This is a genomic window from Pedobacter cryoconitis (assembly GCF_003259615.1).
Classification (GTDB): Bacteria; Bacteroidota; Bacteroidia; order Sphingobacteriales; family Sphingobacteriaceae; genus Pedobacter; species Pedobacter cryoconitis.
On sequence record NZ_QLLR01000001.1, the window covers coordinates 119264 to 176934 of the forward strand.

Annotated in this window: 50 protein-coding genes (1 of these 50 cut by a window edge); 25 read left to right on the forward strand and 25 right to left on the reverse strand. The window is 39.1% G+C overall.

Translation table 11 applies throughout. The annotated features are described in order from the left end of the window. From LY11_RS00505 to LY11_RS00515, 3 genes are all read right to left on the reverse strand, one after another. Window positions 1-817, reverse strand: the 5' portion of a protein-coding gene (locus tag LY11_RS00505; RefSeq protein WP_111631784.1) for an efflux RND transporter periplasmic adaptor subunit. The gene continues 317 nt to the left of window position 1, outside the view; the window shows 817 of its 1134 coding nt (coding positions 1-817); it begins with the start codon at window positions 815-817; its stop codon lies off the left edge, out of view. Window positions 818-1032: 215 nt separating this feature from the next. Next, a complete protein-coding gene (locus tag LY11_RS00510) occupies window positions 1033-1632 on the reverse strand; it encodes a TetR/AcrR family transcriptional regulator (protein ID WP_111631785.1) in 600 nt (199 codons plus the stop codon). Window positions 1633-1859: 227 nt separating this feature from the next. Then, window positions 1860-2330, reverse strand: a complete 471-nt coding sequence (locus LY11_RS00515; RefSeq protein WP_146610774.1) for a DUF6702 family protein — start codon at window positions 2328-2330, stop codon at window positions 1860-1862. 130 nt (window positions 2331-2460) lie between these two features. Between LY11_RS00515 and LY11_RS00520 the strand changes: the two genes are divergently transcribed. After that, window positions 2461-4827, forward strand: coding sequence for a M1 family metallopeptidase (locus tag LY11_RS00520; protein ID WP_111631787.1), 2367 nt, complete (start codon window positions 2461-2463; stop codon window positions 4825-4827). 120 nt (window positions 4828-4947) lie between these two features. On the opposite strand, the gene LY11_RS00525 is transcribed toward LY11_RS00520, so the two are convergent. From LY11_RS00525 to LY11_RS00550, 6 genes are all read right to left on the reverse strand, one after another. Then, window positions 4948-6222, reverse strand: coding sequence for a DUF4302 domain-containing protein (locus tag LY11_RS00525; RefSeq protein ID WP_111631788.1), 1275 nt, complete (start codon window positions 6220-6222; stop codon window positions 4948-4950). A 30-nt stretch (window positions 6223-6252) separates the two neighbouring features. Beyond that, the gene (locus LY11_RS00530; RefSeq protein WP_111631789.1) at window positions 6253-7119 is read right to left on the reverse strand and encodes a zinc-binding metallopeptidase; all 867 of its coding nucleotides are present in this window, start codon (window positions 7117-7119) and stop codon (window positions 6253-6255) included. A gap of 18 nt (window positions 7120-7137) precedes the next feature. Then, entirely contained in the window at window positions 7138-8610 is a 1473-nt protein-coding gene (locus LY11_RS00535) for a RagB/SusD family nutrient uptake outer membrane protein (RefSeq protein ID WP_111631790.1), read from the reverse strand. 15 nt (window positions 8611-8625) lie between these two features. Beyond that, window positions 8626-12180 carry a SusC/RagA family TonB-linked outer membrane protein gene (locus LY11_RS00540; RefSeq protein ID WP_245952535.1) on the reverse strand — a complete coding sequence of 1185 codons (3555 nt, stop codon included), beginning with the start codon at window positions 12178-12180 and terminating at the stop codon, window positions 8626-8628. 288 nt (window positions 12181-12468) lie between these two features. Next, a complete protein-coding gene (locus LY11_RS00545) occupies window positions 12469-13665 on the reverse strand; it encodes a FecR family protein (RefSeq protein WP_111631791.1) in 1197 nt (398 codons plus the stop codon). A 64-nt stretch (window positions 13666-13729) separates the two neighbouring features. Further along, the gene (locus LY11_RS00550; RefSeq protein ID WP_111631792.1) at window positions 13730-14314 is read right to left on the reverse strand and encodes an RNA polymerase sigma factor; all 585 of its coding nucleotides are present in this window, start codon (window positions 14312-14314) and stop codon (window positions 13730-13732) included. Between the two features lie 393 nt (window positions 14315-14707). On the opposite strand from LY11_RS00550, the gene LY11_RS00555 reads away from it, so the two are divergent. The 13 genes from LY11_RS00555 to LY11_RS00620 all read left to right on the forward strand — a co-directional run bounded on the left by LY11_RS00555 (window position 14708) and on the right by LY11_RS00620 (window position 26614). Next, window positions 14708-15442 (forward strand): hypothetical protein, encoded by a 735-nt coding sequence (locus LY11_RS00555; RefSeq protein ID WP_146610775.1) that lies wholly within the window; start codon window positions 14708-14710, stop codon window positions 15440-15442. A 7-nt stretch (window positions 15443-15449) separates the two neighbouring features. Then, the gene (locus LY11_RS00560) at window positions 15450-16082 is read left to right on the forward strand and encodes a YiiX/YebB-like N1pC/P60 family cysteine hydrolase (RefSeq protein ID WP_111632223.1); all 633 of its coding nucleotides are present in this window, start codon (window positions 15450-15452) and stop codon (window positions 16080-16082) included. 208 nt (window positions 16083-16290) lie between these two features. Continuing rightward, window positions 16291-17067 (forward strand): ROK family protein, encoded by a 777-nt coding sequence (locus LY11_RS00565; protein ID WP_111631794.1) that lies wholly within the window; start codon window positions 16291-16293, stop codon window positions 17065-17067. Next, window positions 17057-18469, forward strand: a complete 1413-nt coding sequence (gene gndA / locus LY11_RS00570; RefSeq protein WP_111631795.1) for an NADP-dependent phosphogluconate dehydrogenase — start codon at window positions 17057-17059, stop codon at window positions 18467-18469. Before LY11_RS00565 ends, gndA begins: the two co-directional genes overlap by 11 nt. A gap of 79 nt (window positions 18470-18548) precedes the next feature. Next, the gene (zwf, locus tag LY11_RS00575; protein ID WP_111631796.1) at window positions 18549-20063 is read left to right on the forward strand and encodes a glucose-6-phosphate dehydrogenase; all 1515 of its coding nucleotides are present in this window, start codon (window positions 18549-18551) and stop codon (window positions 20061-20063) included. Window position 20064: 1 nt separating this feature from the next. Next, a complete protein-coding gene (pgl, locus tag LY11_RS00580) occupies window positions 20065-20790 on the forward strand; it encodes a 6-phosphogluconolactonase (RefSeq protein WP_111631797.1) in 726 nt (241 codons plus the stop codon). A gap of 353 nt (window positions 20791-21143) precedes the next feature. Beyond that, on the forward strand, window positions 21144-22277 hold the full coding sequence (locus tag LY11_RS00590) for an NAD(P)/FAD-dependent oxidoreductase (RefSeq protein ID WP_111631799.1): 1134 nt from the start codon (window positions 21144-21146) through the stop codon (window positions 22275-22277). Beyond that, entirely contained in the window at window positions 22277-22990 is a 714-nt protein-coding gene (locus LY11_RS00595) for a methyltransferase domain-containing protein (RefSeq protein ID WP_111631800.1), read from the forward strand. The genes LY11_RS00590 and LY11_RS00595 overlap by 1 nt, the downstream gene beginning before the upstream one ends. After that, window positions 22987-24039, forward strand: coding sequence for a type III polyketide synthase (locus LY11_RS00600; RefSeq protein ID WP_111631801.1), 1053 nt, complete (start codon window positions 22987-22989; stop codon window positions 24037-24039). Before LY11_RS00595 ends, LY11_RS00600 begins: the two co-directional genes overlap by 4 nt. Before the next feature lie 48 nt (window positions 24040-24087). Next, window positions 24088-24534, forward strand: a complete 447-nt coding sequence (locus tag LY11_RS00605) for a 3-hydroxyacyl-ACP dehydratase FabZ family protein (RefSeq protein WP_111631802.1) — start codon at window positions 24088-24090, stop codon at window positions 24532-24534. After that, entirely contained in the window at window positions 24527-25804 is a 1278-nt protein-coding gene (locus LY11_RS00610; RefSeq protein ID WP_111631803.1) for a beta-ketoacyl-[acyl-carrier-protein] synthase family protein, read from the forward strand. The genes LY11_RS00605 and LY11_RS00610 overlap by 8 nt, the downstream gene beginning before the upstream one ends. Then, window positions 25797-26051 carry an acyl carrier protein gene (locus LY11_RS00615; RefSeq protein WP_111631804.1) on the forward strand — a complete coding sequence of 85 codons (255 nt, stop codon included), beginning with the start codon at window positions 25797-25799 and terminating at the stop codon, window positions 26049-26051. The genes LY11_RS00610 and LY11_RS00615 overlap by 8 nt, the downstream gene beginning before the upstream one ends. Continuing rightward, window positions 26048-26614, forward strand: a complete 567-nt coding sequence (locus LY11_RS00620; protein WP_111631805.1) for a 4'-phosphopantetheinyl transferase family protein — start codon at window positions 26048-26050, stop codon at window positions 26612-26614. The genes LY11_RS00615 and LY11_RS00620 overlap by 4 nt, the downstream gene beginning before the upstream one ends. Here LY11_RS00620 and LY11_RS00625 read toward each other — a convergent pair. From LY11_RS00625 to LY11_RS00635, 3 genes are all read right to left on the reverse strand, one after another. Then, window positions 26580-27464 (reverse strand): Ppx/GppA phosphatase family protein, encoded by an 885-nt coding sequence (locus LY11_RS00625; protein ID WP_111631806.1) that lies wholly within the window; start codon window positions 27462-27464, stop codon window positions 26580-26582. The two genes, LY11_RS00620 and LY11_RS00625, sit on opposite strands and share 35 nt — an antisense overlap. Window positions 27465-27470: 6 nt before the next feature. Continuing rightward, on the reverse strand, window positions 27471-29528 hold the full coding sequence (gene ppk1 / locus LY11_RS00630; protein WP_111631807.1) for a polyphosphate kinase 1: 2058 nt from the start codon (window positions 29526-29528) through the stop codon (window positions 27471-27473). A 134-nt stretch (window positions 29529-29662) separates the two neighbouring features. Then, window positions 29663-30454 carry a hypothetical protein gene (locus tag LY11_RS00635; protein WP_111631808.1) on the reverse strand — a complete coding sequence of 264 codons (792 nt, stop codon included), beginning with the start codon at window positions 30452-30454 and terminating at the stop codon, window positions 29663-29665. A 74-nt stretch (window positions 30455-30528) separates the two neighbouring features. On the opposite strand from LY11_RS00635, the gene LY11_RS00640 reads away from it, so the two are divergent. The 4 genes from LY11_RS00640 (at window position 30529) to LY11_RS00655 (ending at window position 33176) form a co-directional block, all read left to right on the forward strand. Next, window positions 30529-31020, forward strand: coding sequence for a YajQ family cyclic di-GMP-binding protein (locus LY11_RS00640; RefSeq protein WP_068401353.1), 492 nt, complete (start codon window positions 30529-30531; stop codon window positions 31018-31020). After that, window positions 31020-31466, forward strand: coding sequence for a GNAT family N-acetyltransferase (locus LY11_RS00645; RefSeq protein WP_111631809.1), 447 nt, complete (start codon window positions 31020-31022; stop codon window positions 31464-31466). The genes LY11_RS00640 and LY11_RS00645 overlap by 1 nt, the downstream gene beginning before the upstream one ends. A 76-nt stretch (window positions 31467-31542) precedes the next feature. Next, window positions 31543-32052 (forward strand): hypothetical protein, encoded by a 510-nt coding sequence (locus LY11_RS00650; RefSeq protein ID WP_146610776.1) that lies wholly within the window; start codon window positions 31543-31545, stop codon window positions 32050-32052. Between the two features lie 89 nt (window positions 32053-32141). Next, a complete protein-coding gene (locus LY11_RS00655) occupies window positions 32142-33176 on the forward strand; it encodes an LLM class flavin-dependent oxidoreductase (protein WP_111631811.1) in 1035 nt (344 codons plus the stop codon). Between the two features lie 18 nt (window positions 33177-33194). Here the strand turns inward: LY11_RS00655 and LY11_RS00660 are convergent, their stop codons facing one another. Then, a complete protein-coding gene (locus LY11_RS00660) occupies window positions 33195-34508 on the reverse strand; it encodes a nicotinamide mononucleotide adenylyltransferase (protein ID WP_111631812.1) in 1314 nt (437 codons plus the stop codon). Between the two features lie 129 nt (window positions 34509-34637). Here LY11_RS00660 and LY11_RS00665 point away from each other — a divergent pair, with 129 nt between their 5' ends. Next, window positions 34638-36356 carry an ABC transporter ATP-binding protein gene (locus tag LY11_RS00665; protein WP_111631813.1) on the forward strand — a complete coding sequence of 573 codons (1719 nt, stop codon included), beginning with the start codon at window positions 34638-34640 and terminating at the stop codon, window positions 36354-36356. On the opposite strand, the gene LY11_RS00670 is transcribed toward LY11_RS00665, so the two are convergent. Then, the gene (locus tag LY11_RS00670) at window positions 36339-37229 is read right to left on the reverse strand and encodes a mechanosensitive ion channel family protein (RefSeq protein WP_111631814.1); all 891 of its coding nucleotides are present in this window, start codon (window positions 37227-37229) and stop codon (window positions 36339-36341) included. The genes LY11_RS00665 and LY11_RS00670 overlap by 18 nt on opposite strands. A 193-nt stretch (window positions 37230-37422) precedes the next feature. On the opposite strand from LY11_RS00670, the gene rnr reads away from it, so the two are divergent. From rnr to LY11_RS00685, 3 genes are read left to right on the forward strand one after another with little or no spacing between them, the layout of a single operon-like run. Next, window positions 37423-39555, forward strand: a complete 2133-nt coding sequence (gene rnr / locus LY11_RS00675; protein WP_111631815.1) for a ribonuclease R — start codon at window positions 37423-37425, stop codon at window positions 39553-39555. Window positions 39556-39562: 7 nt separating this feature from the next. Then, entirely contained in the window at window positions 39563-40729 is a 1167-nt protein-coding gene (locus LY11_RS00680) for a carboxypeptidase-like regulatory domain-containing protein (protein WP_111631816.1), read from the forward strand. Further along, the gene (locus tag LY11_RS00685) at window positions 40729-41697 is read left to right on the forward strand and encodes a polyprenyl synthetase family protein (RefSeq protein WP_111631817.1); all 969 of its coding nucleotides are present in this window, start codon (window positions 40729-40731) and stop codon (window positions 41695-41697) included. Before LY11_RS00680 ends, LY11_RS00685 begins: the two co-directional genes overlap by 1 nt. A 13-nt stretch (window positions 41698-41710) precedes the next feature. On the opposite strand, the gene LY11_RS00690 is transcribed toward LY11_RS00685, so the two are convergent. Further along, the gene (locus LY11_RS00690; RefSeq protein WP_111631818.1) at window positions 41711-42676 is read right to left on the reverse strand and encodes an ATP-binding response regulator; all 966 of its coding nucleotides are present in this window, start codon (window positions 42674-42676) and stop codon (window positions 41711-41713) included. A 191-nt stretch (window positions 42677-42867) separates the two neighbouring features. Here LY11_RS00690 and LY11_RS00695 point away from each other — a divergent pair, with 191 nt between their 5' ends. Beyond that, complete coding sequence (locus LY11_RS00695) at window positions 42868-43224, forward strand: helix-turn-helix domain-containing protein (RefSeq protein WP_111631819.1); 357 nt, start codon at window positions 42868-42870, stop codon at window positions 43222-43224. 66 nt (window positions 43225-43290) lie between these two features. On the opposite strand, the gene rpmA is transcribed toward LY11_RS00695, so the two are convergent. The 4 genes from rpmA to LY11_RS00715 all read right to left on the reverse strand — a co-directional run bounded on the left by rpmA (window position 43291) and on the right by LY11_RS00715 (window position 46077). After that, window positions 43291-43680, reverse strand: coding sequence for a 50S ribosomal protein L27 (gene rpmA, locus LY11_RS00700; protein WP_111631820.1), 390 nt, complete (start codon window positions 43678-43680; stop codon window positions 43291-43293). Between the two features lie 59 nt (window positions 43681-43739). Then, entirely contained in the window at window positions 43740-44051 is a 312-nt protein-coding gene (gene rplU / locus LY11_RS00705; protein ID WP_111631821.1) for a 50S ribosomal protein L21, read from the reverse strand. Between the two features lie 82 nt (window positions 44052-44133). After that, window positions 44134-44649 (reverse strand): hypothetical protein, encoded by a 516-nt coding sequence (locus LY11_RS00710; protein ID WP_245952537.1) that lies wholly within the window; start codon window positions 44647-44649, stop codon window positions 44134-44136. Between the two features lie 42 nt (window positions 44650-44691). After that, window positions 44692-46077: a dicarboxylate/amino acid:cation symporter gene (locus LY11_RS00715; protein ID WP_111631823.1), complete on the reverse strand. Its 1386-nt coding sequence runs from the start codon at window positions 46075-46077 to the stop codon at window positions 44692-44694. Window positions 46078-46248: 171 nt separating this feature from the next. Between LY11_RS00715 and LY11_RS00720 the strand changes: the two genes are divergently transcribed. Next, window positions 46249-46746, forward strand: a complete 498-nt coding sequence (locus LY11_RS00720) for an RNA polymerase sigma factor (protein ID WP_068401403.1) — start codon at window positions 46249-46251, stop codon at window positions 46744-46746. Next, on the forward strand, window positions 46733-47332 hold the full coding sequence (locus tag LY11_RS00725; RefSeq protein WP_111631824.1) for a hypothetical protein: 600 nt from the start codon (window positions 46733-46735) through the stop codon (window positions 47330-47332). Before LY11_RS00720 ends, LY11_RS00725 begins: the two co-directional genes overlap by 14 nt. A gap of 22 nt (window positions 47333-47354) precedes the next feature. Here the strand turns inward: LY11_RS00725 and LY11_RS00730 are convergent, their stop codons facing one another. The 6 genes from LY11_RS00730 to LY11_RS00755 all read right to left on the reverse strand — a co-directional run bounded on the left by LY11_RS00730 (window position 47355) and on the right by LY11_RS00755 (window position 57409). Next, window positions 47355-47978 carry a hypothetical protein gene (locus LY11_RS00730; RefSeq protein WP_111632224.1) on the reverse strand — a complete coding sequence of 208 codons (624 nt, stop codon included), beginning with the start codon at window positions 47976-47978 and terminating at the stop codon, window positions 47355-47357. 119 nt (window positions 47979-48097) lie between these two features. Further along, window positions 48098-49984, reverse strand: a complete 1887-nt coding sequence (locus LY11_RS00735; RefSeq protein ID WP_111631825.1) for a beta-N-acetylhexosaminidase — start codon at window positions 49982-49984, stop codon at window positions 48098-48100. Between the two features lie 36 nt (window positions 49985-50020). Then, on the reverse strand, window positions 50021-51439 hold the full coding sequence (locus LY11_RS00740; protein ID WP_111631826.1) for a glycoside hydrolase family 125 protein: 1419 nt from the start codon (window positions 51437-51439) through the stop codon (window positions 50021-50023). 47 nt (window positions 51440-51486) lie between these two features. After that, a complete protein-coding gene (locus LY11_RS00745; RefSeq protein ID WP_111631827.1) occupies window positions 51487-52749 on the reverse strand; it encodes a sugar MFS transporter in 1263 nt (420 codons plus the stop codon). A gap of 26 nt (window positions 52750-52775) precedes the next feature. Then, window positions 52776-54695: a glucosamine-6-phosphate deaminase gene (gene nagB / locus LY11_RS00750; protein ID WP_111631828.1), complete on the reverse strand. Its 1920-nt coding sequence runs from the start codon at window positions 54693-54695 to the stop codon at window positions 52776-52778. Window positions 54696-54718: 23 nt separating this feature from the next. Further along, window positions 54719-57409 carry a glycoside hydrolase family 2 protein gene (locus LY11_RS00755; RefSeq protein WP_111631829.1) on the reverse strand — a complete coding sequence of 897 codons (2691 nt, stop codon included), beginning with the start codon at window positions 57407-57409 and terminating at the stop codon, window positions 54719-54721. Window positions 57410-57671 lie beyond the last annotated feature (262 nt).

A 57671-nucleotide genomic window follows, 5' to 3' on the forward strand; every position in this document is an offset into this window, starting at 1 on the left:
TTGGAAAAGTAGCTCTCAAGGCAATCGAACCTGTTTGTTTATCAAACTGGCCGTCCACCATGTCTATTTTACCTTCTTGTGCGTAAACAGTACGGTCTGCTAAAACTAAAGCAACACCAGGTAATTTTTTAAGCCTGTCTGCGATTGTTTTACCAGGGTAAGTTGCATTGAAATTGATAAAGTCGTCTTCTCCTAGAGAGAAGTAAACGTGAACTTCGTGCGCATCTGAAAGCTGAGTAAGCGGAACTGCATCAGTAGTACCTACTAAACTTCCTTGTTTTCTTGGCAATCTGCCTACATAACCTGTTACTGGTGCTTTAATCAAAGTATAACCCAGGTTGATATTTGCTGTAGCTACACCTGCTCTTGCCTGCTCTACGCTGGCCTGGGCAGATTGAAGGGTAGCTTTAGCACTTTTAAGCTGGAAATCAGATACAACTTTGTTTGCGACCAAAGGGGTAAGTTTATCTACTTCAAGCTGTGCATTGGTTACTGCTGCCTGTGCTGCATGTAATAAAGCTTTAGCGTTGTTTACTGCTTCCTTGAATGGAAGTTCATTAATTTTAAAAAGTGGTTGTCCTTTTTGGACAAGAGCGCCTTCGTTCACATAGATCTTATCTAATGAACCCGATACCTGTGGGCGTATTTCCAAATCAACGGCCCCCTGAATGGAAGCTGGATATTCGGTAAAAGTGGTTTCTGAACTATTGTGTAAAGCAATAACCGGAAGGGATTGTATTACAGGAGCAGCTACCTGAACTTTATCGCTGGAACAGCCAATAAATAATGCGGCGAGAAGTAAAATTGAAATTTTCATAACGTTAATCTGTTGTTTAACTTGTTGTGTGAGATATAGGTAAAATGTATTATTTATTAATATTAGGGTAATGCTTTTTTAACGTAAATAGGTTATTTAACACTGTTAAGTTATGAGGCAAAAAAAACGAAATAGTCCGGACAGATTTCCTCCTTAGCGGTGAGCTAATTACATATAGATAATCTAACAGTGTTAAGTATTCCATAAAAAAAAATTTAATCGTTGATTGTTTGTATAATTCCGTGAATTGCATCTTTTAGAATATGCTGATTCATTTCATCGTTAGTGCCTCTTCTAACCAGGTTAATAGAAATTAATCCGTGGATGACAGACCAGAAAGTATAATACTTTCTACAAACCCTATCTTCACAGATACTTTCAGCATTCATTATTTCAACAATGGTATCTGTAATGAGTTTACGGGAAGCTTCTGCCTCTGGTAACGCCTTTTGCTGCTCACAACACATCATGTCTACCCCAAACATAACCTGATATAAATGGGTGTGTTCAAATGCGAAATCCCAGTAAGCAATCCACATGGCTGCCAGTTGTTCTTTCGGATCATTGTGTTTTGCTTTTGCGTTCTTCAGATCGATCAGCAGGAATAAATTTCCTTTTCGCGTTAGTTCCAGCAGAATGCCTTCTTTATTGGCAAAATATTCATAAATAATCGGCGCAGTGTATTCAATTTTATCTGCGATTTTGCGCATACTTAAGGCCTGCCAACCGTCTTCTTTGACGATTTCTAAGGCAGCATCAAGTATGTTAGCTCTTGTTTCTTCCTTGACCCTTTGAATTCTTTCTTTACTACCCATGGTAATCTTGCTACTGTGTAAATAATCTAACAGTGTTAGACAAATGTATAACTAGTTTTAAAAATCTATATCAGCGTATTGTCACAACTCTGAAAAGGGCCGGAATTGAGGATTAAACGAAGTTTTAAAATCATGATGACTTCTACTTAAGTAAATACTCAGACCCGTTCTACTTCCTATAGTGGCTGTTAAAGACGCTTAGTAAAGGGGGTATAACTTTAAGGATTCTATAATGATGAGGCAACCTTTTTATCAGGAAAAGTCAGTTTAAAACTGTGTCTGTTGCCTTTAGAGGTTAAATGAAAGATATTCGTCTGATCATCGAAAAGATCATATAACACGGTACTGGTGGTTTCCAGTTTAACAATATTCTTAACTTTTGCCGATTCCAGATAAACCACCACTGCTTCATTATCTTTCTCAAAGCCGATATAGTTTAGGGGTAATACCTTTCCATTTGCTGCCAATTGCAAATGAGAAATAATGTATTTACTCACCAGCAAGTCCATTTCTTTATGCTTAGCTTCCAGAGACAAATCTGCTTTAATTTTATATTTTTTACTCAGAATATCCTCAAAATCATCAGTAAATATCCGGCAGCTCACCTCCATGGTACTCTCTTTCAGGTTATAATTTAATTCTGTAGAGCTTAGGTGTAAAGGATGTTTAAGAGCATTCCCGGCTTCGGCAGGTGCCAATGGTTTAAACAAACCGGTAAATACGTAACAAATTAATAGAGAATGGTGAAGGAAAGATAACATGGTGCTAATATAATTTTTGCTTTACAAAAAAACGGTTTAAATTTAGACTTCCTACTATAAAAGCCAAATGACTAAACTATTAACCGCTACCCTGCTGCTGTGCTCCGGCCTGCAGGTCTGTTATGCACAAAACATTCAATATAATCCGGGTAGTAATCATGGAAATAAATTTGAACAACTGGGCACTATGCTTTCTACGCCGAATGAGCAGCGGACCGCAAGTGGCGCACCTGGTGTAAAATACTGGCAGCAGCGCGCAGATTACGATATTAAATGTACACTGGATGAAAAGAAACTCGAACTTACAGGTTCGGAAAAAGTAACTTATTTCAACAACTCTCCAGATGTACTGACTTATATTTGGCTACAGCTGGATGAAAATGAACACAGTAATATCAGGAATGCGGGTTACCAGACCAGTACAACAATTCCTGCAGCTGCCACAACCCATGAAATAGATAAAGCTGCAATGGACCAGCCCGACAATGGAAACGGGGTTGCCATTCAGAAAATCACTGATGTTTCAGGAAAAGCTTTGAAATATACCATCAACAAAACTATGATGCGGGTAGAAATACCTGCCCCTTTAAAATCAGGTCAGCAGTTTATCTTTAACGTGACCTGGAAATATAAAATTACAGACCGGATTGCTGTGGGTGGCCGTGGTGGTTATGAATTCTTCCCTGAAGATGGCAATTACCTGTTCACCATGGCGCAATGGTATCCAAGATTATGTGTTTACAGTGATTTCCAGGGCTGGCAGAACCACCAGTTTACCGGCAGAGGTGAATTTGCTTTGACCTTCGGTAATTTCAAAGTGCAAATGACTGTTCCTGCAGATCATGTGATTGGCGGAACAGGTGAATGTATCAATTATAGCGCGGTGCTTTCTCCGGCAGAACTGGCCAGGTATACTAAAGCGAAAACAGCTGCTGAACCTGTAGAAATCGTTACGCTTGATGAAGCTAAAAAAGCAGAGGTTTCCAAAAGTAATGCAACTAAAACCTGGGTTTTTCAGGCAAACAACGTCCGGGACTTCGCGTGGACCTCTTCCCGGAAATTTATCTGGGATGCCATGGCACAAAAAGTCGATGATAAATCGGTGATGTGTATGAGCTTTTATGGTAAAGAGGCGTATAATTTATACAGACCTTATTCTACCAAAGCTATTGCGCATACAGTTAAAACGTATTCACATTTTACCTTCCCTTACCCATACCCTGTTGCACAAAGTATTGAGGCTTCCAATGGAATGGAATATCCAATGATCTGTTTCAATTATGGCCGTACAGAAAAAGACGGTACTTATAGTGAGAGCACGAAAAATGGAATGATTGGTGTGATTATCCATGAAGTTGGTCATAATTTCTTCCCGATGATTGTCAATAGTGATGAGCGGCAGTGGACCTGGATGGACGAAGGTTTAAATTCATTCCTGGAATATTTGACAGAAGAGCTTTGGGACAATAAGTTCCCGGTAAAAAAAGGCCCTGCTTACACGATAATTGACTACATGAAATTACCTAAGGATCAGCTGGAACCTATCATGACCAATTCTGAAAACATAGAGCGTTTTGGCCCTAATGCTTATTCTAAACCTTCTACGGCTTTAAATATCCTGAGAGAGACGATCATGGGCAGAGAGCTGTTTGATTATGCTTTTAAAGAATATGCCAGAAGATGGGCTTTTAAACATCCTACACCAGCCGATTTATTCAGAACAATGGAAGATGCGAGTGGTGAAGATCTGGACTGGTTCTGGAGAGGCTGGTTTTATACGACAGACCCTTGCGACATTTCGCTGGATGCTGTAAAGTTCGCAAAAGCGGATGTAAATTCTAAAGTTCCGGTTTCAAGGGTAAACATGGTTAAGCTTGATCCTCCACTGGTGAATGCTTTTGAAGATATTTCTAAAGTGAGAAACAGGGAAGATAAGAATATCAGTTTTTATACTGACCGGGATAAGTCAACGCAGGATTTCTACTGGAGATATGACCGTGGAATTGAGAAATACAGTAACAAAGAGCATAGACAGGAAATACCTGAACTGGTGGAAAATTTGTCTTCCGAAGATCAGGCAAAATATGCCGGCAAATTCTTTTACGAGTTATCTTTCAGCAATAAGGGTGGTTTGATTATGCCGATTATCGTTGAATTTACTTTTGCTGATGGCAGTAAAAAAATAGACAGAATCCCTGCGCAGATTTGGAGACATAATGAATTAAAGGCTTCTAAATTCTATGTACAGGATCAGGAAGTAACGGCTATAAAATTAGATCCTATGCGGGAAACAGCCGACATTGATGAAAGTAATAATACCTGGGGAGGAAAAGCAGAGACTTCAAAATTCCAGTTATTCAAACAAAAGTCTATTGCTACCCGCGGACAATCTATTGGCGGTAACCCGATGCAAAATGCTAAAGGAGTTCAATAAAAAATATAATTGACAACAAAAAGGCTGAATCATTAATTAAAATGATCAGCCTTTTTTATTAAAACCCGGTTTCCCGGGAGTATTAGCAACTATTACAGGTAGGTATAGGGCCAAAGATCATTATTTAAATGACAACCATGCTGTTGCATCTTTTACATTCACCAAATCATACTTTTGCAAGCCTGTATTGATTAAATAAAAGCCTTCTGGCTGTTGCAGTACAATTGCTGTATTTTGCTGCGCTGTCCTCATTTTAACATTCGTAACACTGTTATAAAGTGCTGTCGCATTAAACAGTATTTTACCATCCTGAATTTTTACGGCAGGGTAAGCAAGAATATGTCCCACATAACCAACCGCACTGTAAAATCTGAAAGACTGAGTCAGTGTTCCATTCAAATTCAGTTTTGGAAAGAAGTATAATCCTTCAAAACCCGGAATACTTCCATTTAAATTAAAGGCATCCTGTACGCCTGAAATCGTAAATCCGTCACTTGCATCCCAATATAAACCTAGATTAGAAGGGTTGTTCAGGAAAAAATCTACTACAGTCTTATCATATACCAGGGGCGCTATCGCTTGCGTGAACTGAACTTTAGTTCCTAAAGCAGTTGCATTTACTATTCCAGCTCCTGAATCCATGTTAATATCTTTCAATTCATTCAAGGTAGTATTACCTAATACTAAGGGTTTAAAAAATCCAATTCTGGTTCCATCGGTATAAAATCCGCTGGTTACAGTTTTACGCGCCCCGTTTTCATAACTTGAAAATGAAATCGTACTGGTTGGAAGATCAAATCTCACTTCATAAGTTATTCCGGCTATTGTAATTCTCTTAAAGTAAGTTTTAAGGTTAGACAACACTGTTTTCATCCGGGTAATTCCGGCAAACACAGCTTTATTTTCTTCTTCAGAAGCTGACCTGACCAGCACAAGCGGGGTTTGATTAAACAAGCCTTCCAATTTAATGGTATCAGCAGTTGCGGAAACAAATCTGAACTCAAAGTCTGCTCCTTTACCCGCGCCTGGCGCACCGTTAAACTTGGAGGGATCAGGGTCCTGCAATTTATGCAGTGTAGAATATGTATCAAACAATAAGCTCGGCTGCTGCAAAGCCTTTAAGCGGTAAGAGCTCTCTAATGCCGCAGGGTCATAGTCTGCAGACATAGTTACCCTGTTTTTATCATTAAAATTAAACAGGAATGTATAAACGCCATTTGAGCCGGTATTCAGAAATCCTTTCCAGCCAAATTTGGCCGAGGCCAATTGTGTCTGATAGGCTGTCATTGAAGCCTCTATCCGCTCATCAACGGTGCCATTCACAGGCTTGGAATCGTCTTTTCGGCAAGCGGAAAAAACCGCTGCCAATAAAAATATGTAGATTAAATTCTTCATCGTTCTAGGAAATTAAAGGATTAGAAAACGTTATTTTTTTAGCGGTGCCATGGTATTGATTTCGGCTTGCACTTTATTTTGCAAGGCAACGAAATCAATTCCAAATGCACTTTTCAAATAGGAAATCACAATAGATTTTTTCTTTAGCAATTTTGCCTGAGCATCAGGTTCCAGCGTAGCAATTAACGCTTGAAAGTTATCTTCTCCATCAACCAGCATGATAGATAACATCTCTACAAAATCCTCATCTTTACTCGCCATCGCATAAGAAGAAATAAAGCCCATAGAATTCGCGTCTTCTTCAGCAATATTAAACCAGGTCGCCGAATAACTGCCAGCAGTAATACGCTGATAGTCTGAGGTCACTGCAATATTCTGATTCAGTATATGACCAAATTCATGGTGCATAGTATGCAATATTCTTTCAACCGAGCTTCTGTTCCCTTTTTGAAAATCGTTTAAAACCATTAGTGTGACCTTGCGGCCTGATTCTGCAACACCCAATGTGATAGATCCATTGCTGTTGTATTGTGCACTACCTACCATATAGATTTGTTTCTGCACATATTTCTTGAAGAAATCGCCTCCCTTTATATCAACGTAAGGATTAATCCATCCAGACTTAATGGTTTCCAGTACCGGGATCACTTTCGATTCCAGAATGGGCACAACATCTTTATTGATTTCACCCAGTTCAGACCGGTCCCATTTATACTTAATTTCCATATTATAAGGAGTCGTATAATTGGTACTGATCCAATCATCAAGTGGTCCTTTTGCCCAGGTATCACCACCTAGTCCAACTAGTGGCGTACTTAAATCTTCCTTCTTTTTGCAGCCGGTAAAATATCCTGTGATCAGTATAGCAACCACCATTACTATTAAATTCTTCTTCATGTTCTTAGGTTTAAAAAATTAACGTGGATTTGGTGCCAGTCCTGATGCAATAGCTTCTTGCGGAAGCTGACATACTCTTCTTGGATCATCTGCCCCTAAAGTAATAATGGTCCTGCCATCAACAGAGGAATGTACAACTGGAATTTTCAAACGAAGAATATCAAGCCACCTCATGCCTTCATGTAAATACTCCAATTTCTTAAAGCTTAATACAGCAGCCACCATAGCATTCTGAAGACTAAGTGCCGGAGAGAAAGCTTTCGCTTTTGTTTCTGAAAACTTATGAACGCTCAATCTGTAGCCAATAATTCTGGTTGACAAATAAGTATCCAGGTCAGCGATTGCATCCTGGTTTTTATTCAGCATAATATTAGCTTCAGCGCGGTTAAACAAGACTTCTTCTGCGGTAAGCAGAGGAATTGTATTGTAAGGTTCACCAATGGTAGCACTCAATGTCTGTTTCACAAAATTCTCTGTAAACTTAGGCAGGTTATAATGGGTGTCATCACTAAAAATCTTATTACCCATGGCTAATGCTACGCCGGACGCATTTCCCGCGGCTCCGATGACTTGTAAGATGTTAGACCCGGCCAGGCCGTAATTATAACCAGCGTAACTTCTTCCCCATGAGGTAGCTGCTTCTTGTAATAAAAGATTGGCTGGCTCAGTCGACTGGGTATAGGTAGCCTGAAGTTCGTAATAACCCAGACCGTTATAAACAGTATTCCATGGTCTTAAGTTATCCTTGATCGCGCTACCAGGAAATACAGCATTGGCATGTTCAATTACTTTTGCATAATCCTTTTTAAATAAGAAAAAACGGGTAGCAAAAGCATGTGCGGCTTCCGTAGTAAAGTGAAATTTAGGAATACGGTAGCTATTGTTCTGAATTAAGGGTAATCCTGTTTCCAGATCTTTTTGAATCTGATCATAAACACTGGCAACTGTTCCACGCTCATATTTACCTTCCACAACTTTTTGCGCCTGGGTAACATAAGGAATTCCAGAATCTGATGCTGCTGTAGCGGGATCATATGTTTTTGCAAAAAAAGTAACCAGCATAAAATGTGCATAGGCACGGGCAACAAGGGCCTCTCCCTTACTGGCTGAATAAGATGCTGCTGACTGATCGCCTGCAGTATTAATGGCATCCAGCGCATAATTGGCCGCAGATATTGCTTTATAACAGGCCATCCAGTAAGAAGGAGGATTGTCTGTAGTATTGGCATCTATCTGATCCATGTATTTCCAGGGATACTCATTGACTCTTTCCAGGGTAGATGTTCCTTTATCCAAAGCATTATCACTCATTGCTTCTGCAAATGGGATATAGTTAAGGTGCGGATAGGCATTGGCAAGCAATTCGGATACTTTAACCGGAGAGTTTAACTCAGTCCGGTCATCTGGCTGATGATCCAGCATTTTTTTACAACTGCTCAATGACAGTGTCGTAAAAAACAGGGTGTATATAGAGATTTGACGTAATTTCATCTTGGTTCTTTTTAATTAAAATCCAACTTTTAAGGAAACAGTATATTGTTTTGGAATCGGTAAGGCTACTCCTCCAGAAGCAAAAAATTCAGGGTCCTGTCCTCTTAACTTTTTATCAGAATAGATTAACCAGAAGTTATTGGCTACTAAACTCAGAGAGGCATTATTTGCACCTATGATTTTAGCGATTCTATCTTTAAAGCTATAACTCAGAGAGACTTGTTTTAAGCGGATAAATCCACCATCAGCTACTCTTGCACTTGAATAATTATAAGCGTTATAAGGATATTTACCAGAAATTGCTGAAGCCTGGCTTACGTCTGGAATAGAGGGTATATTGGTGAAAGCCTCATCCCCTGGTAATACCCAGCGATCTTTAAATTCTGTTGGCAAAGCATCCAGATCTGAGTAAGAAGTGGCAAAGAAAGGATTCAGCCTGATTTTATTACCTGCAGAAAAGGTGAACAATGTATTTAATGTAAATCCTTTATAAGAGATTGTATTCATAAAACCACCCATTAATTTAGGATCAGTAGGTCCTTCATATTTAAGGTACTTGGTTACATCACTTTGAAGATAAACGTCATTGCTTAATTTTCCGTCCTGATCAAGAAAAGTCGGTATTCCTGTATCGTGGTTAAGCCCTTGAAAATCTATAGAATACAATCCTCTGTAAGGGTATCCCTGCTGAGGGCCGCCATCAGCAGTAACCAGGCTGAAGATATTCTGAGGGCTTTTTAAATTGGTAACTTTATTGGTATTAATTGCAAAATTGAAGTTACTTCTCCATTTCCAGTCTTTGTGATCTATAATTTTACCACTTACACTAACTTCAATCCCCTTAGTCTGCATATTTGCATAATTTGCAGTTGTCAGGTACTGACCACCTATACCAGAAGTCCTGATTGGACTGATCAGATCAAAACCGTTTCTTTTATAAACATCAACAGTTAAGTTTAACCTGTCTTTAAACAACCCAAGGTCTACTCCAATATTTGTTTCATATTGTTTTTCCCACGTTAATTCATCGTTCTGGATATAATTTATATTCATCACAGATTCTTTATCGTTGATATATGGACGAATAGCACTTCCATTTTTCAGGACTAAAGCTGAATTGGTTGCACTTCCCAAACTTGCGGTTAAACCGTAGGTAGCTCTAAGTGTTAAACGACTGATCAGGTTTTGTTTTTGCATAAAATCTTCTGTATCCACGTTCCATGCTCCCGAAACGTTCCATGTAGGCAACCAGCGTGCATTAGCAGATTTACCAAGCTGATTAGAACCGTCGTACCTGGCTGTCGCGTTTAAAGAGTATTTTCCTTTATAAGAGTAAGCAGCCCTTCCCATAAAAGCAGCAAAACGATCATAGATATGCCCCATAGAATAGTAATTGGAGTTACCTAAAACGGCTTGTTTAAGAATATCAGGATCAATAAATGGTTCTCCTCCTTTACTGTACTGATAACCATAACCGATATTACTACGGGATTGACGGTTAGCAATCCTGGTTTCCTGAGCTACATAAACGTTAATTAAATGGTTTTCATTAAATGTATTGTTGTATTCCAGGGAGTTTCTGACCATATAAGCTTTTAAATAGTCATCCTGGGTATCATAGAAACCACCATAAGGCAACACCACAACCGGCTGCAATTCCGGATGTTCCGGATCACGGTAAAGAAAACGGTTATTTTCCTGAACGTAAGAATCTCCGGCTGCCCTGTAAGCATTGGCCATATTAGAATCTTCTCTTACTTTATGCTCGTTTCCACTTTTTACATAGCGCATCGATGCCATGAAGTCATATTTCAAATGCGGATTAATTTTATAATTCAAACCACCTTGTAGTTTAAAGTCTAATAAATTCACATCCAGCGTATTGTTTTCCAGCTCTGATAAAATATTGAATGGTGCGAAGTTCCTTGGAAAATATTCTCTATTTCCATTTTGATCAAAGGCAGTCATCGTTCTGCTGGTATTCAGGGAATAACTGAAAGGGTTAATATCAAAATCTCTGGAATACTTCCCTTCTACCGGGTTACTTACCCTGCCAACAGTACCCGGTGCTTTCTGCTCCCGAATAGATGATGTGGTAATAAAGTTGACAGTCAGTTTATCAGACAGGTTAAAGTTCGCATTCATATTTGTTGTAATACGGTCTACTTTATTTCCCATTGCCCAACCGTTATCATTCAGGTAACTGGTAGAGAAGTACAACTGTGATTTCTCGGTTCCTGTAGAGATACTTAAGGAATGTTCCTGTTGAAGGGAGTTCTTAAATAAAAGGTCAAACCAATCTGTATTCGCCGTTGCATAACGCTGAAGAAATGCGTTTTTAGCTTCAGGAGTATTCACTAGCCCGAATTTCCCTGAACTTGCGTCATAATTGTTAATCTCCTGGTACATTTTGGTAAAAACGCCACCATCTGCATTTCTTGAAGTTTTACCCAGATTAAGCCATCCTTTACGTTCCAGCTCTGAATAAACTGACATCTGGTCTGCAGAGTTCATAATGTTGTAATTGCTGTAGCTCGGCTTTAAACTGGTAGAGAAATTTCCTGTATAAGAAACTTTGGTTTTTCCTATATGCCCTTTTTTAGTAGTAATTACAACCACACCATTCATCGCTCTTGCGCCATACTGAGCGGTTGCAGCTGCGTCTTTCAGGATGGTAAAGCTTTCTATATCATCCGCATTCAGCCCTGCAACAGAAGATCCAACCAGGGTATTGACATCACCTGAGGACAACTGCTCATTAGAAATATTAACGACATCTTCCAGCACTACCCCGTCAACAACCCATAAAGGTTTATTGTCTCCGGTAATAGAGGTTGCACCCCTTACCCTGATTTTTGGTGCGGCTCCGAATGTACCTGATACGTTTTGTACGGATACACCAGCTACACGGCCTTCCAGCATCCGGCTCACATCTGTAATACCGTCTTGTTTAATGTCTGTTCCTTTGAGTGTTACTGAAGAGCCTGTAAATAGTTTTTTGTTAATGGTCTGGTATCCTGTCGTGATACCAACTTCTTTCAATGAATTCACATCTTCTTTTAAACTCACATTGATCAGGGTTTTCCCGCCAACAGCAATTTCTTCTGTTTTATAGCCTACATAAGAAAATCTTAACGTAGCATTTTCATCTACTTTAAGATGATATTCTCCGTTTGCATCAGTTGTGGTAGAAGTTGTTTTCCCGTTTTCTTTGACAATTGCTCCGGGAACAGGCTGGCCGTCCTTGTCGGTTACGCGTCCTCTAACTTCAATTATAGCCAGGTAAGCTGCAATCTTATCTATGATAGACTTCTCCTTTTCTTTGACTACAACAGTTTTATCAACGATTTCATAAGAAAAGGGTTGATTTTTGAAACACAGTTTTAAAGCCTCGTCTAAGGTTCCGTTTATAATAGTGATGTCTACTTTACTTGCTTTTTCCAGCAAACGTTCATTATAAAAAAACTGATAACCGCTCTGCTTACCTAAATCGGTGAAGACTTGGGTTAATGCGGTGTTTTTTTTATTAAGATTGATGTTCTGGGCAATTCCAGCTGCACTTACGTGCATTAGAACTGAGAATAGAAGAACGAAGGTTACCTTCATGGTTCGCCAAATTTGATTGTAGCCCTGCCAATTTTTGGACAGCAGGGGGCAATGAATAATATTATTCATATTTTTGTTTGGATTGGGTTGATGATTAAACTGTTTGCAGAAATTGTTAAAGGGTTGGCCCAGTCTTTTCAGAAGCTCCGATCGCCATCGGGGTTTCTGTTTTTCACAGGGGACCCTGTTGTTTAATATAACCCGTCGTCTCTGTAGATTTTTTTCATGTAAGTTTGGTTTGTGGTTGATTGATTAGTTGATTATCATTTTTCTGCCCTCGATATTAAACTTAATATCGCTGAGCTGTAATAGCTTGATGAACTTGCCAAGGCTGGCATTTTTAGGGATCTTCCCTGTAAACCGGTCGGTTGGTACACCATCCCGGTAAATAATTTCCAGGTCATACCATTTTGCGGCTTCACTCAATACATCATGAAGATTAGTGCTTTTAAAGTAGAACCAACCTTCTTTCCAGGCGATAGCTTCTTCCACATCAGCAGGCACCATCGTAATGCTGTTTGCAAGCTGTATGGCTTTTTCTCCTGGTTTTAACAAAACTGCATGTGCAGCTCTTTCTTTTGCGTCGGCATAGTGCAGTGGAGACACTTTTACTGATCCCTCTAATAAAGTGGTTTGAGTACTGGCATGATCTGCATAACTGCAAATATTAAAGTGGGTACCCAGTACTTCAACTTCCTGGGAACTGGTCTTAACTTTAAAAGGATGGTTTTTATCTTTCGCCACTTCAAAATAGGCTTCTCCGGTGAGTTCTACTTTACGGTCTGTTTGAAAAGCAAATGAAGCGGGATATTTTAAAGAGGATAATGCGTTGAGTTTTATTTTCGATCCATCTGGCAAAATCACCTGGTAGTTTTCCCCGGCGGCAGTGGAAATTGTGTTGTATCCGGAATTAGATGCCGCTGCTTTACCTGGTTTTGAAACTACGGTATAAATAAGTTCTCCGTCATTTGTTTTGGTAATGCTGACCCCGGCTTCTTCTGCCAATTTACCTTTAAGACCATCAGATAAAATAATCCGTTGTCCGTTGGCGAGTGTCAGGGTAGCCATATTTTTACCTGCTGTGATCTGATTAGCTATTTCAAGAGTTTTGGAAAGGCTGTTTTGCGCCGCTGAATGTCTGTTAAATAAATAACCGATACCAATAAGGAGTACCGCAGCTGCCGCAGCAAACTGATACCAGCGTTTGTTTGACCTGACCTGTCTTTTTTCAGAGATTTCAGGTTCATGTTCAGTCAGTTTTGCACGTTGCAGCGTTCCTTCCCAGATTTCTTCCTTCAAATGACTGAAATCCTGTTCAGACTCAGAAAGTTCTTGTTTCAGAATTTCTGCGCTATACCAGTTCTCTAATAGTTTGATTTCTAAATCTGTAGCCGTGCCTGAATTATATTTACTAAGAAGATTTAGTGCTTCCTGATCATTCATCATCATCTGGTTAGTGCTTATTTATAACAATAACCGCTCAGGATGAATCAGGGGGTAGATGAATTGGTAATTATCTGAAAATAATTAAAATGGCCAGGCTAAATCCTATTTGTTCAATTCTTGGCCTGATAATTTTCAGTGCATTTTGTACTTGCTTTTTCACCGTCTGATCTGACAGATTCAGCTTTTCAGCAATCTCCTTGTGGGAAAGGTTTTCTTTACGGCTCATTTCAAAAATCTCCCGCATTTTTGGGGGCAGACTTTGAATTTCATGCTCAATAATTTTACTGAGCCTTTTTTCATCAAGTTTATCGATAGTATCAGGATCTGTTTCTGAGACAAAAGCAGCAATAGATTTTGCATAGTCATGGCGGACTTTACTTTTTTCAATACTATTCAATACTTTATTTCTTGCTGCAGTGTACAAAAGGCCGCCCAGATTATGATTGGATTTAATGGCTGCAGCGTTTATCCACAACTTACTGAATATTTCCTGAATAACATCTTTCGCATCGTCCTGGTCCCTGAGCATCTTATAAACTTGTGCATACAGGACACTCCAATACCGGTTATAAATTTCAGTAAATGCTAAACGATCACCGGATTTTAATAATTCAATCAGTTCACTATCTGAATACTCACCATACATGCCCATAAACTATGAATTTACAATAATCCAACAATAAACACAACAAATTTCACCTGAAGCATTCAATTGCAGATCTTTTCTTTTAAAAAACAGCAAACGTTATAAGTAAACCTAATTAAAATCTATTAATTAAGAATATTCAGAGAAAAAATAATCCACAACTATAAAAATATCATAAAATAACGACAAACCAACACCTGACAAGCGTATTTAGAAAAGTAATCTAAAAGAACGCAACTATATTTTATTCAGATTAATCTTTTTATATAGAAAACTGCAATATCCTGTTGAAAAAGAAACAATACAATGTAAAAACTCAATATATTGTTAAGCCAATTCCTGTGAATATCAAACAATACCTCTTTTTTTTGTACCATTGTATAATAAATACACCTTATTTTGAACTACAAAAAGAGCTACCTCCTACCGCTCCTCATGCTATTGGCTTTTTTCGCTAACGGGCAGCAGTTAAAAAAAGTAAAAAGTGTTGCTGCATGGAAAATAAGCTATGCACTGGACTTCGGTGAGCCGCAGCAAAAAGAGGCTTCTTCAAAACATGACCAGGGGCAGCTTGCCATGATGGAATTAGCCAAATCATTATCCGGATCTTCGGATGACAGCCCTCCTTTGATTTGTTATCTGAGTCCTGAGTATATCAGGGTAGAGCAAAGGGGATTAGGCGGAGGAATCACCATAGCTGATAAAAGAGATACCGTAAGTTATTTATTGGACACTATAGCCCAGGTTGCAACGAAGTATCCTGCTGCAATGCCCAATATACAAACTGCAATGGCAGGAGATTCTATGATGGTGATCAGTTCTGCTGATTTCGTGATGCAGTTGAAAGCAGGTACGATGGTGATTGCCGGCAAAGCTTGTAAGAAAGCTATTTTTGTTAATCCTCATTCTCCGGAAAATGTAATTACGGTTTGGTATGCACCCGAACTTCCCCGTTTATACTGGCAGCAGTACAGTTATTTAAAAAGTGTACCTGGCTGTGCATTAGCCATCGGAACTTTATCTAAAGGGCTCAACATCGGTATCAAAGCGAATTTAATTGAGCAGGTAACTTTAGCAGATAGCTTTTTCCTCCCTCCGCCAGCTTATACAATAAATGAAGAAATGTCTTATTAAATCAACCATGCGTAACTTATTAATTTGTGTTTTATCAGCCTTGTTTTTATCATTTCATGCAAAAGCACAGGAAAATATTCAATTAAAATCCGGTGACCTGATTTTCCAGAATTTAGACTGCGGCCCTTTATGTGATGCAATCAATGCAGTTACACAAGGTTACCAGGGAAATAAATTCAGTCATATGGGAATGGTCCTGCTTAGAAATGATAGTATTCTGGTCATCGAAGCTTCTGGTAAAAACGTACATCTTACCCCACTGCAAATATTTTTGTCCAAATCAACTCATCCGCATTATGTAGGAAGATTAAAACCGGTTTATCAAAAAATAATACCTGCAGCACTGGCATTTTCAATGACGCAGATGGGTGTGCCTTATGATGATCAGTATTTATATGATAATGGAAAATATTATTGTTCTGAGTTGATATATGATGCGTTCAAAGCAGCGAACAAGGACAAGCCTTTTTTCAAATTATTCCCGATGGCTTATAAAGAACCTGGTTCGGGTGCTTATTTTCCGGTATGGAAAGTGTATTTTGAACACTTAAACATGGAAGTTCCTGAAGGCAAACCCGGATGTAACCCCGGCGGCATATCTTTATCTGATAAAATTGATATTTTAGGGCAATATAAATAATTGTATAAATCAGTTAAAAAGTCATATATATATCAAATTAACCGCTAAATTCACGTTTAAATATGCTTTATTGAATTTTTCGTCAATTATGCCCGATAATTGGGCATTCTTATCGGGTTTCTGGTTTTATATGGCTGGAAATTTGTTAATTTGAGATGTCAAACATTGGCAGCAAGGCAAAAAAAGCAATATTCATAAAAAAAGAAATATGGCCAACAACGAGCAAGAAAAAGAGAGTACCAATATTTTATCAATTGATATTGGCGGCACCGGTATCAAGGCCTGTATCTTAAAAGAAAATGGCGAACTATTCTCTGAGTATACTAAACTGCCAACACCTAAGGATTCTACTCCTGAAAATGTAATTAAAGTTATTCATGAATTGGTTACCCCGCTTACCCCTTACAGTAAAATAGCGATTGGTTTTCCTGGCTATGTAAAATGTGGTATCGTAGAAACAGCTCCTAACTTAGCGAAAAACAAATGGGCAGGTTATCCGCTTGCACAACGTATCAGTGATGATTTAGGAAAACCTGTCCGGTTAATTAATGATGCCGATCAACAGGCGCTGGGTATTATAAGCGGTAAAGGTTTTGAAATCGTACTTACTTTAGGTACAGGTTTCGGTACAGCTTTAACTTTTGACGGAGAATTACTTCCGCATCTTGAACTTTCTCATCTTCCGGTATCAAAAAATAAGGATTATGACGATTACATCGGTGAGAAGGCCTTTCAGAAAGAAGGCGACAAGAAATGGAATGAAAGACTAAAACGAATTATAGAAATTTATAAAACAGTGTTTAACTATGATGAGCTCTATCTTGGAGGCGGAAATTCTAAACACATCAATTTTGAACTAGAACATAATATTCATCTTGTTTCTAATAGGGATGGTATAAAAGGCGGTGCAAAATTATGGGCTGCTAAAGAAAAATATCACGTTTTCACTACCTATCCAAAATCAAATACAACAAATGGAAAGTAAATTCACATTAGGAATGATAGGCCTTGGTACAATGGGCCGCAATTTATTGCTGAACATGGCCGATAAAGGCTTTGCAGTAACAGGTTATGACAAGGATCAGAAAATGATCCAGAAACTTAAGGAAGATGGTGCAAAGCATAATCTTACGGCCTACAGCTCATTAGAAGATTTTATTGGAAGTCTGGAGTTACCAAGAAGAATTATGCTTCTTGTACCTGCAGGGCCAATTGTTGACAGTGTCATTCTGGAGCTTTTACCTTTACTGGATAAAGGCGATATTATTATTGATAGTGGAAACTCTCATTTCACGGACACCAGCAAAAGAGCTGCTGACCTTTCTGGCCAGGGAATCCATTTCTTCGGCATGGGAATTTCTGGTGGTGAAGAAGGTGCACGTTTCGGTCCTAGCATTATGCCAGGTGGTGATAAAACTGCTTATGGAGAAATGAAAGAGATTCTTGAAGCTGTTTCAGCTAAAGTAAATGGTGATCCGTGCGTGGCTTATATCGGCCCCGGAGCTTCAGGTCATTTTGTGAAAATGGTACACAATGGTATAGAATATGCCATGATGCAGTTGTTAGCTGAGGCTTACGACATTATGAAAAATGCGCTTGACTATTCAAATGAGCAGATTCATGATGTATTTGAGCAGTGGAACAATGGCCGTCTGCAGTCTTTCTTACTGGAAGTAACCAAAGATATTTTTGCCTTTAAGGATGAAAAAACAGGTGGTTACCTGGTTGATTATATTAAAGATGAAGCGAAGTCTAAAGGTACTGGAAAATGGACATCACAAGTGTCAATGGATTTACAGTTACCAATTCCTTCTATCAATGAGGCGGTAAGTACAAGAGATTTATCGAAATTCAAAAGCTTACGTACTAAATTATCCAAGACTTATACGCAGGGCAAATATGCTGTTGGAGATAAGGATAAATTTATCGTTGAGCTGGAGCAGGCTTTATATTTTGCTGTTATTTCTTCTTATGCACAAGGTCTTCATTTATTATGGCAGGCATCTATCACTTATGAATATGAACTGAATTTACATGAAATCGCACAAATCTGGCGTGGTGGATGTATCATCAGAGCTGAATTCTTAGAAGATATTTACCAGGCTTATAAAAAGCAACCAGACCTGGAGCATCTTTATGCAGATGCGGGTATCGCAAAAAAATTAGAAGAAATCCTTCCGGGAATGAGATCTGTTGTTAGCCACACGGTATTAACAGGATTAGCTGTTCCTGCATTTGCATCTGCTTTAACCTATTTCGATTCGTTAAAAACAGAAAGAATGCCTTCTAATTTAATTCAGGCACAAAGAGACTTTTTTGGTGCGCACCAGTTTGAACGTACTGATGCAGAAGGAACGTTTCATGCGATCTGGAATCCAGCAAAATAGTAATATAAAAGAAATGCGGCTTGAATGAGCTTTTACAGAATCATTCAAGCTGCATCACCGGTAAATAAAATATGCACTAATGAAAACAAGTCAATGCCTTAACCCAACCGTTTTTGTCATCTTTGGTGGCACTGGGGATTTAAATATGCGCAAACTTGCGCCAGCACTTTATAACTTGTATTCTGATGGCTACATGCCTAAAGATTATGCAATAATCGGAACAGCGAGAAGTAAGCTCACTGATGTACAGTTCCGTAACACAATTATGGAGGGGGTAAATAGTTTCTCCCGCGCTGGTAAGGTTAAAAAAGAAAAATGGGATGGTTTTGCAGAAAACGTATACTACAACCCTGTAGATGTATCTGCTCCTGAAACTTTTCAGGATCTTAAAACAAGTATTGAAAAGCTTAAGAAAAAATTCGGACCTAAAACACAGGTGATTTATTACCTGGCAGTAGCCCCGAATTTATTCCCGCTAATTGCTGAATGTATTGCTAAATATGATCTTGCCGGCAATGAAGAAAATTGCCGTATCGTAATTGAAAAGCCTTTCGGTCGTGATTTAGAAACTGCAAAGGAATTAAATAAATTGTTAACCGGAATTTTCACGGAGAAACAAATCTACAGAATTGACCATTATCTGGGTAAAGAAACTGTTCAGAATATCATGGCTTTCCGTTTCGCCAATTCATTCCTTGAACCACTTTGGAACCGTACCTATATTGATCACGTACAGATTTCTGTAACCGAGCAGTTAGGTGTTGGAGATCGTGGTGGTTATTATGATGGTGCTGGTGCTTTAAGAGATATGATCCAGAATCACATTTTACAACTTCTTTGTTTAATTGGTATGGAAACGCCTATCAATTTTGATGCGGATGAAATCAGAAACAAAAAGGTTGATGTGTTAAAAGCTATGCGTCCTTTTGGACCTGACGATATTCGCATGAGCACTGTTCGCGGACAGTATTCTAAAGGATGGGTTGAGGGTAAGGAAGTACCTGGTTACCGTTCTGAAAAAGATGTGGCACCACAGTCTAATACAGAAACTTTTGCCGCAGCCAAATTCTTCGTGGATAACTGGCGCTGGCAGGGAATTCCTTTCTATGTACGTACAGGTAAACGTCTGTTCCAGACTTCTTCTCTTATCACGATACAGTTTAAGGATGTTCCTCACCAGGTTTTCCCTGCAGGTGTAACTGAACACTGGCAGCAAAACAGGCTGATCATCAGTATTCAGCCAGAAATGAGTATCCGTTTACAGGTACAGGCAAAAAGACCTGGACTGGACATGGTATTGAATCCTGTTGACATGGTTTTTGATTATAAAGGAACTTATAGTTCTGAAGCTCCGGAAGCTTACGAAACGTTATTACTGGATGTAATGATTGCAGATCAGACACAATTTATGCGTGCAGATCAGGTAGAAAGTGCATGGGAATTGTTAATGCCTGTCATCAATGCGTGGGAAAGTAAAACTTCATTGAGCTTCCCGAATTACCCTGCTGATTCATGGGGTCCTGAAGACGCTGAAGCGCTGATTGCCAGAGACGGTTTCCACTGGTTTACCTTACCTTTAAAAGATAAAGACTAGTATGAACTTATTGATATATAAAACAAAAAGTGAGCTGCTGAAAGATTTAGCAGATTACGTGATCGCAATTGCAGAAAAGGCGATTGCAGAAAAGGATTGTTTTAATTTTGTACTGACTGGCGGTAATTCTCCTAAAGAATTATATGAAATACTGTCTACCACCTACCGTGAAAAGTTAGATTGGTCAAAGGTATTTTTCTTTATTGGGGATGAACGTAATGTTCCGCCCGGACATGAAAGCTATAATGGCTTAATGGCAAAGAAATCAATATTGGCTCCTTTAAACGTTGCTGATGATCATATCTTTTTTGTAGATACTACATTAGCTCCTGAAAAGGCTGCAATAGAATATGCTAAAGCAATCACTGCTCATTTTGCTGGTGCTGACCTTGCTTTTGATCTTATTTTATTAGGTATGGGCGATGATGGGCACACTGCTTCATTATTCCCGGGTACTGATATTTTAGACAGCAAGGAAGTAACAGTAGAGAGTGTATTTGTGGAGAAACTAGCGACCTACAGAATCAGTTTCACAGCACCATTGATCAATAAGGCCAAAAATGTTGCCTTCCTTGTATTTGGTGATGCTAAAGCTGATGCGCTTAAACATGTGATTGAAGACGAGCCTAAGAACACTGAATTATATCCTTCCCAATTGATCGATCCGATTGACGGCAGCCTGACATGGTTCCTGGATAGTGATGCAGCAAAATTGCTGGATAACTAAACACATATTTGTTATAGGAAGCCCTGTTTCATTCATTTGGAACAGGGCTTTTTTATGGAGCTTCGCGAATGATTCATCCAGTATTTCTGGAATGGGCAAAAACCAGAAAGTGGCTTTGGAAGCTTTAAACGAATAGGTTTAACGCCATAAAGTTCTGCTAAATCTTTATCCAGCATAATCTTTTGTTTCCTGATCGGCTGTATTTTATTTACCAAAACTTCATCTATCATATCTTTGAATTATTTCAAAAGGATAATTTTATTCTTTTGAAATAATTAATATATTTCCAGGGATGTAAACAAATAGTACTTTAAGCTGTTGTAAGCTTACGCTTTTTATCCCCAATTTTGATTATGCCTGTTCAAACTGATATTTTAATTATAGGTGGCGGATTAGCCGGGTTAACTGCGGCATTACATCTTCAGCAAGCAGGGATTGAGGTAGTCCTGGTTGAAAAAGATCCTTATCCTCATCATAAAGTTTGCGGTGAATATATCTCCAATGAGGTTCTTCCCTATTTAAAATGGCTGAATGCTGACCCGTCGGTACTGCATCCTTCGGTCATTTCCAAAATGCAATTTTCTACGGTTTCAGGGCGAAGTATTGCTGCCCGTTTACCTATGGGTGGTTTTGGGGTGAGCCGGTATCAGCTGGATCATTTTCTCTATCAAAAATTTCTGGCTAAAGGAGGTGTTGTGATACAGGATACAGTGAGCAGCGTAGTATTCGAAAAAGATAATTTCCTGGTTCTGACACAAAGTGAAACACAGTATACAGCCAGACAGGTGATTGGTGCTTATGGCAAACGCTCTTCCATAGACCTGAAATTAAAGAGAAAATTTATACAACAGAAATCACCATTTTTAGCTGTAAAAGCGCATTATAAGGGTGAATTTGAAGATGAATTAGTGGCCCTGCATAATTTCAAAGGAGGCTATTGTGGTGCATCTAAAATTGAGGATCAAAAGATAAATATATGTTATCTGGCAAATTATGAAACCTTCAAAATACATAAGAACATCACAGCTTACCAGGAGAATGTATTATATCAGAATAAACATTTAAAAAGTATTTTTGAAAAATCTGAACTCTTGTTTGATGCCCCCATAACGATCAGTCAACTCTCCTTTGGAGTCAGGGAAGCGGTCATTGACCATATCCTGATGATTGGTGATACTGCGGCATTAATACATCCTTTATGTGGAAACGGTATGGCTATGGCGATACACAGTGCGGGAATTTGTTCAGAATTATTGCTTTTGTTTCTTAAGGGAGAGATTCCTGACAGAACTTCAATGGAAAAACGCTATATTATATGCTGGAACCAGCACTTTAAATCCAGATTATTGATGGGCAATACTTTATCAGCACTGTTCGAAAAAGAATATTTAACGGAAAAATTATTGGGTGGAATGGTCCGGCTGCCATTTATACTCCCTTTGATCATCAAAAAAACACACGGCCATAGCTTAACTGTTCCTAAATAATGTTTGTAGATACCACTTATAGAAGCACTGCTCCCGAGATTATGGATAATTTCCAGATGGAAGGGGAAATACTCAGAGACGCACTCGACAAAATTGCCAGCATCAATCGTCTGCTTGGCGGAAACAAGGTAACAATCGAAGGAATTATTTATTTACTCCGGGCGCAACCAAAATCTACTCCAATACGTATTACTGATATAGGGTGCGGAAATGGGGATATGTTAAGAGCGCTTGCAGCTTATGCAGAGAAAAATGATTTAAACTTTATACTTACTGGTATAGATGCTAATAATTTCACGATTGAGCATGCCCGGAGCTTATCATCCGGATATAAAAACATAAGCTATGAGTGCATTGATATATTTGATGAGCTGAACCAGCAAAAATCAACAGATATTATACTTTGTACACTCACATTACATCACTTTAAAGAGCAGGAGATCATTGTGTTGCTGCAAAGTTTTCAACGAACGGCAAGGCTTGGTTTTGTAATTAATGATTTACAGCGGAGTGCAATCGCCTACTATCTGTTTTTGGGTTTATGTTTTGTATTCCGCCTGAATGATATGTCACGTGAGGACGGACTGGTTTCTATCCTCCGGGGGTTTAAAAGAAATGATTTAGTGTCGTTTTCAAAAACATTGGGTCTTAAAAATTACTTTATTAAATGGAAATGGGCGTTCCGCTACCAATGGATAGTTAAAATATCATGAGTGTAATTATAAAAAGTATCAGCAAAGCATTGCCTGAATATTCAAGGACCACAGCCGAAATCATTCCTTTTCTGGATGGTTGGCTGCATGGCCAGGAAGACCGGTTTGTACGTAAGGTTAAAAAGATATTTGAAAATGCTGCGGTAGATAAACGTTATTCCTTTATGTCTCCTGAAGAAGTTTTCAGCGATCTTACATTTGAGCAGCGGAACAATATCTATTGCAGAGAAGGTATTAAATTAGGTACAAAATGTCTGACAGATGCAATTGATAAGGCAGGCTGGAAAAATGAAGACCTGGATTATATCATTACCGTAAGCTGTACAGGAATAATGATCCCTTCTTTAGATGCCTATCTGATCAATGCTTTGAAACTGCGCCAGGATATTGTGCGTCTTCCGGTTACAGAAATGGGCTGTGCTGCTGGCGTATCCGGAATTATTTATGCCAAAAACTTCTTAAAATCCAATCCGGGTAAAAGAGCTGCAGTTATCGCGGTAGAATCTCCAACGGCAACTTTTCAGCGCAATGATTTTTCGATGGCCAATATTGTAAGTGCTGCCATTTTTGGAGACGGCGCGGCCTGCATTCTTTTGTCTTCACATTCTGAAGATAGCGGCCCGGAAATACTGGCCGAAGAAATGTATCACTTTTATGATGCAGAGGAAATGATGGGCTTTAAAATGACCAATACAGGTTTGCAAATGGTACTGGATGTGACTGTTCCTGAAAACATTGCCGAACATTTTCCTGCTATTATTCATCCCTTTCTGAAAAAAAACGGATTAGATATTCAAGCAATAGACCATTTGATTTTCCACCCCGGCGGAAAGAAAATCATTGAAATTGTAGAAGCATTATTTGGCGATCTTGGTAAAAATATTGAAGACACTAAAGCGATTTTAAGGCTATATGGGAATATGTCAAGTGTTACCGTACTGTATGTGCTTGAACGGATTATGGAGGCTAAACCTAAGCCCGGAGACAAGGGCCTGATGCTCAGTTTTGGCCCCGGATTTTCTGCACAGCGAATTTTATTGCAATGGTAAGCGTTTTTTGTATTTACTTTACACCTTAGAATTGATAATATTATAACAATGAACGCACAAGAAATACTAGCAAAATTACCTTACAGCAAACCTTTTTTATTTGTTGATGAGTTATTACAAATTGATGAAAACGGATCAACCGGGACTTATACTTATGATAAAGACCTTGATTTTTATAAAGGACACTTTAAAGATGCACCAGTTACACCAGGGGTAATATTAACAGAAACAATGGCACAGATTGGCCTGGTTTGCCTGGGTATTTATCTTTCGGAAAATGCAAATACAGAAATGAAAGCGCATGTGATGCTGACATCTACAGCCATGGATTTTATGAAACCTGTTTTTCCTGGTGAAATGGTTACCGTAACTGCTGAAAAAGTATACTTCAGGTTTAAAAAACTGAATTGTAATGTAGTCATGAAAAATGAAGCAGGAGAAACAGTCTGCAAAGGAAATATATCAGGAATGGTAACTACAAAAATGAATGACTAAACGTGTTGTCATCACCGGTTTAGGGGTTGTTTCACCAAATGGTGCGGACATCACACAGTTCAGACATGCGCTTAAAAATGGTGTGTCCGGGATTCAGCATGATCCGCAGCTGGAACAACTTCTTTTCTCCTGCCAGATTGCAGGAAAACCAGTGATTGATACAGACCGGATCAGTCAGTATTTCACTGAACTTGAAATCCGGAACCTGGAAAGCACGGGAATTGTATATGGTGTAATCGCAGGTTTAGATGCGTGGAAGGATGCCGGGCTTAAGCCTGCTCCGGATGAAACCCCGGATTGGGAAAGTGGTACTGTTTTCGGCACAGGCACTTCTGGTATCGATAAGTTCAGGGGTGCCATTTATAAATTAGATAACCTGCAGATCCGTAAACTGGGCAGTTCGATAGTTGCCCAGACTATGGCAAGCGGGGTAAGTGCACTACTGGCCGGAAAACTCGGATTGGGAAACCAGGTCACAACTAACTCTTCTGCTTGTGCAACAGGAACCGAGAGTGTTTTAATGGCTTATGAGCGCATTAAATCAGGTCAGGCAACGATTATGCTGGCTGGCAGTACAAGTGACAGTGGCCCGTATATATGGGCTGGTTTTGATGCGATGAAAGTTTGCACTTATAAGCATAATGAAACTCCGGAGAAAGGAAGCCGCCCGATGAGTGCAACTGCAAGTGGTTTTGTTCCCGGAAGTGGTGCCGGCGCTTTAGTTTTAGAGAGCCTGGACAGTGCTTTAGCAAGAGGGGCTAAGATTTATGCCGAAATACTGGGCGGACATCTTAACTCTGGCGGTCAGCGTGGTGAAGGTACAATGACCGCACCTAATCCATTAGCGGTACAGAGGTGCCTTTCTATGGCATTAAAATCTGCTGATATACAAGCTTCGGAAGTTGAAGTAATCAACGGCCATTTAACCGCAACCGTAAAAGATACGCTTGAAATACAAAACTGGGTAACAGCCTTAGGCCGTTCTGGTAAGGATTTTCCCTATATCAATTCGGTAAAAGGAATGATAGGCCACTGTATAGCTGCGGCTGGCAGTATTGAATGTGTCGCTTCTGTTTTACAGCTTCATGAAGGGTTTATTTTCCCTAATATAAATTGTGAAGATCTGCACCCTACTATTGAAATGCTAATAGACCCGGAACGTATTCCCCGTACTTGTCTCCACAAAGAATTTAATATACTCGTTAAGGCAAGTTTTGGTTTTGGCGATGTGAATGCCTGTTTGGTCTTAAAAAAATATAATCATGGATAGAGAAGTTATCATTTCCGCTATTAAAGAAGTTGCAGCTCCTTATACCCAGGACAAGCAGGCACTGGATGAAATCAGTGAAACCACAAGTTTTATTACAGACCTGAAAATCAATTCTGCCAACCTGGTTGATATTGTACTGGATCTGGAAGAAAAATTCGGCATAGAGATCGACAATGATTCCATGGCAAAAATGCTGGATGTTAAATCCACACTGGATGTTATTGAGGCCAAACTTGCTGAAAAATGATAGGCAATGATCTGGTAGATCTCCGGCAGGCTGCCATAGAGAGCAACTGGAGACGGAAGGGTTACCTCGTTAAAGTCTGTACACCTGAAGAGCAGGAGCTTGTTCTGGAAGCTTCAAAGCCTGATGAAATGTTATGGTTAATCTGGACGATGAAAGAAGCAGCTTGTAAAATTATTCAGCGTAAAACAGGAATCAGAAGGTATGAGCCTATAAATTTCTGTTGTGGGTCGCTGAATATAAACAAGAAGAATTCTTCAGGAATAGTCAGCTATTTTAAGGATAGTTTTCTGATGAGAAGTGAGCTCAGCGATACATTCATCCATTCTGTTGCGGTGTCAGCGCTGAAGGATTTTCAGCACCTCCATTTACAATATCTCCGCCCCGAGCCAGATTATAGAACAGCGTTTAACCGTTTATCTGAGTTTTATCAGCTGGCCGGTACTCCATCAGGAATCCCGGAGTTAACCCATCAGATAACCGGCCAGAAGCATGCTGTTTCCGTAAGCCACCATGGTGACTATCTGGCTGTTATTTATTCAGATTCTCTTCTATTAGCAGATTAATAATTCCGTCTGCCATCCCTACTCTTGGTACATGGATCTGTTTAATACCCGTCCATTTCATCAGGGTAATAAAGATTTCACTGGCCGGAATAATTACATCGGCACGGTCAGGGTTTAAATTGAAAGTCTGTATCCGTTCTTTTAAAGAGTGACTATTCAATTGATTGTAAAGAGATTTCAGCTTCAGAAACGTTAAAGGCATACCTTCTTTTTCATTCGCCATTTTATACAATTTATTGATATTTCCTCCGGTACCTATCCCTGCCAGGTTTTTATGATACTTGGTTTGATCTTTAACCCAGAGTCTCATTTCTTCCCAGGTTTCTTCTTTATCCTGGTTATCAAGAATTCTGATTGTCCCAATATCAAATGATTTAGAGGCAACAGGTATCTTATTCACAAAAACTGACAGTTCTGTACTACCACCGCCTACATCTATGTAAAGATAGTTTTTCTTAATATCAAGATCATCTTCGATATGATTGGCATAAATGATATTGGCTTCCCGCTGACCTTCAATAATTTCCAGGTCTATATTGGCTTTCTCTTTAATCATTTTAATGATTTCAAGGCCATTTTGCGCTTCTCTCATAGAGGATGTCGCGCAGGCAAGGTATTTAGTCACCTGGTATACATCCATCAGATTTTTAAAGGCCTGCATAGTTTTAATCAGGTCTTCGATTTTTCGTGCAGAGATTTTATGATCTAAAAAGGCATCATCACCTAATCTTAAAGGAACCCTGACCAGGGTATTCTTTTTAAAACCAAACCCATTATCATTGTGTGTTATATCTGCAATAAGCAGTCTAACGGCATTAGAGCCAACGTCAATTGCTGCATATCTGAGCATAATCTTCTACTGGTGTTTGTTTTTTAAGTAATTATAAGTTTGAACCTGTGCTCTCACCTTAGTGCTAAGCCGGTTTTTATGATATTTATTGTTATTTAACCGGGTAATATCCCTTGCTTTCACGTTATCCTGTAACTGAAAATCAATAATATCCCTGATTTCCTGTTTAACGTCTTCATCCAATACAGGAAAACCAACTTCTACACGGTGCTCAAAATTGCGGCTCATTAAGTCTGCTGAAGAAAGAAACATTTCTTCTTTACCGTTATTTCCAAAAATGAAAACACGTGCATGCTCTAAAAACTTATCAATGATACTGATGACCGTAATATTTTCACTGAAGTCTTTTACGCCCGGAACCAGGCAGCAAATACCGCGTACAATCAATTTAATCTTCACTCCTGCATTACTTGCGTCATAAAGTTTCTCTACGATCCCTTCATCAGCCAGACTGTTTACCTTAAAAATAAGATAAGCAGGTTTACCGGATTTCGCGATCTTAATTTCCCGGTCTATCAAAGTATAAAACTTAGTCCTGGATTCCAGCGGAGAGACTATCAGGTACTTAAAGCCTGTAGCTACAGTACGCTTGTTTAAGGCGGCAAAGAGCTTGATTAAATCGTGGGTGATCTCTTTTTTAGCCGTAAAAATACTATGGTCACAATAGAGTTTAGCGGTTTTCTCATTGAAATTACCAGTCGCCAGATTCGCATAATAAACGGGGCGGCCTTTTTCTATCCGGGTAACCAGGCAAATCTTAGAATGGACTTTGTAATCTGTCAAACCATAGTTTACATGTACCCCTTCTTCTTCCAGTCTGTTGGTCCAGAAGATATTTGCTCTTTCATCGAAACGCGCTTTAAGCTCAACCAGGCAATTTACCTTCTTACCATTTTTTGCCGCATTAATTAAAGCGTTGATTACTCTCGAATTCTCTGCCAAACGGTAAAGTGTAATATTTATCGCGGTAACTTTAGGGTCAATTGCTGCTTCACGAAGAAAAAGAATGATATAATCATAAGATTGATAGGGTAAATTAACCAGGTAATCTCTTTCTGCAAGCTTATTAAATATGCTTTGAGTACGGTGTAAGCCGAAAACCTTTAAGGGTACATTTGCAGGATATTCAAGGCTTTTATCCCCGACATTTGGAAAACGAATGAAATCACCAAACTTATGGTAACGGTTACCGGGGATCAGGCTTTCTGCTTCAAGTTTCATTTTAGCAACCAGCACACCGAGCATATCAAACGGCATTTCCGTATCATAAAGTAAACGCATTGGCTTACCTTTTCTACGCTTATCAAGGCTGGTCTTTAATTCATCAATAAACTTATCACTTACATTTTTATCGATGTCCAGCTCAGCGTCTCTGGTCAATTGTATAGAATAGGCATCCATTTCATCGTATTTGAATACGTAAAAGATGTCATCCAGACAGTATTTGATAATATCCTCTGCGAGAATAATAAACTTTAATCCGTTTGTTTCCGGAAGTACCAAAAACCTGGGCAGGTCAGGAGGTAATTCTATCAACGCATACTTTTCATCCTTTTTGCCGGTTTTCTTCTTCAGCCTTACAAAAAAGTACAGATACCGGTCTTTGAGTTCTGGAAATGGTTTTTCCATATCAATCATGATCGGTACCAGGTTGGAAAGTATTTTATCCCGGAAGTGTTCTTTTACAAACTCTCCCCTGGCTACATTGAGTTGTGTATCGTTCAGAATAAAAATCCTGTTTTGCGCCAATTCATTGATCAGTGTAGCCTGAAATAGCTGTTCAAATTTACGCTCTTGTTTAACAACTATATTTTTAATCTCATTCAGCACTTTTTTAGGATTAAACCCTAAAAGCTCTTTGGCCTTGTCGTTTAAATTAGACAACCTGGTCATTGTAGCTACACGTACCCGGTAAAATTCTTCCAGGTTAGAAGAGAAAATAGACAAAAATTTAATTCTTTCAATCAGCGGAACAGTCTCATCTGTTGCCTCCTGTAAAACCCGTTCATTGAAATATAACCAGCTGAGTTCTCTATTTAAAAATGGGACCTTCTTCTTTGTCATGGGGGTTAGTATCAAAAAATCCCTGGTGGGACCGGATGCTCAAAACTGCGAATTCTATTGTTAATTCAATGTTAATTATCTAAGCATTAATTCGCATGAAAATGGATTTAAATTAACGTTAAAATGTAATTGAATTAACTTTCGCCTGTAGTTTTCTCCTCAGCTTTTTCTGTAGTCACTGCAGGTTTAACAGGCGTTGCCGTAGTTTTAGCAGTAGTTGCAGCGGATGTAGCTGGAACACGCTTAACAACAGCTTTCTTTACCGGGGCAGCTTTTGATGCTGTATTTACAATTTTTTTAGCCGCACCAGCCGCTGCTGTAGCAGTTTTACTGACACCTTTTGCGATTTGTGCAGCAGGTTTTGCCTGAGTTACATTTTTAACTGCTGTAACTGCTTTATCTTTAGCTACAGTAGCTTGTTTTTTAACCGCTGTAACATCTTTATTTACTTCATTTTTTGCTGCAGGAACAGCCTTTTTAACTACAGAAGCTGATTTTTTCACGACTGCTGTTGCTTTTTTAACAGGTTTGGCGATCAATGTAGCTGCTTTTTCCTCACTTGCAATCACCGGAACCTTAATACTGTTCACTGATGGCTTAACACTGGAAACTGCTTTTTGAACTTCCTTTTTGACCTTTTTAGCGCCTTTAGTAGCTACTTTTTTAAGTTTTTTCGCAGTCTTTGCTATTTCCTTCTTTGTTGGCTTAGTTTTTTTAGTAGCTTCTTCTTTCACAGCAATAAATTTCTTAGCTAATTTACTAGCTACAGATTTTGCTGCCTGAGCTAATTCTTCACCAATTTTTTCGGCATCATGACCCAAATGAGAAACTGCTTCAAAAAATTTTTGCGAAAGAGTCTGCTCCAATTCTTTTTTAACTGCTTTTTTAGCATTATTTTTTTGCACTTTTGATTTATTGGTTTTCATAATAATTTTTTTAGCAAGAACGTTAAATAATTAATATCTAAATCTAATATATTTTTTATACTAAAGCTATAATCATGCCCACTTTCGATATCGTAAGTAAAGTTGACGCGCAGACATTGGACAATGCAATGAACAACGCAAAAAAAGAGATCCTTAACCGTTATGATTTCTCTACCTCTCAGAGTACTATTGATCATGACAAGAAAACAAATGTGATCACCATTGTTACGGAAGATGACATGCGTCTGAAAGCCATTGAGGATTCCATTATTTCCCGTATGGTGAAACAAAACCTGGACCCTAAAAGTCTTGATTTTGGAAAGGAACAATATGCTTCCGGCAATATGATCAGAAAAGAAGTTTCCATCAAAGAAGGAATTGATAAAGATGTCGCTAAAAAGATAGTTGCAAAAATCAAAGCCAGCGGACTTAAGGTTCAGGCTTCTGTAATGGACGATCAATTGCGTGTACAAAGCAAAAACATTGATGACCTTCAAAAGGTAATTTCGCTTTGTAAGGGGGAAGATTTCGGACAGCCACTTCAATACATCAACATGCGTAACTAATGGAAATTGCAGATAACGGCTTTATTTTTTCGGACGACAAAAGCAAAATTGATGCTGCTGCCGTTCATCTTTTCCTGAGTACCAAATCTTACTGGGCCGAGGGAATTCCGTTACAAACGGTGGCTAAATCTATTGAGAATTCTCTTTGCTTTGGAATCTATAAAGAAACCCGGCAAATAGGCTTCGCCAGATGGATTACCGACTGTGCTACGTTTGCTTATCTGGCAGATGTATACGTAGAGGAAGAGTTTCGTGGTATGGGACTCTCGAAAAAATTAATGTCGCTCATGCTCTTTCATCCCGATCTGCAGGGCTTAAGACGATACATGCTGGCAACCAGGGACGCACATAGTCTTTATAGCCAATATGGTTTTGAGCCGCTGGAAACACCAGAAAATATAATGGCTGTTACGATCAAAGACATTTATAAAAAGCAGGAGGATTAATCTCCCTGCTTTTTTTATTGCTGAATAGCCAGATTCCAGTTTGCTGAAAAGACAAATGATCTTATTTTTGCAGCGTATGAAAATAATCCGGTTCCATAGTTTAGTGCTTGCAGGTCTGTTATTCACTGCATCCTGTACAGAGCAGACAAAGAAGGAAACACTTAAAAACGACACTTTAGCTTCAGCCACAGCAGTTCTGCCCTCCAAAACTTCAAAATTGGATACGGTTTTACCTGTTTCCACAAAAACATGCAGTCAGATTGCTTATTTAATACTGACTACCTCACCTCGTTATAAAAGTTTAACGAACGGGCTGAAGGAAAGAATTATCAAAAATGGCGGTACTTCATTCTATATTTCTTATGAAGGCAGCCCATATTCCAAAATAGATAGTGCCACGAATTATTCTAAGACTTATGATTATAGTATTCATGAGAACTATCCTGATCATGCACCCTTAATCGCAAGTTTTACATTTGATCCTGCAAAGAAACAGCTATTCGAATATAATGTAGCACAAGATTCTTTGATACCAGCAGCATTCGATAAAACTCTTTTAGCAGATTTAGGTAAGGCATGTAAGTAAAAAATCAATCAGAAATCATTACTTATCATAGGTTAACGAGAAGTTTTAGTTTCCCCCTTAACTTTGTATCAGATTAAAACAAGGTAATTATGGAATTAGGTATTAGTATGTTCGGGGATTTACGTGTTGATCCAATAACAAATAAATTTCAACCTGCACAGCAGCGACTGGGCGAGATTATTGAAGAGATCAAATTAATGGACGAGCTGGGACTGGATTATTTCGGTATCGGAGAACATCACCGTCCTGATTTTGCAGTTTCAAGTCCTGAAATATTATTGGCAGCTGCGGCTGTTGTGACCAAAAACATTAAATTGGGTAGTGCAGTTAGTGTATTAAGTTCTGCTGATCCGGTCAAGTTATACCAAAATTTCGCGATGGTTGATTTATTGTCCAATGGCCGTGCAGAGTTGATGGCAGGTCGTGGAAGTTTCATCGAATCGTTCCCTTTATTCGGAAATAATCTGAATGATTACAATGAACTGTTTACAGAGAAATTAGACTTATTATTAAAAATAAATAAAGAAGAAACGATTACCTGGAAAGGACGGTTCAGACCAGAACTGGTTAATCAGCAGGTATTACCCAGAGCAGTTGACAACAATTTACCAATCTGGATTGCTGTAGGCGGTACTCCGGAATCTGTGATCAGAGCTGGCAAACTAGGCTTGCCTTTGATGATTGCTATCATCGGCGGATCTCCAGGTCAGTTTAAACCTTTATTTAATTTATATAGAGAAGAATATCAAAAGGCTGGTCACGATATGGCCAAATTCCAGGTAGGTATACATGCGCACGCTTTCTTTGGTGAAAACGCGGATGAGGTGGCTGCTAATTATTATCCATTATATGCGGCACAAATGGACAGAATCGGAAAATCACGTGGGTGGTCGCCTTATACTAAATATCAGTTTGATTACGGCAGACAAAAAGAAGGGGCATTATTTGTGGGTGATGCTGAAGCCGCAATTGATAAAATCTTATATGTACAGGAAATGTTTGGCCTGACCCGTTTTGCAGCACATATGGATATTGGCGCACCTTCGCACAAAGATATGATGAAGTCTATCGAAATTTTCGGAACTAAGATCGCTCCGAAAGTTCGTGAAGCGTTAAAAAAATAAGCAGGTATTGTGAAGACCTTAAACGGTCTTCACATCTGTTTCACTGTATTCTTTGATGTCTGTAATATATCCATTCAGGATCAGGAAGTCAAAAAGTGGTTTTGCTTCCGGTGTCACCGGCATATTTACAGTTGTAATTACTTTATTAGATTTTTTATCCAGGAAAGGATAAGCAAACAGTTTTACATTTTTAGTAAACATATCACTCACATAACTCAATAGCATGCTGGAATAGTTTTCTCCAAAATTATAAGAGTTAAACACAAATTTCAGGTTGTTGATGTTCGTTGAAATACCAACACTTTTCGGTTTACACCTGTCCAGATATTTTGCCAGTTTATTATGTCGTGCAAAGTTGGACACGATCACCAGATTACCTGTTTTACAAAGTTCTTCAGCTCTTAGTGCTACTGCTTCCAGGTCAATGTTTTCAGGAATTTCTTCATCAGCTGTTAAAACATTTGACAACAAAACCTCAATTAAAACACTCAGATTATCCTTCTTTACATCTTCTGTCCTTTTGAACTGATCTACAGCTTTATTGAACATACTAAAGTTAGGCAACGACTTCTGCGCATACTTTGTCCGCAAAATCATAATATCCTTCTTGTACAAAAGATCTTTAGGCAAACATGGATTTCCAAGGGAATCAAAAATGGCCGCATCTGAGAAATCCTTTACAATCAGGTAAAGGTTCAGCAGGATATTATTGATGTTTTTAAAAGCCGGGCCATTTACAGAAATCAAATCTATCTCTACAGAACCTACTGTCAGGTTATCTGCGAGTGACTCAATCATTCTTTTCGGATCTGTATGGTAATAAAAGGCTGCATAAACCAGGTTCACCCCGATTATACCCAATACATTCTGCTGAAGTGCAGCATCTGTATCCAGTAAACGTACGTGAAAAAAGATCTCATTCGGCTCCCCCCCAGGTTCTGTCTGGAATTTGATGCCAATCCATCCATGCGGATCATTGGACTTATTATAGTTCAGCGTAGTTACTGTATCTGCAAAAGCGAAAAAGCTCCTGGTCTCATATTTTTCACCGTACAACCTTTCTGTCAGCAAACCAAATTCATGGTTCAGCATTTTAGTAAGCCTGGATTGACTCACGTATCTTCCGGTTTCTTCAACTCCGTAGATCGCATCACTAAAAGTCATATCATAGGCAGACATAGTTTTGGCTACTGTTCCCGAAGCCGCACCCGCAGTAAAAAAATTGCGTGCAACCTCCTGTCCCGCCCCGATCTCAGCGAAAGTCCCGTAAATATCAGAGTTTAGATTAATATTCAGGGCTTTACGCTTGGTATCAAGAATTTCTCTTTCCATTCTGCAAAAATAGCAGAAAATGCGAAGAAGGAGATTAAATTTAGATGATAAAATTGTTTACCGCTTATTTAGATGAATTTTAAATCGCTTCTTAATTTGAGGGATAATTTTCTCTATATTGTCCCTCTGATGTTAAACGTAATTGATCTGAATATTCAGTTTTTTAATCAGGAAGACCGCTCCTGGCAAACCGCGGTTAACCAGATCAGCTTCAAAGCTGAAAGAGGGCGGGTTTTAGGGATCGTTGGAGAATCCGGTTCTGGAAAGTCTGTCACCTCATTTGCGATCATGCGTTTACATGACCCGGTGTACACCAAAATTACCGGAGATATTCTTTTTAATGACATCAGCCTGCTTTCCTTATCCGATAAGGAAATGAATACCTACAGGGGCAATAAAATTGCCATGATCTTCCAGGAGCCCATGACCTCTCTGAATCCTGTTTTCACGTGTGGTGACCAGGTACAGGAAGCCATCATGCTGCATCAGAACCTGGGTAAACAAGCAGCAAAAGAGAAAACCACCGAACTTTTTAAAGAAGTACAACTCCCCCGCCCGGAAACTATTTTCGATACTTACCCGCATCAGCTTTCGGGAGGACAAAAACAAAGGGTAATGATTGCAATGGCTTTAAGTTGCAACCCTGAATTTCTGATTGCCGATGAGCCTACCACAGCACTGGATGTAACGGTCCAGCAAACCATCCTGCAATTACTCCTTAAAATAAAAGAAGAACGGAATATGGGGATGATTTTCATTTCCCATGACCTGGCAGTGATCAGTGAAATCGCTGATGATGTTGCCGTGATGTACAAAGGGACAATCGTAGAGCAAAGTTCTGTAGAACAGTTATTTAAAAACCCGAAACACCCCTATACGAAAGGACTGCTGGCTTGCAGGCCTTCCCCTTTATACCGCTTGAAAAAGCTACCGGTAGTAGCCGACTTTTTAAAACAGGGTACAGACCAGCCGATTGCTCATTTATTAGCTATCAACAGCTACACGCAACAGGAAATTGACAGCAGAAGAGCAGCTTTGTATGAAACCACTCCCCTGCTGGAAGTACAAAATATTTGTACCTGGTTTCCAGTTAGAAATGGATTATTCGGTTCTTCTAAAACTGTAATTAAAGCAGTTGATGAGGTGAGTTTTAAATTATATCCAGGAGAAACACTGGGTCTGGTTGGTGAATCAGGATGCGGTAAAACTACACTGGGCAGAACTATTTTACGCCTGATTGAACCTACTTCCGGTTCAATTATTTTTGATGGACAAGATATTACACATTTAAAGAAGGAAAAGCTTCGTGCATTGAGAAAAGACATACAGCTCATTTTTCAGGACCCTTATTCCTCGTTAAATTCACAGCTTACGGTAGGAAATGCTTTAATGGAGCCACTGCAGGTACATGGTGTATTTAACAATAATTCAGAACGCAAAGCACATGTACAGCATTTACTGGAACTGGTAGATCTGAAACCTGAACATTTTAACCGTTATCCTCATGAATTTTCAGGTGGTCAGCGGCAGCGTATTGTAATTGCACGCGCGCTTGCCCTTCAGCCTAAATTGATTATATGCGATGAATCCGTCTCTGCACTGGATGTTTCTGTACAGGCCCAGGTATTAAATTTACTCAGAAGGCTGCAACAGGAAATGGGCTTGACTTACATCTTCATTTCTCATGACCTGGCTGTCGTTAAACACCTGTCTGATAGAATGATTGTGATGAACAAAGGGAAGATAGAAGAAGAAGATTTTCCGGAAATTATCTATGAACATCCTCAGACCGCTTATACGCAAAAACTAATTGCTGCGATTCCGGGAAAATTAAGCCTTGCCAGGTAATTGCTGCTGTGGTACAGTGAGTTTAAGAATCGCTGTATTCAATACTCTCCTGATTTCTCTTTCTTTGAGCTTATCATAGTTATTCAATAATACTTGTGCCTTAAACCGGGCAATATCCTTATTGATAGCGAGTGTTTTGATCGTCAGGCCGCTGGATACAATATTGTCTTTAAAACTATCTAAAGCCTGATACAAGTGCTTTTCTAAAAAATCAGGCGTATAGCCGAAATTTAGCGCCATTTCAAATTCCACACTTAATTTCTTGATATTCTGTTTGGACTGGTTGATAATAACTGAGCTGAATACCACTGAGTTCGGAATAATGACCATATCATTGTCCTCATTCTGAAGAATCATGTTAATCAGGGTAATGTCCAGGATTTTACCTTCATTATCATTTACACGAATATGATCACCCAATGATAAACGGTCTGAAAACATAATGATCAATCCATTGATCATATTGGTAATATAATCTTTAAAGGTAACTGCAATCGCTGCCGCCACAATCGTAATACTGGTTAAAAACTCCAGCGGTTTAATTCCCATCCAGATCATGATTGCAATTACTCCAAATACAGTATTGAGAATAGACACAATCCTGTTAATCCCCAAAATGAAGTTATCCTTGATCGTAGACTTAAAGCGATGTTTTTTAATGTACCAGTAAATCACAACCAGGCGAAGGAAGGAAACCGCAACACTTGGACCGAGAAATACCATAAACGCATGCGCAGTTAATGCTATAAAAGGGAAATCGGTAAACATGACCGGCTGATAAGTTTCAAAATACGCCAGCACAAAGAGCACAATAGTCTTGATGATAATCATCAGAAATTCTCTTTTGGTACTTCGCTGTTTTTCTTCTATCATTTTAAATTTTCTCCTGTTCGTTCCGCCATTTTAATATTCCTGACCAGAATTTGGATCACTGCTAAAGCTCCGGTAAAAATTACAATTATACAAATCCCCGATACGCTTTAAGGCCTTTTATATTGGATTTATGCCCCTTTAGGCTTCATAAATCATTTCAAAGTGTTACCTTCGGAATATTGACAAATATACTATGGCAAAAAAGAAATCTTCTCAAATAAAACTCGTCTTAACTCAGTTAATTAGTGATGTTTTAGAGAATAGCAATAATGAAGCCTTGAATTATAAACAGGTTTCAGCCAAACTCAACATAAAAGATGAAGAAGCAAGGGAAACCATTTTAGAGATCCTGAAAGAACAAGCACAAAAAGGTGTTTTTTCGGAACCCGAAAAAGGAAAGTTCAAGCTTAAAGATTTAAAGACCTTTATCACCGGAAAAGTAGATATGACTGCCGATGGCGCAGCTTTTATCGTTCCTGATGATGAGTTTGAAAAAGACGTGTTCGTATCTGCCCGTAAACTGCATAATGCACTGAACGGCGATAAAGTAAAAGTTTATATCTACGCTAAAAAAAGAGGTAGAAAAAATGAGGGTGAAGTCGTTGAAATTATACAACGCTTAAAAACTGATTTTATAGGCGTAATTAAAATATCTGACCGCTTTGCATTCGTCACTGTTGACGACAAGAAAATGCTGCATGATATTTTTGTACCGTTAAGCGACCTTGATGGTGCTAAAAATGGGCAAAAAGTACAGGTAGCAATTACGGACTGGCCCGAGGGTGCAAAAAACCCTATTGGAAAGATCATCAATATTCTGGGTACACAAGGAGAGAATAACACAGAAATGAATGCGATCCTTGCGCAGTATGGTTTTCCATTGTCTTTCCCTCCTGAGGTAGAGAAAGAAGCGAATGAAATTCCGGAAGCTATCACCGAAGAGGAATTGAAAAACCGCCGTGACTTCCGGGATACGGTAACTTTTACGATTGATCCGGCGGATGCAAAAGACTTTGATGATGCAATATCCTTCAAAAAACTACCAAATGGCAATTATGAAGTTGGAGTACACATTGCGGATGTTTCGCATTATGTACAGCCTAAAACGTATTTAGATAAAGAAGCTTATTCAAGAGCTACTTCCGTTTACCTGGTAGACCGGGTAATCCCGATGCTTCCTGAAAGATTAAGTAACGGTGTTTGTTCACTTCGCCCAAATGAAGATAAACTCTGCTTTGCAGCTGTGTTTGAACTGGATGAAGCGGCCAATGTAGTAGAAGAATGGTTCGGAAGAACTGTGATCCACTCCGACAGACGTTTCAGTTATGAAGAAGCTCAGGAAGTTATCGAAAATAAAGAAGGCGACTATGTGCAGGAAATCCTGAAGCTGAATGAGCTTGCTTATATTTTAAGAGATAGAAAGTTTAAAAATGGTGCGATAAGTTTTGAAAGTACTGAAGTAAAATTCAGACTGGACGAAAAAGGAAAACCAGTTGGTGTTTACGTGAAAGAACGTAAAGATGCCCATAAACTGATTGAAGACTTTATGTTGCTGGCCAACAAAAAAGTAGCTGAATTTATCGCCAAAAAAGGTAAAGGAAAGGCTAAATATACTTTCGTGTACCGTTCTCATGATTCTCCGAACCTGGAAAACCTGGGTAACTTCGCCTTATTTGCTGCTCGTTTTGGTTATAAAATCAACATGAAATCGGATAAGGATATTGCGAAATCACTGAACTTCCTGATGGAAGATGTGGAAGGCAAAAAAGAACAGAATGTACTGACCCAGTTAGCTATCCGTTCGATGGCCAAAGCGGTTTATACGACTAAAAAAACCAGCCATTATGGATTGGCTTTTGATCATTATACCCACTTCACCTCTCCGATCCGCCGATACCCTGATGTGATGGTCCATCGCCTGCTGGCTGCTTATCTTAACGGAGAACGCTCTGCCAATGAGGATGAATATGAAACTGCTGCTTCCCATTCTTCTGCCATGGAAAAACGTGCTGCTGATGCGGAACGTGCTTCTATTAAATACAAGCAGGTAGAATATCTGGAAGAGAATGTAGGCAAACTCTTTATGGGTATTATTTCTGGCGTAACCGAATGGGGAATGTATGTAGAGCTGATCGAAAACAAGTGTGAAGGAATGATCAGATTGAAAGACATAGCTGATGATTTTTACGTACTGGATGAGAAAAACTACTGTATTGTAGGTCAGCGTAAGAAAAAGAAATATCAATTGGGTGATGAAGTCAAAGTGAAAGTAAAGAGAGTAGATCTGTCTAAACGCCAGATTGACTTTGCACTGGTACAGGACTAAAGATAACATGTATAAATCAGGCGCTTTTCTCCTCTTGTTGCTCATGTTATCTTCTGTATGCGTTTTGGCGCAGCAAAGAATTTCAGGTAGTATCGTAGAAAAAAACACAGGTAATCCTGTTGTTTTTGCTACTGTACAAGTAAAAAATCAGAAAAGTACGCTAACTAATGGAAGTGGTGAGTTCGAGCTCACCGTTTCCTCCTTACCAGTTACTTTACTGATTACGCACCTGAATTATGCAGGCGGCAGCTTTGAAGTTAAAACCGCGGATGAGCCATTGAAAATAGTACTTGATCCGCAGGTAATGACTTTAAAAGAAGTATCTGTTGGAAATCCGGCAACAGCCATTATGCAGGATGCTACAGACAAAGCATTGAAAACTTACAATAAATCGAATCTTGGCAAAGCTTTTTTAAGACAGATTGCTTATGAAGGGGACGAACCTGTATACCTGAATGAGATCTGGCTGGATGCAGAATGGAAACCTTACGGCCTGATTGGCTGGCATCCTACTGAGGCACGCCACCTGCAAGGTAAAAAAGGAATTTCCTATACCAATACCAGCTTCTTCTCTTTCATTTTCTCCGGTTATCTGGCTAATTCATTTCATAAAAAACCTTTGTTGAAAAAAGTAGATTCCCTATATACTTTTAAACTGGCGGGAACTTATCTTCAGGATGGAGAAGAGATTGCAAAGATCATCTGCACCCCTAAACGGGCACTCAAAGAGAAAAGGTTTGAAGGGGCTTATTATGTGAATACAGTCACCAATAACGTACTGAAAATTGAAGGCGTAATTAAAGGCATGTTCTTTAAGAGTAATGGGCCTGTAAGTATCAAGAACAAAGAAACCGCATTTATCGCACAATACAGACTGAATAAACAAGGGGACAATGTACTGGATTACTCCGTTTTTAATACGTCAAACAGGTTAAAAATGATGGGTCTGGGCGTACAGGATACGGATCTTTATTCCACCTTATATATGACCGATAACGATGCTATAGATCAAAGTAAGCTGGAAGAAGTAAGTTTGAAGATCAATGATAGCAACCTGGTCAAAGCAATGACCTATAACGAAGATTTCTGGAAAAAGAATCCCGGGATAAAAAGAACCGCAAAGGAACAGGCAGCAATAGAAATTTTAGAAAAAAACACCACATTAAGAAAATAATGCATACCATTTTTGAGTTACAACAACTAATTGAAACAGCGATCAAAAAGGTCGAATATCCAGAGATTCCTTCCAGGTTATACGAACCGATAAGCTATATTATGCGTCTTGGCGGCAAAAGGATCAGACCGGTATTGCTTTTGCTTTCCAGTGAATTGTTTAACACCGATGCCAGCGAAGCCATAGAAGCAGCATTGGCCATTGAAACCTTCCATAATTTTACGCTGATCCATGATGATATTATGGACAATGCGCCTTTACGAAGAGGCCAGGATACTGTTCATATTAAATGGGGCGTAAATAACGCGATCCTGAGTGGTGATGTGATGATGGTCGAAGCCAACAAACATTTGACGAATCTGGATGCCAGCATTCTTAAAAATGCGCTGCATTGCTTCAATACTACGGCACAGGGAGTTTGTGAAGGTCAGCAGCTGGATATGGAATTCGAACAACGAACTGATGTCAGTATCGTGGAATATATCAATATGATCCGTTTAAAAACGGCAGTTTTGGTAGGTGGAGCAATGAAACTTGGTGCAATTGTAGGCGGCGCAAGTGAACAGGATGCTGAACATCTTTATGATTTTGGTGAAAATTTCGGAATTGCTTTCCAATTACAGGATGATATTCTGGACGTTTATGGTGATCCGGTTAAATTTGGTAAACAGGTTGGTGGTGATATTATCTCCAACAAACAGACATTCCTTTTGCTTAAGCTGAAAGAATTAGCAAAAGGTAATGACCTGGCTTTACTGGAATCACAATATGCGAATACTGATTACCCTGCAAAGATTGAAGCCATTACGAAATTGTATAACCAATACCACATCAGAGAGCTTGCAGTTACAGAAATGAAACGCAGCCTTAACATAGCTTTTGCAGCACTGGAAAAAGTAAGTATTGAGGCAGTCAGGAAAAATGAGCTGACCCTGCTTGCCGAATCACTACTGGATAGAGAACACTAATACTTATCAGGTACTAGTTGTCTACCAGGTGTTTAATTTTTTCATAAGTTAAGGGTTTCGTCAGGAAATCCTTAACTGACTTATAGGACTGCGCTCTCGTGCGTTCTGCGGGATCAATTGTAGAAGATATGATAACTACGTCTACCTCTGGCTTTTGTTCCTCCAGGAGCTTTAAAAACGTCCAGCCATCTATCTCAGGCATATTCAGGTCAAGTAAAATTAAATCAGGCTTATTTTCCTTCAGATAATCAAGTGCACGTATCGAACTTCCAAACTGTACTACCCTTTTATTTTTGTTGTGTTTGGTAATGATCATATGATGCAGCTTATTGGTCAGCGAGTCATCATCGATCAGCATAATATGCTTGGAATCTATTTTGGTAGATTCTGCTATAAAATCATCAGCCTCATGTTCTTTATTGATCAAACTGTTCAGCATTTTAATAATGTCATCCAGTTTTTCGGCCTGAAAGTTAATATCTCTCAATAATTCTTTGATCTTGCTGGTATCAAACGATTCCATATCCGGAAAATTCATCAGACTGGACAAACTTAAGATATTGGTTATCGGCGCCCGGAGATCGTGCGAGGCCAGATGTGAATACTCATCCAGCAGTTTCATCTGGTTAGACTTCCTGTTGCTGTCAATGATAGTACAAGCTACCTGTGGGTTCTGGGGATCAGTGAAAACAGGCGTAAGCACGATCTGCAGCAATACATCATCCATATCCTTCACCTTTAACCGCTTTTCTATACTGAAAACCTTCCCTTCAAAGCACTCTGCGACAAGTTTAGAAAACGTCCGTTCATACTTTTGTGAAATGATTTCCACAAAAGATTCCCCAATAGTGGGATTTTTGGCTAAAAAATACCCTATTTTTTCGATGGAATGAATATTGAAAAAAGTAATGTGATTTTTTTTATTAAAAAGAAAATAAGAGTTATCGGTATAACAATCACAATAAGCACTAAGCTTCATAGTTGATTTCCTTTAGTATGACACAAATACAAGCACTCATTTAATTTTTTTTTAACATTTAACAACCTACTTTAAAACTCGAAATCTTCCTATAAAGATAACCAAATTATACTCGCGGATGTAATGGTTCGATAATTGTCTTTTTTACACCAATAGAATAAAGTCACAAACCAACAAAAAAAATATTATTTATGCAAGAAATTCTATCAAAGAAAATATTAGGGAAGAGGATTAAGTCATTAAGACTAGAAAGAGCTTATGCTCAGGTTGATGTAGCAAATTTATTGAATTTATCCAGGAGCAATTATTCTCAAATTGAGCTTGGCAACCAATACCCCACCTTTCATACGCTTTGCGCCCTTTCAAGGCACTATAAGAAGAGTTATGAATGGCTATTACATGGAGAAGAGAATAACGAACCACAAGCTGTACTTCCTGTAGCTGGCCTGATGTCTGAACTGGAGACTACACTTAAGAATTTCTCTTCGTGTTTGGAAAAACTGGAAAACGAACTTCAAATTATAAAATTAAAAATTGACATATCTTAAAAATAAGGGTCAATAAAAAAGCCGCAACGAAAACGTTGCGGCTTTTTTATTATAATATTTTAAAGATTATTCTGCCGGAGCAGCGTCAGCTTTAGCAGCTTTTTTAGCTGGTGCTTTTTTAGCAGGTGCTTCAGCTACCGGAGCAGCAGCTTCTTCTACTTTTTTAGTAGGAACAGCTTTTTCAACAACTTCGCTAATTACACTTGCAGGTAAGATAGAAACGTAAGATTTGTTGTCTTGTTTCTTTCTGAAAACTACAGTACCAGCAACAAGAGCGAATAAAGTATGGTCTTTACCAATACCTACGCCTTTATCAGGATGGTGTTTAGTTCCGCGTTGACGTACTAAGATGTTTCCTGCAATTGCTTCCTGACCACCAAAAATTTTGATACCTAAGCGTTTACTATGAGACTCACGTCCGTTTCTCGAACTACCGGCTCCTTTTTTATGTGCCATTTTGTTTTATATTTTATCAACTAACAGTGTAAAACTGATAATTTTTGTTTAACAACTAATTATAAACTGATACCAGAGATCTGGATTTTTGTGAAATACTGGCGGTGGCCATTTTTCTTTTTGTAACCTTTTCTACGTTTCTTTTTGAAAACGATTACTTTATCGCCTTTTAAATGAGACACGATTTTAGCTGAAACGATAGCTCCTGATAATAAAGGGGCACCAACAGAGATCTTACCTCCGTCTTCAACCAACAATACATTGTCAAATTCAATACTAGCGCCTTCATCTCCTTGCAAACGGTGTACAAAAAGGTGCTGGTCTTTTGCAACTTTGAATTGCTGTCCTGCTATATTTACTATTGCGTACATTGTTAAATAATTAGTATTTTAAATTGTTTATTTTTTTATCGAGGTGCAAATATAGAATATATATTTATAAATTCATAATGATTTACTTTTTCTTACCATATCTTTCTTCAGCATCGTTGATACTCTGCTCCAAAAGGGTCTTCATTTGCTTGGCTACGTCTCTTAACTTGGCAATATCGTTGTAATCTGTTACAAAAATCACCTTTTTAGTTTTACGTTTATAGTTAAACTGCATCACATAACGCAGTACTTTAGATTTATTAAGGTCAGTCCCTGCATTGGCAATTACATCCGGAAAGTTCCAGAACCCAATCTCGCTTGCCTTGTTATGGATATAAATAATATCATTATCCCTTAACTTCACATTGGTTTTGATCAGCGAATCTTTTGCATTCAGGTACTGATAGTCACCTGTAGCAGAATCATAAGAATTCACCAGGTCATTACCCGCTCCCCATTTGAACTGGAAAGACACAAACTCATCTGATCTGAAAGGTGCATTCTTAATAATAGGCATATAATAAAACACACAATAGGCCAGAAAAGGAACTACAATTGTGAGTAGTAAAAATATTTTTTTCGCGTTGGTACTCATCATTTTTAATCTATATAAATTGGTCTTGCATTCTTAACTTATCAACTAATCCAGAGGCCCTGTAAGCTCTCCCTCCCACTTGCTGACCACAGCCGTTGCCAGACTGTTACCAATTACATTTGTCGCTGACCTGCCCATATCCAGCAAAGGGTCAATACCAATCAATAAGGCCAGTCCTGCTTCAGGAATATTAAAAGTAGCAATCGTACCTGCAATCACGACTAACGAAGCTCTTGGAACACCTGCAATCCCCTTACTGGTCAGCATCAGGATCAGCAGCATTGTAATCTGCTGTTGAAACGATAAATGTATCCCGTAAGACTGTGCAATAAATAAGGATGCAAAGGTCATATATAACATTGAACCATCCAAATTAAACGAGTACCCCAATGGTAATACGAAACTCACAATTTTATCCTTACAGCCAAATCGCTCCAGTTGTAACATTGTTTTCGGGTAAGCCGCTTCACTGCTCGCTGTACTGAAGGCAACAATTACCGGTTCTTTCATCCTGTTCATCAGGTTGAATACTCTTCCTTTCAGAATGAGGTAACCAATAAAGATCAGCAATAACCATAACAGCAGCATCGTGGAATAGAATTCTCCGATAAATAAGGCGTAAGTGGAAAGGACACTTAAGCCCTGCTTGGCAATAATGGCAGCCATCGCCCCAAATACTGCGAAAGGAGCAAAGTTCATGACATATCCTGTTACTTTTAAAATTACATGCGCAACTGAATCGAAAAATTCAATGATAATTTTACCTTTTTCACCAATAGCAGCAGTTGCAACACCAAAGAACAGGGAGAAAGCCACAATCTGAAGGATTTCATTGGTTGCCATCGCTTCAGTCATACTTTTAGGAATGATGTGCGCAATAAAGTCTTTCATCGACAAAGCCACTTTATGAATTCCTGTATCTTCATGACTGCTTGGAAGTGGCAAATTCATCGCCTCACCAGGTCTGAATATATTTACCATGATCAATCCCAGGAATAATGATAATAAGGAAGCACTCATAAACCAAAGCATGGTTTTACCACCGATTCTTCCTACTGCTTTAATGTCCCCTACTTTAGCTACCCCAACTACCAGTGTGGTAAAAACCAGCGGAGCTACAATCATTTTAATTAATCTTAGAAAAATATCACTTAATAAAGTAAGTGGTTCCAGTTTTTTCTCTCTTTCAGTTTCGTTATCTCTTCTTATTTTAACGTGCTCTGCTCTTTGTGTCTTCAGTTGCAAGTACTGTACAGATGCTGTATCAGTTCTCTCACCCATCTTTATATCTAAAGTTTTAATTTGAGCATCTGCGTTGGTAATCTTATTGTTATAGGTACCAAATGAGTTTACATTTAATACATATCCTAAGATAACTCCTAGTACCAGTGCTAAAAATATAAAGAATGTTAATCTGTTGTTTTTTGACATTATATTTGGTTGAGTGTTTTTTCCGAGCGTAAAACTACAATAATAAACTTATTTTCAGAATCGGGCACTCCGTTTTTGTCCGTATTGTGAAAATGTTATATTGCAGTAAAAAACATTTTAGCTGTAACATTTTATCATTAACCGTGTCAAACAACAAAAATAACGACTCAATTGGATCAGAAAGACATCTTATTTAAGCAAATCTTCGATACTAACTCCAAGAAAATATTCCATTTGTGCTATGGCTATACGGGTGATGCTGAGTCTGCAAATGATCTTTTACAGGAGACTTTTCTTAAGGTTTGGCAAAATCTTGACAAATTCAGACAGAAATCACTAATTTCGACCTGGATTTACCGGATAGCCGTAAACACCTGTTTAACTTATCTCCGTTCGGAAAAAAGACAGGCTAAAGACGAACTAACGGAAAATATTATTGAGAACAGAGTGGAAGAATTCTCTGAAAAAAATGAGCAGGTGGCTCTTTTATATAAATCAATATCTAAATTAGAAGAAAACGACCGTTTAATTATTACTATGGTTCTTGATGAGCTTCCTTATCATGAGATAGCCGATATTTCAGGAATCAGCGAAGGAAATCTTAGGGTTAAGATTCACCGGATTAAACAAAAACTCACCGAATTATACAATCATCATGCAAGAATTTGAACATATACAGTCTCTTTGGCAATCACATTCTGTGGAGGTAAAAATCACTTCAGAAGAGATGCTGGATCAGGCAAAAAAAGAGGTGAATTCCATTCGTACCAAATCACTCTTTAATATCGGGGGAATGGTTATTTCTTTCCTCGCCATCAGCTCCTTACTGGTTTATTTTGATTTCAGCTCCTGGGCTACGTTTTTAGGAATCGGAATTATTGTATTAGCTGTAGCGATCTACACCATTCTATTATACAGAGAACACCGGTTAATTTCACGAAATGATTTCACAGAACATCCGGGCGCATTCCTGAAAAAACTTCATGAATACCAGGTCAGCCGTTTCAATTTATACAATAAGTTGTACTGGTTTTATGCCGCAGCCGTATCGGTTGGTTTCATTCTTTTCTTCTTTGAAACGCTGAACCACCTGAACACCTGGATACAAATTGCAATCGTACTATTTACAGTGATCTGGATGGCCTTTTGTGCAACCATCCTGCGTAAATCTTACATGAATAAAGAAAAAGAGCGCATTGACCTGCTGATTGAGAAATTTGAAAGAATCAGTGCACAGTTTAAAGAGTCCGTTTAACTTAGCTTAAAGAACAAGAGGATTACTCTTGTTCTTTAACTTCATCTACAGAAAAAGTATTTCCCCTTAAGCTGTAATGCAGCATTTTCACCGCGCCGTTCTTTTGTGTACTATCCGAAGAATTAACGATAGGAAACGACCTGAACAACTCTCCGTTTTTCTGGATAAATTTATCATTCCCACCATAGATCTTTTTCATTTTAGCACTTAAAGGTGGAAAGCTGATTTTATTAAAGCTCCCGTTGTATTCATAAACGTTAAGATCTTTGACGTTCTTTTTGCTCTGCAATTCAATATACAATTCAGGATTGCCATCATTGTCCATATCCATATTCCAGGCATCAGTAATCACACCATCGCGTTCTACAGAGAAAGATTTATAATTATTTTTTGCTGAATCAGACATCAGGATCAGGTAACCACCAAGGCTGTCCACTCCTCTTCCCCAGCTCAATATTTCAAAGTGCAGTCCTGGTTTAATCACAATGTCCTTATGAAAAGGAAAAGTCCCTGCAGTGTTTTTAACTACGGCTTTAGTATCAGCTGCCGGAGAAATTTTAACCGGCTGATTCTGTTTACAAGCAAACAAAAATAACAATCCCACACAGAGTGCAGACTGCTTTAATATATATAGTTTTCGTTTCATTTGGTTCATTTTATTTCAGCAATTTATATTAAAAAAGCGTTTTAACCAAAAAAAAGAGCCTGTTTAAAATTCAAATGATGAATTTTAAACAGGCTCTTTTTGCCAAAAATACGAAAGAATTACTTCGCCCCGTTATTTAAAGGAGTTTCTGAAATCACACTGCGTTTTCCTTTTGGTGTGATCACAATTGTCTTCAATAAAATTTTAGTGCCCTTAGGTACATTGACTTTTAAAGCAGAACGATACTGATTAGAAACATCAGAAGGAGTTGTACCATCCAAAGTATAATAGATTTTAGCGCCTTTAACAGGCTCTTTCAAATCAATAGTAATGTCTTCTCCTTCAATTTGTTTGTCAGACTGACCAACCGGAACCGGAACCCAGTAATTCGTATTGGTTTTATCCAGACGTGCTAAATGCAATGGGATTCTTTCTTCAGAGAAGTTCTTAAAGTTTTTTCTGTCCAGTGGAGTCCAGGCAATTTCAGCCAAAGCAAACATTCTTGGCAAAATCATGTACTCCGCTTTCTCTGGACTTTCAATATACTCTGTCCATAAATTAGCCTGTACACCTTTAATGTATTTCTTTTGATCTGCCGATAAAACTTCCGGAACCGGATCATAAGCATAAGCAACCGAATAAGGGGAATTTCCGCCGATATTCACGGGCTCACCACTTGATTTAGACTGCGCATGGTCAAAGTATAAACCTTGATTCCCTGGTGTCATAATCACATCATGGTTAAGTTTTGCAGCAGCAATACCACCTTCAACACCACGCCACGACATTACTGTTGCATTTGGCGCTAATCCACCTTCTAAAATCTCATCCCATCCAATGATAGATCTTCCTTTAGAATTGATATATTTCTCTATGCGCTGAATGAAATAACTTTGCAGTTCATGCTCGTCTTTCAACCCTTTTTCTTTAATCAACTGCTGGCAGAAAGGAGATTGTTTCCAATATTCTTTTGGACTTTCATCACCACCGATATGGATGTATTTCGAAGGAAACAGAACCATTACCTCATCTAAAACATCTTCTAAGAATTTAAAAGTATATTCAGTTGGTGCAAATACATCGTCAAAAACACCCCATTGCTGCTGTACCTGCTTACCTTTTCTTGAGCCTGCCCAAGGTGTTTTAGGATCAACAAAGGTATCTCTGTCTGGAAAACAGCTCAACTGAGGATAAGCCGCAATTGCTGCTGAACTGTGACCTGGTAATTCAATTTCAGGAATTACAGTCACAAACTTCCTTGTCGCATATGCAACCACTTCTTTCACTTCATTTTGCGTATAGAAACCTTTGTAAGGTGTATTATCAGATGTCACACCAGGATGGTGACCTACAACCGAACCATTTCTTTCTGATCCGACAGTAGTCAGTTTAGGATATTTTTTAATCTCTATTCTCCAGCCCTGATCTTCTGTTAAATGCCAGTGAAAATTATTCAGTTTATAAGCTGCCATCAAATCAATATACTTCTTGATGAAAGAAACAGTGAAAGTGTGTCTTCCTACATCCAGGTGCATCCCTCTGTACTGGAATCTTGGATAATCTTTGATAATACTGGCAGGTACATCAATTTCCTGACCTTTTTTCTCAGGCATCATCTGCATCAGGGACTGCACACCGTAGAACAAACCAGCACCTTTTCCGATAACGGTAATATTCCTGGCAGTAACCTGAAGTTCATAACCTTCAGCAGGCAATTTTTCAGCTCCGGCAGAACTCAATACAATCGCACGTTCATTAGTTGCCGCCGCTTTAGAAGGTCTTAAAGCAAAGCCACCCTGACTGGCGATATAAGCATTCAAAATATCAGCCGTTGCCGCATTGGAGGTTTCATTAGAAACCAATACTACAGTTTTGTCCAGTTTAAAAACACCAGCCTTTTTTTCTACCGATACCGGTGCCGGTATAATACCTAAGTTTTCATCCGTCTGCGCGCTTACACTCAGCGTTACGCAGGCCAGAATAAGCCCTGAAATGATTTTCTTCATGATTTTGATTAAAGTTTATATTTGGTTCATTGTTGGTTAGCTCAATAAATGCGGGCGTGCTAAAAACACTTCCCATAAAAACTCGCCGAAGATGGTGTTTGTCCAGGCAAACCACGGTCTTGTAAAGATTTCAGGGTGATCCTTTTTAAAGGACTCGTGCATAAAACCAGTACCAGCATGTGTTTTTTTCAAAGCGGCAATACATTGTTTAATCTCTTCATCATCTGTACTGGTCAGTCCTCTGCAAATAATACTAAGCGGCCAGATCATGTCCTGCTGCTCCACATGCGGACCACCAATTCCCTCTATATCCTTCCCTTTATAAAAATATGGATTATGTTCTGATAGCGCAAATTTTCGGGTGTTCTGATAAACAGGATCTGTTACAGGCACCGCATTCAGGTAAGGAAGAGAAAGCAGGCTCGGCACATTGGAATCATCCATCAGGTTTACATTTCCAAAACCATCCACTTCAAAAGCATAGATTTTTCCATAAACAGGATGTTCAACCACTGCATATTTCTGAATTGCAGCCTCTACCTCTGTTGCCAAAGCACTCAGTTCAGCAGCAAAAGCTTCTTCCTTAAAAATTGCCCTGAACATTTCTGCTACTTGTTTCAAACTCACTACGGCGAAAAAGTTAGACGGGATCAGGAAAGGGAAGATCGTGGCATCATCACTTGGTCTGAACATCGAACAGATCAATCCAACTGGTTTTACCGGGAAACCATAACCTGCCATCGGTAAACTATCTGTTGGTTTAGCCGTATCGCGCTGAAAATGATAAGGGCCTAAACCTGTTTTACGTTGCTGCTCTTTAAAAGTTTTCAGGATCGTATGGATAGATGTTTTCCATTCCTCATCAAAAGGAGTGGCATCACCAGTCATTTTCCAGTAATTGTAAGCCAGGCGCATCGGGTAACAAAGCGAATCTATTTCCCATTTACGCTCATGAACACCAGGCTGCATATCAGTATGATCGCCTGCCCACTCACTTTTCTGCTCTCCATCCTTGTAAAAGGCGTTCGCATAAGGATCTTTAATTACATAATGTGCCTGACGGTGGATGATCCCTGCCACTAACTGCTGTAGTTTTTTATCGTCTTTCATAAAAGCAAGATAAGGCCAGACCTGCGCAGAACTATCTCTCAGCCACATCGCATCAATATCTCCGGTAATCACATAAGTATCAGGTTTGCCATCTTTCATCGCAAACGAGACTGTCGTATCCAGCGTATTCGGCAAACAGTTATTGAATAACCAGCCTAATTCTTTATCCGAAACCTTCTGCTGGAATTTAAGAATTGCTTTTTCTACTGCCGGACTGCTGAATTTTCTCTTATTCAGCGGTACTCTTACATTTGGATAAGCCAACTCAAATGCGCTTAAATCTTTACTCAAAAACAAACCAGCAGTCAGCATACCTGTACTGGTAATGAAATCTTTTCTATTCATCTATATTTGGTGTTATTACGCCTGCCGGAGCAGGCGCTTATTATAATTTAGTAGTTTTTGCTTTTCACCTTGTATCCTGCTGCTGCATAATAAAAGATAAAAGCATAACAAGGAACCATGATCCAATAGGCTTGCTGTGCATTTAAGCGATCGACCAGCGCACCATAACAAAGCGGAATGATTGCTCCCCCTGCAATACCCATAATCAATAAAGAAGAGGCTATCTTGGTAAACCTGCCCAGCCCTGAAAGTGCCAGCGGCCAGATTGCCGGCCAGACCAGTGAATTTGCCAGCCCAAGCAACGCGATAAATAAAACCGACGTATAACCTGTGGTAAAAATGGCGATCACTGTCAATACAATACCCAGTACCGCAAACCATTTCATCGCATTTTCCTGGCTGATATATTTCGGGATACAAATGATACCGATCAGATAACCGAGTATCATTCCCATTAAGGTAAAAGTGGTAAAAAACTTAGCTGTAGAAAGCGGGATGCCCTGATAATGCGCATAACTGATAATCGTATCACCAGCCATCACTTCTACCCCTACATAAAGGAATACCGTTAATACGCCCAATAACAAGTGAGGAAATTGAAGGATACTTGTTTTTCCGGCAGTAGCCAATGAAACAGTCTCATCCTCCTGGTCTGTATCTATCTCCGGTAAAGTTGAAAAATAGATCAGCACCGCTAAAATGATCAGTACAATAATAATGATCACATAAGGTAAGATTACTCTGGATGCCAGCGCATTCAGTTCAGCGATTTTCTCTGCCGGGTTCATGGTAAGCAGACGATCATGAAAACCATCTGCATCCTTTAAAGCAATTGCGCCTAAAACGATCGGTGCAATTGCACCAGCCACTTTATTACAAATCCCCATGATACTGATCCTTTTGGCTGCACTTTCAGCAGGCCCCAGGATCGTGATATAAGGATTAGAAGCCGTTTGCAATAAAGCAAGCCCTGTTCCCTGGATAAATAATCCCAGTAAAAACAAACCGTAAGTACGGGTCAATGCTGCCGGAATAAAAACCAGTGCACCAATCCCCATCACCACCAATCCCAAAGCCATCCCCTTTTTATAACCAGTTACTTTAAGCACACTGGCAGATGGAATAGCCATCACGAGGTAACTGATATAAAATGCGAAAGCGACCAGGTAAGACTCAAAATTATTAAGCTCACAAGCGAGTTTCAAATAAGGGATCAACACTGAATTTAACCAGGTTACAAATCCGAAAATAAAGAATAAAGCACCAATGATAATAATGGGCGGCATTCCTTTTTTAGCTGTTGTTGTCATTGACTATAAGGTTTAGGTTTAAGCAATTAAAACTTCCACTTCACAAATGCTTCCATAGCTTCATATTCAGCTAGTCCAAGTTGGTCATAAGCCCTTGCAGTTTCCTGCGTGCGTGCCTCTGCCCTTACCCAGAATTCTCTTGAATCCTCACCCGGAAAAACAGGGAGATCCTTTTGCGACTGATGTTTGAATATAGCTAGTTTCTTTCTTTCTACTTCTTGTGGTGAAAGTGGTACAGCCATTTCAATTTCATGGGTTTCAAACTCATGCCATGCGCCTCTGTATAACCATAACCAACAATCTTTTGTCCAGCTTTCAGTCTTTCTCAAACGCGTCATTGCTTCCACTAAAATATTGAAACATACTTTGTGTGTACCATGCGGATCGGCAAAATCACCCGCAGCAAAAACCTGGTGCGGTTTTACTTCCTGTAACAGTTCCATCGTTTGCAGAATATCATCTTCAAAACTTACATCTTTCTGGAACTTGCTTCTGTCATAAAAAGGAAGATCCATAAAATGGATACGCTCATCTGTTACCCCTGCAAACCTTGCCCCCGCGATAGCCTCACCTTTACGGATCAGTTTTTTCACCGTACGGATTTCTTCAGGATCTGTCTGGTTAGGTAATTTTGCACTGATAAAACTACGCATGCCATCATAAGTATCCTTTAGCGCTTTGGCATCTTCACCTCTTGACTCTGCGAAATCTATATTGAATTCCATGAAACGCAGTACATCATCATCCCAAACTGCCGTATTACCTGAAGTCTGATAAGCCACATGTACCTGGTGTCCCTGATCTGCCAGGCGGATAAAAGTACCCCCCATAGAAATCACATCATCATCCGGATGCGGAGAGAAAACGATCACACGTTTCAAAGCAGGCTCTGCACGTTCCGGGCGCTGACTATCATCTGCGTTTGGTTTACCACCTGGCCAGCCAGTAATGGTATGCTGTAATTTATTAAAAATATGAATATTGATCTGATAAACCGGCCCGCGTAAAATAGCCAGCTGCGCCATCCCGTTATTGTTATAATTGTCTTCCGTTAACTTCAGGATAGGCTTGTCCAATGTTTTTGCCAGCCAGATAACTGCTTTAGTAACCTGCTCATCCGTCCATGCACAATCCTTAACTAACCACGGTGTATCAAAACGTGTCAATGAAGAAGCTGCGTCCTGATCCAGAATAAATTCTACATGAGGAGATAACTGTAAATAAGTAGCTGGTACATCAGCAGACATTTCACCTTCCACCGCTTTTTTCACGATCGATGCTTTCTTTTCATTCCAGGCCATCAGGATAATTTCCTTAGCCTTGAAAATAGTACCAATACCCATGGTAATCGCTTTGGTTGGCACATTCGCTACTCCACCAAAATCACGGGAAGCATCCCTTCTGGTCAGTTCATCCAATGTCACTAATCTTGTTCCGGAATTAGGTGCAGATCCCGGCTCGTTGAAACCAATGTGACCCGTTCTTCCTATCCCCAGTACTTGTAAATCAATGCCGCCGAAACCGCTGATTTTCTGCTCATACTTCAAACAGAAATCTTCAATGTCTTCTCTCTTTAATTCACCATCCGGGATATTGATATTTTCCCTTTTAATATCAATATGATCAAAAAGGTTTTCATTCATGAAACGAACATAACTTTGATTCGATCCCGGTTTCATCGGATAATATTCATCCAGATTAAAGGTTACGACATTGCTGAAGCTAAGACCTTCTTCTTTGTGTAAACGGATCAGCTCTTTATATACTTTCACAGGAGTGGCTCCGGTAGCAAGGCCTAAAACAGCCTGTTCTCCTTTTTCCTGTTTTGAAAGGATAAGAGATGAAATTCTTTTTGCGACTTCAATACTTGCAGTTTGTTCATCGGCGTAAACACTGACCGGCAATTTTTCGTATCTCGTCTCTTCTAATAAATTTAATCTTGACATGTTTATATTTGTGAGGTTTGGTTCTAAGGATTAATCTGGACGGTTTGTTCCTGCCCAACATAGTTGGTTAAAGTGATCACTGGCAAAGCAGCTCCTTTTTCAGGCTGATAATCGATAATGATCTTTTTGTCTGCCCCTGGAAGGATAGAGAAATAATTATCATCATAAAACACCGGTAACACTCTTTTTTTAGTTTGCGCATTCACCAGCGAAACCCTGTTAAAGAAACTTACAGGCCCGTTAGCCGCGTTGCTTAATGAAACTTCTATCTGCCCGCTTTTCAACTGTTTTGCAGTCATTTTAAGCGCAGAACCTTTCAGTGAATTCAAGCCTGAATGTTCACCCTTACTATCAGCTAACCAGTATAAGTTATTACTTAATAAGTTTTTATTTTCATCCAAGAGCTGTAGAGAAAGGAACGCTCCCTTTTTAGCTGAAAGCTCGTCTACAATCTTTTTAACTGACATTACTTTTTTAGTACTTGCCGGATCAAGGAAACAGAATACCTTAGTTAAAGAAGTCTCTTTTCCATCCATATCAAATACCCTGGCATCGAGCATGATGTTTTGTTTACCTGTAAAACCATTGTTGACCACCATCAGCATCCCATCTACAGGATTATACATCGCGTGTAAAGGCTCACTTCCAGAGCGTAAACCAAATAAACAAGCATTCGGGTCCAGGTAATAATCATACATCTGTCCACGCATCGAAGTCCATGGATTCTGTGTTTTCCAGATAATTACACCGGTATACCATTCCCACATATGTGCACTGAAGCCTTCTATTAATCCTCTGTACTGATCATAATTGACCAATTGTGCCTTCTTTGCAAAATCAGCAACGTCAGCTGGCTTACCATAAGGCAAAATATGCTGCTCATAACCTACACCCAGATAATTGTGATAATCCCATACAGAATCCACTTTTTCAGAAGGGCCTTTTGCTTCCCGTTTTTCAGGAGTTATATATACAGGGGCGATTAAGTTAGCCTTAGGGATAAATCTTTCCAAAGACTCCAGATCACCAACTCCAACAGAACCCACTTCAGAATTGAAAGGGAAAGTGCGGTCTTTCCAGAAAGTACTTACATCCTGAATCGTGTAAGGCCCGTCACCATTTCCACCAATTGTATTCAGCGACATGCTGTCTGAATTCGAATAATCAATAAACCAGCGTGTACCATCTAATTTTGGTAAAATTGAATCACGCAATGGGATCAGAATATCATCCGGTGGGGTAATTTCATTTCCTCCGCACCAAATTGCTAAAGAAGCATGGTTACGTACCATTTTAATCATATCTGCAGCCGATTCAAGGAACAAATGATGGTCATCAGGATACTTTCTTCGTGTCCACTGATCTTCCAGTTTCATTGGATCTTCCCACCTGCCGTTACAATCACCCGACATCCAGAAATCCTGTAAAACCAGCATTCCGTATTTATCACAAGCCTGGTAAAACTCTGGGCGTTCAATTAAAGCACCACCCCAGATCCTGATCAGGTTCAGGTTCATATCCCGGTGATACCTGATTTCTGTATCATACCTTGCATCGGTAAAACGAAGCATCGCATCAGAAATAATCCAGTTACCTCCTTTAATAAATATCTTTTGTCCGTTAACCAGGACCTCTTTACTTTTAGTGGTCACATTCCATTCCGTCTGAATCTCTCTGATCCCTACATTTACAGTCTGACTATCACAAAGTTTAATACCTTTTTCTAAAAAGCTGATTTTTAGAGCATATAAATCCTGTTTACCATAACCAGCAGGCCACCATAATTTAGGATTGGCAAAACTTAATTCAGGAAGATTGATTTCATTGGTACTGTTAGGTTTCAATGTAACCGATTTGGTCACCTTCTGTCCACCCATCGTATAAACCAGGTTTCCTGTTACAGGTCTGGCTGTTGTATTTTTAAGTTCAGCAGAAACCTTAATAATTGCAGGCTCCTGTTGTCCGGAAGCTTCACGTTTTCCAGGAACCAAGGTAACCACATGCGGATTATCCAAACTTACACCACCTGTTCTTTCAATATATACCTTATCCCAGATTCCGGTATTTCTATCTCTGATCGGACGGATCCAGTCCCATCCTGCAGTATACTGATGAGCTACTCCTTTTGCAATAGTTCCATCACCACCCTGACCGCCATTTGGGTTACCCACTTCATCAGGAGGATAAACAATAACAGCTAACCGGTTAGTTCCGCTTTTTGAAAGTAATGCGGTAATATTAAACGTCTTTCTCAGGTACATTCCTTTGAAAGGTTTGTCATTTACTTTTTTACCATTCAAATAGATGTCACAACTGTAATTAATACCTCTGAATTTCAACCATACCTGGCCGTCAGCACCAGGAATTGCTTCCTTAAAATCTTTAGTGAACCAGTAAGTATAATAATCTCTTCCTGTATCATAAATATCAAGGATCAGTTTATTATTCATTCCAAAAAAAGGATCTGGTACTTCTTTATTCTCCAGCATGGTGGTCAGGACAGTTCCAGGAACTACAGCCTTTTTCCAGCCTGACAAAGAGAAAGTAGCGTTAGAGATTTCTGTGCCTTTTGCTTTTACTTGAGTAGAGGGCATACATAGCCAGCCCGAATTGAGTTCATATTGATCTTGAGCTGAAGACTGATTGAATGTTGCAAGCACGATCAGTAAAGAAAACAGCATTTTGAGCAATCGGAATTTGGTGGTTTTAGACATTACGAATTTGTGTATTTATTTGGTTTTTAATATAATGGTATAAATATGTTCAATTTTTTTCATCGGATGAATAATTACTGTCAAACAAGAAGTTCTGACAGCAGAAAGAACGTAACCAGGCAGAAGATCATTCAAAAATGAAGAAGCTGGTCTTTAAAAGAATTGCAATTTTATAATGATTTATATTAACAGTAGCTTAAGTACCGTAATACCCTAAAATTATTTGAAAATCTAATAGCAAATACAATGTTAAATCGCTTTA

Excerpts from the sequence above, each read along its gene's own strand:
- LY11_RS00740 (WP_111631826.1), bottom strand. The coding sequence starts at position 51,439 with ATGAATAGAAAAGATTTCATTACCAGTACAGGTATGCTGACTGCTGGT.
- LY11_RS00655 (WP_111631811.1), top strand. The coding sequence starts at position 32,142 with ATGGAATTAGGTATTAGTATGTTCGGGGATTTACGTGTTGATCCAATA.
- LY11_RS00550 (WP_111631792.1), bottom strand. The coding sequence starts at position 14,314 with ATGGGCATGTATGGTGAGTATTCAGATAGTGAACTGATTGAATTATTA.
- LY11_RS00590 (WP_111631799.1), top strand. The coding sequence starts at position 21,144 with ATGCCTGTTCAAACTGATATTTTAATTATAGGTGGCGGATTAGCCGGG.
- LY11_RS00540 (WP_245952535.1), bottom strand. The coding sequence starts at position 12,180 with ATGCACGTAAGTGCAGCTGGAATTGCCCAGAACATCAATCTTAATAAA.
- LY11_RS00660 (WP_111631812.1), bottom strand. The coding sequence starts at position 34,508 with ATGGAAAGAGAAATTCTTGATACCAAGCGTAAAGCCCTGAATATTAAT.
- LY11_RS00690 (WP_111631818.1), bottom strand. The coding sequence starts at position 42,676 with ATGAAGCTTAGTGCTTATTGTGATTGTTATACCGATAACTCTTATTTT.
- LY11_RS00625 (WP_111631806.1), bottom strand. The coding sequence starts at position 27,464 with ATGCTCAGATATGCAGCAATTGACGTTGGCTCTAATGCCGTTAGACTG.
- LY11_RS00610 (WP_111631803.1), top strand. The coding sequence starts at position 24,527 with ATGACTAAACGTGTTGTCATCACCGGTTTAGGGGTTGTTTCACCAAAT.
- LY11_RS00650 (WP_146610776.1), top strand. The coding sequence starts at position 31,543 with ATGAAAATAATCCGGTTCCATAGTTTAGTGCTTGCAGGTCTGTTATTC.
- LY11_RS00635 (WP_111631808.1), bottom strand. The coding sequence starts at position 30,454 with ATGAAAACCAATAAATCAAAAGTGCAAAAAAATAATGCTAAAAAAGCA.
- LY11_RS00595 (WP_111631800.1), top strand. The coding sequence starts at position 22,277 with ATGTTTGTAGATACCACTTATAGAAGCACTGCTCCCGAGATTATGGAT.
- LY11_RS00545 (WP_111631791.1), bottom strand. The coding sequence starts at position 13,665 with ATGATGATGAATGATCAGGAAGCACTAAATCTTCTTAGTAAATATAAT.
- zwf (WP_111631796.1), top strand. The coding sequence starts at position 18,549 with ATGAAAACAAGTCAATGCCTTAACCCAACCGTTTTTGTCATCTTTGGT.
- rnr (WP_111631815.1), top strand. The coding sequence starts at position 37,423 with ATGGCAAAAAAGAAATCTTCTCAAATAAAACTCGTCTTAACTCAGTTA.
- rpmA (WP_111631820.1), bottom strand. The coding sequence starts at position 43,680 with ATGGCACATAAAAAAGGAGCCGGTAGTTCGAGAAACGGACGTGAGTCT.
- pgl (WP_111631797.1), top strand. The coding sequence starts at position 20,065 with ATGAACTTATTGATATATAAAACAAAAAGTGAGCTGCTGAAAGATTTA.
- LY11_RS00605 (WP_111631802.1), top strand. The coding sequence starts at position 24,088 with ATGAACGCACAAGAAATACTAGCAAAATTACCTTACAGCAAACCTTTT.
- LY11_RS00525 (WP_111631788.1), bottom strand. The coding sequence starts at position 6,222 with ATGAAGAATTTAATCTACATATTTTTATTGGCAGCGGTTTTTTCCGCT.
- nagB (WP_111631828.1), bottom strand. The coding sequence starts at position 54,695 with ATGTCAAGATTAAATTTATTAGAAGAGACGAGATACGAAAAATTGCCG.
- LY11_RS00640 (WP_068401353.1), top strand. The coding sequence starts at position 30,529 with ATGCCCACTTTCGATATCGTAAGTAAAGTTGACGCGCAGACATTGGAC.
- LY11_RS00620 (WP_111631805.1), top strand. The coding sequence starts at position 26,048 with ATGATAGGCAATGATCTGGTAGATCTCCGGCAGGCTGCCATAGAGAGC.
- LY11_RS00735 (WP_111631825.1), bottom strand. The coding sequence starts at position 49,984 with ATGAAGAAAATCATTTCAGGGCTTATTCTGGCCTGCGTAACGCTGAGT.
- rplU (WP_111631821.1), bottom strand. The coding sequence starts at position 44,051 with ATGTACGCAATAGTAAATATAGCAGGACAGCAATTCAAAGTTGCAAAA.
- LY11_RS00715 (WP_111631823.1), bottom strand. The coding sequence starts at position 46,077 with ATGTCAAAAAACAACAGATTAACATTCTTTATATTTTTAGCACTGGTA.
- LY11_RS00680 (WP_111631816.1), top strand. The coding sequence starts at position 39,563 with ATGTATAAATCAGGCGCTTTTCTCCTCTTGTTGCTCATGTTATCTTCT.
- LY11_RS00725 (WP_111631824.1), top strand. The coding sequence starts at position 46,733 with ATGCAAGAATTTGAACATATACAGTCTCTTTGGCAATCACATTCTGTG.
- LY11_RS00600 (WP_111631801.1), top strand. The coding sequence starts at position 22,987 with ATGAGTGTAATTATAAAAAGTATCAGCAAAGCATTGCCTGAATATTCA.
- LY11_RS00755 (WP_111631829.1), bottom strand. The coding sequence starts at position 57,409 with ATGTCTAAAACCACCAAATTCCGATTGCTCAAAATGCTGTTTTCTTTA.
- LY11_RS00665 (WP_111631813.1), top strand. The coding sequence starts at position 34,638 with ATGTTAAACGTAATTGATCTGAATATTCAGTTTTTTAATCAGGAAGAC.
- LY11_RS00685 (WP_111631817.1), top strand. The coding sequence starts at position 40,729 with ATGCATACCATTTTTGAGTTACAACAACTAATTGAAACAGCGATCAAA.
- LY11_RS00565 (WP_111631794.1), top strand. The coding sequence starts at position 16,291 with ATGGCCAACAACGAGCAAGAAAAAGAGAGTACCAATATTTTATCAATT.
- LY11_RS00520 (WP_111631787.1), top strand. The coding sequence starts at position 2,461 with ATGACTAAACTATTAACCGCTACCCTGCTGCTGTGCTCCGGCCTGCAG.
- LY11_RS00535 (WP_111631790.1), bottom strand. The coding sequence starts at position 8,610 with ATGAAATTACGTCAAATCTCTATATACACCCTGTTTTTTACGACACTG.
- LY11_RS00745 (WP_111631827.1), bottom strand. The coding sequence starts at position 52,749 with ATGACAACAACAGCTAAAAAAGGAATGCCGCCCATTATTATCATTGGT.
- LY11_RS00615 (WP_111631804.1), top strand. The coding sequence starts at position 25,797 with ATGGATAGAGAAGTTATCATTTCCGCTATTAAAGAAGTTGCAGCTCCT.
- LY11_RS00670 (WP_111631814.1), bottom strand. The coding sequence starts at position 37,229 with ATGATAGAAGAAAAACAGCGAAGTACCAAAAGAGAATTTCTGATGATT.
- LY11_RS00560 (WP_111632223.1), top strand. The coding sequence starts at position 15,450 with ATGCGTAACTTATTAATTTGTGTTTTATCAGCCTTGTTTTTATCATTT.
- ppk1 (WP_111631807.1), bottom strand. The coding sequence starts at position 29,528 with ATGACAAAGAAGAAGGTCCCATTTTTAAATAGAGAACTCAGCTGGTTA.
- LY11_RS00510 (WP_111631785.1), bottom strand. The coding sequence starts at position 1,632 with ATGGGTAGTAAAGAAAGAATTCAAAGGGTCAAGGAAGAAACAAGAGCT.
- LY11_RS00645 (WP_111631809.1), top strand. The coding sequence starts at position 31,020 with ATGGAAATTGCAGATAACGGCTTTATTTTTTCGGACGACAAAAGCAAA.
- LY11_RS00730 (WP_111632224.1), bottom strand. The coding sequence starts at position 47,978 with ATGAAACGAAAACTATATATATTAAAGCAGTCTGCACTCTGTGTGGGA.
- gndA (WP_111631795.1), top strand. The coding sequence starts at position 17,057 with ATGGAAAGTAAATTCACATTAGGAATGATAGGCCTTGGTACAATGGGC.
- LY11_RS00530 (WP_111631789.1), bottom strand. The coding sequence starts at position 7,119 with ATGAAGAAGAATTTAATAGTAATGGTGGTTGCTATACTGATCACAGGA.
- LY11_RS00695 (WP_111631819.1), top strand. The coding sequence starts at position 42,868 with ATGCAAGAAATTCTATCAAAGAAAATATTAGGGAAGAGGATTAAGTCA.
- LY11_RS00710 (WP_245952537.1), bottom strand. The coding sequence starts at position 44,649 with ATGATGAGTACCAACGCGAAAAAAATATTTTTACTACTCACAATTGTA.